General features: G+C 61.6%; 46 protein-coding genes and 5 pseudogenes (1 of these 51 running past the window's edge). 22 read left to right on the plus strand and 29 right to left on the minus strand.

Going from position 1 to position 57,671, the window contains the following annotated elements; genetic code table 11:
- Positions 1-149 precede the first annotated feature (149 nt).
- A complete protein-coding gene (locus M3I53_RS31020) occupies positions 150-2,951 on the plus strand; it encodes a LuxR C-terminal-related transcriptional regulator (protein WP_254319640.1) in 2,802 nt (933 codons plus the stop codon).
- A gap of 571 nt (positions 2,952-3,522) precedes the next feature.
- On the opposite strand, the gene M3I53_RS31025 is transcribed toward M3I53_RS31020, so the two are convergent.
- On the minus strand, positions 3,523-3,981 hold the full coding sequence (locus tag M3I53_RS31025; protein ID WP_254319641.1) for a PleD family two-component system response regulator: 459 nt from the start codon (positions 3,979-3,981) through the stop codon (positions 3,523-3,525).
- A gap of 431 nt (positions 3,982-4,412) precedes the next feature.
- Between M3I53_RS31025 and M3I53_RS31030 the strand changes: the two genes are divergently transcribed.
- On the plus strand, positions 4,413-5,267 hold the full coding sequence (locus M3I53_RS31030; protein WP_254319642.1) for a DUF2934 domain-containing protein: 855 nt from the start codon (positions 4,413-4,415) through the stop codon (positions 5,265-5,267).
- Between the two features lie 727 nt (positions 5,268-5,994).
- On the opposite strand, the gene M3I53_RS31035 is transcribed toward M3I53_RS31030, so the two are convergent.
- The 7 genes from M3I53_RS31035 to M3I53_RS31065 form a co-directional block, all read right to left on the minus strand.
- A complete protein-coding gene (locus M3I53_RS31035) occupies positions 5,995-7,350 on the minus strand; it encodes a serine hydrolase (protein WP_254319643.1) in 1,356 nt (451 codons plus the stop codon).
- Between the two features lie 38 nt (positions 7,351-7,388).
- Positions 7,389-7,754, minus strand: coding sequence for a BON domain-containing protein (locus M3I53_RS31040; RefSeq protein WP_254319644.1), 366 nt, complete (start codon positions 7,752-7,754; stop codon positions 7,389-7,391).
- Positions 7,755-7,794: 40 nt separating this feature from the next.
- A complete protein-coding gene (locus M3I53_RS31045; RefSeq protein WP_254319645.1) occupies positions 7,795-8,856 on the minus strand; it encodes a porin in 1,062 nt (353 codons plus the stop codon).
- Between the two features lie 84 nt (positions 8,857-8,940).
- Entirely contained in the window at positions 8,941-10,245 is a 1,305-nt protein-coding gene (locus M3I53_RS31050) for an MFS transporter (RefSeq protein WP_254319646.1), read from the minus strand.
- A gap of 43 nt (positions 10,246-10,288) precedes the next feature.
- The gene (locus M3I53_RS31055; RefSeq protein WP_254319647.1) at positions 10,289-11,395 is read right to left on the minus strand and encodes a CaiB/BaiF CoA-transferase family protein; all 1,107 of its coding nucleotides are present in this window, start codon (positions 11,393-11,395) and stop codon (positions 10,289-10,291) included.
- Between the two features lie 32 nt (positions 11,396-11,427).
- The gene (locus M3I53_RS31060) at positions 11,428-12,609 is read right to left on the minus strand and encodes an acyl-CoA dehydrogenase family protein (RefSeq protein WP_254319648.1); all 1,182 of its coding nucleotides are present in this window, start codon (positions 12,607-12,609) and stop codon (positions 11,428-11,430) included.
- 15 nt (positions 12,610-12,624) lie between these two features.
- Complete coding sequence (locus tag M3I53_RS31065; protein ID WP_254319649.1) at positions 12,625-14,178, minus strand: AMP-binding protein; 1,554 nt, start codon at positions 14,176-14,178, stop codon at positions 12,625-12,627.
- A gap of 100 nt (positions 14,179-14,278) precedes the next feature.
- Here M3I53_RS31065 and M3I53_RS31070 point away from each other — a divergent pair, with 100 nt between their 5' ends.
- On the plus strand, positions 14,279-15,181 hold the full coding sequence (locus M3I53_RS31070; protein ID WP_254319650.1) for a LysR family transcriptional regulator: 903 nt from the start codon (positions 14,279-14,281) through the stop codon (positions 15,179-15,181).
- 249 nt (positions 15,182-15,430) lie between these two features.
- Here the strand turns inward: M3I53_RS31070 and M3I53_RS38705 are convergent, their stop codons facing one another.
- Entirely contained in the window at positions 15,431-15,793 is a 363-nt protein-coding gene (locus tag M3I53_RS38705) for an integrase core domain-containing protein (protein WP_375542608.1), read from the minus strand.
- A gap of 379 nt (positions 15,794-16,172) precedes the next feature.
- Positions 16,173-17,404 (minus strand): annotated as a pseudogene (gene chrA, locus M3I53_RS31075) (chromate efflux transporter).
- Positions 17,405-17,883: 479 nt separating this feature from the next.
- Between chrA and M3I53_RS31080 the strand changes: the two are divergent.
- Both M3I53_RS31080 and map read left to right on the plus strand, forming a co-directional pair.
- Positions 17,884-18,096, plus strand: a complete 213-nt coding sequence (locus M3I53_RS31080; RefSeq protein ID WP_254319651.1) for a ParD-like family protein — start codon at positions 17,884-17,886, stop codon at positions 18,094-18,096.
- On the plus strand, positions 18,093-18,860 hold the full coding sequence (map, locus tag M3I53_RS31085) for a type I methionyl aminopeptidase (protein ID WP_254319652.1): 768 nt from the start codon (positions 18,093-18,095) through the stop codon (positions 18,858-18,860). Before M3I53_RS31080 ends, map begins: the two co-directional genes overlap by 4 nt.
- Positions 18,861-19,172: 312 nt before the next feature.
- Here map and M3I53_RS31090 read toward each other — a convergent pair whose 3' ends face one another.
- On the minus strand, positions 19,173-20,105 hold the full coding sequence (locus M3I53_RS31090) for a LysR family transcriptional regulator (protein ID WP_254319653.1): 933 nt from the start codon (positions 20,103-20,105) through the stop codon (positions 19,173-19,175).
- A 231-nt stretch (positions 20,106-20,336) separates the two neighbouring features.
- Here M3I53_RS31090 and M3I53_RS31095 point away from each other — a divergent pair.
- From M3I53_RS31095 to M3I53_RS31105, 3 genes and pseudogenes are all read left to right on the plus strand, one after another.
- Positions 20,337-21,116 (plus strand): annotated as a pseudogene (locus M3I53_RS31095) (putative hydro-lyase); the annotation flags it as partial.
- Between the two features lie 161 nt (positions 21,117-21,277).
- The gene (locus M3I53_RS31100; RefSeq protein ID WP_254319655.1) at positions 21,278-22,576 is read left to right on the plus strand and encodes an MFS transporter; all 1,299 of its coding nucleotides are present in this window, start codon (positions 21,278-21,280) and stop codon (positions 22,574-22,576) included.
- A gap of 50 nt (positions 22,577-22,626) precedes the next feature.
- Complete coding sequence (locus M3I53_RS31105; RefSeq protein WP_254319656.1) at positions 22,627-26,259, plus strand: hydantoinase B/oxoprolinase family protein; 3,633 nt, start codon at positions 22,627-22,629, stop codon at positions 26,257-26,259.
- 111 nt (positions 26,260-26,370) lie between these two features.
- Here the strand turns inward: M3I53_RS31105 and M3I53_RS31110 are convergent, their stop codons facing one another.
- Entirely contained in the window at positions 26,371-26,796 is a 426-nt protein-coding gene (locus M3I53_RS31110) for a hypothetical protein (protein ID WP_254319657.1), read from the minus strand.
- Between the two features lie 65 nt (positions 26,797-26,861).
- Between M3I53_RS31110 and phoU the strand changes: the two genes are divergently transcribed.
- The 3 genes from phoU (at position 26,862) to M3I53_RS38315 (ending at position 28,145) form a co-directional block, all read left to right on the plus strand.
- Positions 26,862-27,569, plus strand: coding sequence for a phosphate signaling complex protein PhoU (gene phoU, locus M3I53_RS31115; RefSeq protein WP_254319658.1), 708 nt, complete (start codon positions 26,862-26,864; stop codon positions 27,567-27,569).
- 113 nt (positions 27,570-27,682) lie between these two features.
- Positions 27,683-27,901 carry a hypothetical protein gene (locus tag M3I53_RS31120; protein WP_254319659.1) on the plus strand — a complete coding sequence of 73 codons (219 nt, stop codon included), beginning with the start codon at positions 27,683-27,685 and terminating at the stop codon, positions 27,899-27,901.
- A gap of 115 nt (positions 27,902-28,016) precedes the next feature.
- A complete protein-coding gene (locus M3I53_RS38315; protein WP_302057905.1) occupies positions 28,017-28,145 on the plus strand; it encodes a hypothetical protein in 129 nt (42 codons plus the stop codon).
- 25 nt (positions 28,146-28,170) lie between these two features.
- Here M3I53_RS38315 and M3I53_RS31125 read toward each other — a convergent pair whose 3' ends face one another.
- Together M3I53_RS31125 and M3I53_RS31130 are read right to left on the minus strand one after the other, a co-directional pair.
- The gene (locus M3I53_RS31125; RefSeq protein WP_254319660.1) at positions 28,171-28,557 is read right to left on the minus strand and encodes a DUF3564 family protein; all 387 of its coding nucleotides are present in this window, start codon (positions 28,555-28,557) and stop codon (positions 28,171-28,173) included.
- A gap of 131 nt (positions 28,558-28,688) precedes the next feature.
- A complete protein-coding gene (locus tag M3I53_RS31130) occupies positions 28,689-29,081 on the minus strand; it encodes a response regulator (protein ID WP_254319661.1) in 393 nt (130 codons plus the stop codon).
- Between the two features lie 190 nt (positions 29,082-29,271).
- Here M3I53_RS31130 and M3I53_RS31135 point away from each other — a divergent pair, with 190 nt between their 5' ends.
- The 4 genes from M3I53_RS31135 (at position 29,272) to M3I53_RS31150 (ending at position 35,502) form a co-directional block, all read left to right on the plus strand.
- Positions 29,272-31,215: a PAS domain-containing sensor histidine kinase gene (locus M3I53_RS31135; RefSeq protein ID WP_254319662.1), complete on the plus strand. Its 1,944-nt coding sequence runs from the start codon at positions 29,272-29,274 to the stop codon at positions 31,213-31,215.
- Positions 31,216-31,458: 243 nt separating this feature from the next.
- On the plus strand, positions 31,459-31,617 hold the full coding sequence (locus M3I53_RS31140; protein WP_254319663.1) for a hypothetical protein: 159 nt from the start codon (positions 31,459-31,461) through the stop codon (positions 31,615-31,617).
- A gap of 1,631 nt (positions 31,618-33,248) precedes the next feature.
- Complete coding sequence (locus tag M3I53_RS31145; protein ID WP_254319664.1) at positions 33,249-33,440, plus strand: hypothetical protein; 192 nt, start codon at positions 33,249-33,251, stop codon at positions 33,438-33,440.
- Positions 33,433-35,502 carry a recombinase family protein gene (locus M3I53_RS31150; RefSeq protein ID WP_254319665.1) on the plus strand — a complete coding sequence of 690 codons (2,070 nt, stop codon included), beginning with the start codon at positions 33,433-33,435 and terminating at the stop codon, positions 35,500-35,502. Before M3I53_RS31145 ends, M3I53_RS31150 begins: the two co-directional genes overlap by 8 nt.
- A gap of 27 nt (positions 35,503-35,529) precedes the next feature.
- Here the strand turns inward: M3I53_RS31150 and M3I53_RS31155 are convergent.
- The 3 genes and pseudogenes from M3I53_RS31155 to M3I53_RS31165 all read right to left on the minus strand — a co-directional run.
- Positions 35,530-36,575, minus strand: a pseudogene (locus M3I53_RS31155) (IS3 family transposase); the annotation flags it as partial.
- 234 nt (positions 36,576-36,809) lie between these two features.
- Positions 36,810-37,832, minus strand: coding sequence for a hypothetical protein (locus M3I53_RS31160; RefSeq protein ID WP_254319666.1), 1,023 nt, complete (start codon positions 37,830-37,832; stop codon positions 36,810-36,812).
- Between the two features lie 1,027 nt (positions 37,833-38,859).
- Positions 38,860-39,117, minus strand: a pseudogene (locus tag M3I53_RS31165) (DDE-type integrase/transposase/recombinase); the annotation flags it as partial.
- Positions 39,118-39,451: 334 nt separating this feature from the next.
- Between M3I53_RS31165 and M3I53_RS31170 the strand changes: the two are divergent.
- Both M3I53_RS31170 and M3I53_RS31175 read left to right on the plus strand, forming a co-directional pair.
- Positions 39,452-39,652, plus strand: a complete 201-nt coding sequence (locus tag M3I53_RS31170) for a hypothetical protein (protein ID WP_254319667.1) — start codon at positions 39,452-39,454, stop codon at positions 39,650-39,652.
- A 293-nt stretch (positions 39,653-39,945) separates the two neighbouring features.
- Positions 39,946-40,206: a hypothetical protein gene (locus tag M3I53_RS31175; RefSeq protein ID WP_254319668.1), complete on the plus strand. Its 261-nt coding sequence runs from the start codon at positions 39,946-39,948 to the stop codon at positions 40,204-40,206.
- A 108-nt stretch (positions 40,207-40,314) separates the two neighbouring features.
- Here M3I53_RS31175 and M3I53_RS31180 read toward each other — a convergent pair whose 3' ends face one another.
- From M3I53_RS31180 to M3I53_RS31195, 4 genes and pseudogenes are all read right to left on the minus strand, one after another.
- Positions 40,315-41,379: a glycosyltransferase family 4 protein gene (locus tag M3I53_RS31180; protein ID WP_254319669.1), complete on the minus strand. Its 1,065-nt coding sequence runs from the start codon at positions 41,377-41,379 to the stop codon at positions 40,315-40,317.
- Positions 41,380-41,881: 502 nt separating this feature from the next.
- Positions 41,882-42,344: pseudogene (locus M3I53_RS38515) on the minus strand (YSC84-related protein); the annotation flags it as partial.
- A gap of 326 nt (positions 42,345-42,670) precedes the next feature.
- Complete coding sequence (locus M3I53_RS38710; RefSeq protein ID WP_254319671.1) at positions 42,671-43,138, minus strand: addiction module antidote protein; 468 nt, start codon at positions 43,136-43,138, stop codon at positions 42,671-42,673.
- Position 43,139: 1 nt separating this feature from the next.
- Positions 43,140-43,436: a type II toxin-antitoxin system RelE/ParE family toxin gene (locus tag M3I53_RS31195; RefSeq protein WP_254319672.1), complete on the minus strand. Its 297-nt coding sequence runs from the start codon at positions 43,434-43,436 to the stop codon at positions 43,140-43,142.
- A gap of 651 nt (positions 43,437-44,087) precedes the next feature.
- Between M3I53_RS31195 and M3I53_RS31200 the strand changes: the two genes are divergently transcribed.
- Both M3I53_RS31200 and M3I53_RS31205 read left to right on the plus strand, forming a co-directional pair.
- A complete protein-coding gene (locus tag M3I53_RS31200; protein ID WP_254319673.1) occupies positions 44,088-44,663 on the plus strand; it encodes a hypothetical protein in 576 nt (191 codons plus the stop codon).
- A 98-nt stretch (positions 44,664-44,761) separates the two neighbouring features.
- Complete coding sequence (locus M3I53_RS31205) at positions 44,762-45,193, plus strand: hypothetical protein (protein ID WP_254319674.1); 432 nt, start codon at positions 44,762-44,764, stop codon at positions 45,191-45,193.
- Between the two features lie 627 nt (positions 45,194-45,820).
- Here the strand turns inward: M3I53_RS31205 and M3I53_RS31210 are convergent.
- The 4 genes from M3I53_RS31210 to M3I53_RS31225 form a co-directional block, all read right to left on the minus strand.
- Positions 45,821-46,303 (minus strand): hypothetical protein, encoded by a 483-nt coding sequence (locus M3I53_RS31210; RefSeq protein ID WP_254319675.1) that lies wholly within the window; start codon positions 46,301-46,303, stop codon positions 45,821-45,823.
- Between the two features lie 982 nt (positions 46,304-47,285).
- On the minus strand, positions 47,286-47,723 hold the full coding sequence (locus M3I53_RS31215) for a response regulator (RefSeq protein WP_254319676.1): 438 nt from the start codon (positions 47,721-47,723) through the stop codon (positions 47,286-47,288).
- A 617-nt stretch (positions 47,724-48,340) separates the two neighbouring features.
- The gene (locus M3I53_RS31220) at positions 48,341-48,628 is read right to left on the minus strand and encodes a hypothetical protein (protein WP_254319677.1); all 288 of its coding nucleotides are present in this window, start codon (positions 48,626-48,628) and stop codon (positions 48,341-48,343) included.
- Positions 48,629-49,399: 771 nt separating this feature from the next.
- Positions 49,400-49,873, minus strand: coding sequence for a PRC-barrel domain-containing protein (locus M3I53_RS31225; RefSeq protein WP_254319678.1), 474 nt, complete (start codon positions 49,871-49,873; stop codon positions 49,400-49,402).
- 642 nt (positions 49,874-50,515) lie between these two features.
- Here M3I53_RS31225 and M3I53_RS31230 point away from each other — a divergent pair.
- Positions 50,516-50,704, plus strand: coding sequence for a CsbD family protein (locus M3I53_RS31230; protein WP_254319679.1), 189 nt, complete (start codon positions 50,516-50,518; stop codon positions 50,702-50,704).
- 1,083 nt (positions 50,705-51,787) lie between these two features.
- Here the strand turns inward: M3I53_RS31230 and M3I53_RS31235 are convergent.
- Together M3I53_RS31235 and M3I53_RS31240 are read right to left on the minus strand one after the other, a co-directional pair.
- Positions 51,788-52,252, minus strand: a complete 465-nt coding sequence (locus M3I53_RS31235) for a PRC-barrel domain-containing protein (RefSeq protein WP_254319680.1) — start codon at positions 52,250-52,252, stop codon at positions 51,788-51,790.
- Between the two features lie 757 nt (positions 52,253-53,009).
- The gene (locus tag M3I53_RS31240) at positions 53,010-53,216 is read right to left on the minus strand and encodes a hypothetical protein (RefSeq protein WP_254319681.1); all 207 of its coding nucleotides are present in this window, start codon (positions 53,214-53,216) and stop codon (positions 53,010-53,012) included.
- Positions 53,217-53,495: 279 nt separating this feature from the next.
- Between M3I53_RS31240 and M3I53_RS31245 the strand changes: the two genes are divergently transcribed.
- Complete coding sequence (locus tag M3I53_RS31245; RefSeq protein ID WP_254319682.1) at positions 53,496-53,813, plus strand: hypothetical protein; 318 nt, start codon at positions 53,496-53,498, stop codon at positions 53,811-53,813.
- 1,133 nt (positions 53,814-54,946) lie between these two features.
- Positions 54,947-55,681, plus strand: a complete 735-nt coding sequence (locus M3I53_RS31250; protein ID WP_254319683.1) for a type IV toxin-antitoxin system AbiEi family antitoxin domain-containing protein — start codon at positions 54,947-54,949, stop codon at positions 55,679-55,681.
- 269 nt (positions 55,682-55,950) lie between these two features.
- Here the strand turns inward: M3I53_RS31250 and M3I53_RS31255 are convergent, their stop codons facing one another.
- Both M3I53_RS31255 and M3I53_RS31260 read right to left on the minus strand, forming a co-directional pair.
- On the minus strand, positions 55,951-56,988 hold the full coding sequence (locus M3I53_RS31255; protein WP_254319684.1) for a hypothetical protein: 1,038 nt from the start codon (positions 56,986-56,988) through the stop codon (positions 55,951-55,953).
- Positions 56,989-57,634: 646 nt separating this feature from the next.
- Positions 57,635-57,671, minus strand: partial view of a putative quinol monooxygenase gene (locus M3I53_RS31260; protein WP_254319685.1) — the 3' portion only. It continues 266 nt past the right edge of the window; the window shows 37 of its 303 coding nt (coding positions 267-303); its start codon lies beyond the right edge, outside the window; the stop codon is at positions 57,635-57,637.

Raw genomic sequence — 57,671 nt, forward strand, 5'->3', positions numbered from 1 at the left:
GGCGGGGGGCAGTGGCGCGCACCGAAAGACGGTGCCGCCGCGCAGCGAGGAGGGGGAAACCCTTGGTCACAACCAGAAGGGCGATGCGTAGCATACGCCTCGCCAACACTTGAACGAAATCGACACGCGTGGGAGCTCAAAGAGACACTGTGGATCTGACCTGGAGCGTGGCCCTGGTCCAGACCAAGATGACGCCGCCGCGATTGCTGCCCGGCATCGTGCGTCGCACGGCGCTGCTCGAACGGTTGGGCGAGCCGTGTGATCGGGGGCTGACTGTTGTCATCGCACCGGCGGGTTCTGGCAAGACGACGTTGCTTGCCGACTGGAGCGAGACGCTGCGTGCAAGAGAGCACCTTGTGGCCTGGTTGAGCCTTGACGAGGAGGACGACGATCCGCAGCAGTTTGCCGCCTATCTGGTGGGTGCGCTGTGCAGCACCTGTGAAGACATCGGACAGCAAGCGCAGCAGTTGTTGCGCAACGATCTGATGGCGCCAGGAAAAACGATCGTCTCCGTGCTGCTCAACGAAATTGCCGCTTGCGGCCGTCAGGTCTTTCTTGTGCTGGACGACTTCGACCGTTCGCCCTCCAGACTTATTCGTGCGATGGTGTCGCGGCTGGTGCGCTACGCGCCGCAGAACTTTCACTTGCTGCTGGGCGTACGCGGCGAGCCTGATCTCGCGCTCGGTCAATTGCACACCCAGGGCAAACTGCTGCGCATCGATGCGGACGATCTGCGGTTCTCCGTCGACGACGCCCAGACGTTCTTCCGCCAGGCAGGCGGGGTGTCGCTCGACCGTCCCAGCGTCGAGTTGTTGAATGAAGCGACGGAAGGGTGGGTGGCAGGCTTGCAGCTTGCCTCGCTCGCATTGCGCGACACGGCCGATGCGGCGCAGGTCGCTCGCACGCTTTCGGGAACGCGTCTGGGTATCGACCGCTATCTGGACGACACGGTCCTGGCGCGGCTGCCGGCGCCGATGCTGAAGTTCCTGCTGTATACGTCGATTCTCGATCGGCTTGGTGCGGGCGTCTGCGATGCCGTGATGGGCGAAGGCGCACGCAGCTGGGAGAAGCTCGACTGGCTGGAACGGCACAACGTATTCACCCGGCCACTCGACGAGGAACGGCAGTGGTTTCGGTATCATTCGCTGCTCTTAGACGCGCTGCGTCGTCGCATAGCGCGCCAATGGCCAGCGCTATTGCCTGGCCTGCATCGGCGCGCGAGCCGTTGGTTTGCCGAGGCGCGGCTGTGGCCCGAGGCAATCAGGCACGCGCTCGCGGCTGGCGAAATGGAGCTCGCGGCGCTTTGGATCGAAAACTGCGCAACGGTGATGGTGAATCGCAGCGACGTCCGCACGCTGTCGGGCTGGATCGCGAAGCTGCCGCCCGAGCTCGTGCACGAGCGGCTGCGGCTGCGTCTAACGAAGGCGTGGGCGCTCGCGCTCTCGTTGCAAACCGCCGAGGCGGCGCGCGAGGTGACGGCCCTCGAAGCTCAGATCGCGCAACGGCGTGCCACCGGAGCGCTTGCCGATGCCGCGTTGCCGGCAGAGGTCAACGCGCTCGGTGCGATCATCGCTGGTCTCGACGACGACAGTTCGCGCGCGCTTGTGCTTGTCAAAGAGGCGGCGGCATCCGCGCTGCCAAACCTGCCGTGGGTGAGTCGATTTACCGAAACGGCGCAAATATTTGGTTTGCTATCCGAAGGAAAATTTGACGAAGTGCGGCGGATTCAGACGTCGACGCCGACAGGCGGCGACGCGAATCAGGTGCCGCTCTACGCCGACGTGTACCGGGAAAGCATGTTTGGACTCGCTGAGCTCGTTCAAGGCAGGTTGCAGGATGCCTTGCGGATTCTCGAGGCGGCGCTTGCGCGGGCCGAAAGTGCACTCGGCTGCGATTCGGCGGCCGCCGCGCTTCCCGCGGGCTATCTGGCATCGATCTATTACGAGCGCGACGATCTCACGCGCACCGAGAAGATGGTATCGGGCCGCACCTCGATCGCGATGGAAACCTGTCCAATGGGTTCGCTGCTGCGTTACACGTGTTCGGCTGCGCGGCTCTACGCGCGCGGCGGCGACGTCGGATCGGCGCACGCGGTACTCGAGGACGCGCGGCAGGTAGCGGCCGCACGGCAATGGCTGCGTTTGCGGGTGGGGTGCGATGCCGAGGCGGTGCGCTTGTATCTCGGCCAGGGGAGGCTTGCTCAGGCGAGGCAGACAGCTGAGACGCTGCGCCTTGCCATGCCGCCGGAACGCTCGCCCCGCACGGGCAATTTAATAGAAATATGGGCCAGCCACTCGATGATGCGCGCGCGCCTCCTGCTTGCGCATGGGCATGCGGGTGACGCGGTGACGCTGCTCGAAACGCTGCGTGGCGAGGTGACCGACTCAGGCAGATGGTATCTCGACGCGCTCATCTCGATCCTGCTGACGCTCGCCTTTGAACAGCAAGGAGAGCGAGTGCGGGCGTTTGACGCGCTTGAGCACGCGCTGGGGATTGCGCAGTCCACCGGCATGATTAACGGGTTGGTGGATGAAGGCGCGCCGCTGCGTGCGATATTGGAGCGATGGCAGGGCACGACGGCCAACGTTGCATCGTTCGATCCGACGTACCTCGACCGATTATTCTCCGCATTCGATACCAATCACCGGAGTGAGGGCGTTACGCCGCGTGTCCCGTCGGATCTGCTTAGCGCGCGCGAAATCGAGATCCTCGATCATATTGCCCGCGGCTTGTCGAACAAGGAGATCGGCCGGGCGCTGCGCGTTGCGCCCGAAACAGTAAAGTGGCATCTGAAGAACATTTTCGAAAAACTCAATGTGAGCTCCCGGCTGGAAGCCGCGCAGAGCGGTCTGGGCTTGTCGCGCGCGCCTCGCCCGGAAACATCGGCGCGAGCCAGTCTAATGGGCATCCCTACCGCGATCGAACCAACGCCTGAAATCACTCGCTTCTAAGAAGCACGTATCGGATTTAACATAAAAACAATTATCGCATTTTGATTTGCATTCCTACATATTTTTCATCGCCGCCGGTTTGGTTACGAAGTCCTGTAGCGCCACCGCATGGAAGCTACCGTGCGGCACGAGCTCATCGAACGCGTCGGTCATGGAGGCCTGTCACCTTGCCAGTCACGCGGCGATCGACGCCTGGCATCAGTTAGGCGTAGCTCGTCGTGTCTGTCAAAATGGCTAGCCGTTTGCCAGCTGCTGCGCATCCCAATTGCGCTGTGGTGGAACGTGAACCCCGTTTCCAGTTCCCTGAGGAGCAACGCGCGCACGCTGGCCAACAACGTCCGTCCTCACAAGGGCATGCCAACCCTCGGTCAGCTACCGCATCGCCAGAAAGAGGAATCCTAAAGATATAGGCTGGCCGGGCGTAACGCTCTCTTCGTCTGCCAACCTTGTTTCGAGGTTCGCTCACACCTTTTCAAGACCGGGTCAGCCGGCTCCACACGAGACTGGTGATATTGCCGCAAGCACATGGGGCGCTCACTGCGAAGGTCCCAGCTTTCGGCGGCTCTCCCCGCTACGGTCCGCAGGCAGTATTCACGGGCGCCCACCTCGCCGGCGCCAAGTGTTGGAATCTTCCCCCCATGTGCCAGGAAAGAGAGCGGAACTTCGCGCCGGTTAGGCGCGGCGCCACATACGCATCCACGGCGTCGAGCAGCTCGCTCATCTGCACTGGCTTTCGCAGGAACCGGGACCAGCACGGGGGGCACCAGTCAGGCTCCGGAGCCGCAGAAAGCAGCACGATGGGCAATTGCGCGAAGGCGGGATTGGCCCGCACCATCTGGCACAGCTTGATGCCGTCGATGTCCGGCATCTGATAGTCGGTAATAAGACACTGAACAACTTCCCGGCGCATGAAAGCGACGGCACCGTGCGCGCCAGCCAGAACGGTCACCCGGTGACCATCTTCCTCCAGCGCAAGCGCTAGTGGCCAGACGTTCTCGGGGTCGTCGTCAACGAGCAGCACGTTGGCCATGGGCGCTCCCTCGGTATCATGCTCGACCATTCGGGCGGCAGCGAGTGCTAGTGAAGTGCTGCCCCTGTTTCGCCTGCCGCAATGGGCGTGCCGTGAGGAGGGCGCACTGTTCCGGAAATGCTGATGGTTTTATGCGCGGGAAGAATGCCAGCGCGGACGTTGCCCCCATCGGGTTTCACACGCGAGACATGGGGTTGTCGGGCGTGCCGCCGATCGGGGCGCCTTAATGGCAAGGATGCGCGATTGCGCGCGCCGCCGGGTGTGGTGAGATCTGCGACCGGTGCCCCGACCTGAGTTCGCCCTTCGGCCCAGGGCATCTCACTTCCGCCGCAGTCGACCGGGGAGCCAGGGTACGGGCGTTGCTGGGGCCTTGACGACGTTCCTGAACAAAGGTTGAGGCGAGGCGGGCAGGGCAGTTAAGAAAAAGAGGGGTGCAAAAGCTGGCCCGCCGGCATTCACGACAATCGTTTCCAGGCGTTGGCACGCGGCATGCGCTCAAGGCCATCGCAACTCTCAACCGAAAGGAGCGGCCCTGGGTCTCGTTCACTGCTTCAATGACAGCGTCCATCATGATCTCGTTGACGTGGCGCCGGTATGCGGGGGGGGTCGCGGTGCCTGCGAGCGCCAAGCTCGCCTGGAAGGCACCACGCGGCGAACGGCGATCGCTCGTCGGCTTTTTCGAGGTCTACCGACCGTTGTTCGTTGATCGTCGTATCGATTGCGCGGCTGTTGAGTTCGGCGATGCGCTGCGCCGTTCCCACACAGAGCTGCACCGGATCGCTCATTTCGGCTGTGAGCCAGGGCGTCGGGGCGGGCTCTTTGCCAGACGCGGAGTGGGGCAACACAATGGTGCTTCGGTCATGGTCGATTCCTTTGCGGTTCGTCGTCGCCAATTGGCGTTTCGGCACAGCTATGGGTGCGGCACGTCCGTTCCCGGCAATCCGGGTAGCGGAACGCCCTTTGCTCTACGGTTGACGACTGCAACGGAGGCTCACATGGCAACGAAGGCGACGGAACAAGAAAGCCCGGCTCAACAGTCGGAAACCCAGATCGATAAAGCTGTCGAGGGGACCTTTCCGGCCAGCGATCCGCCGGCGATTGGCGGTGCGACGAGGATAGAAGGGACGCCAGCGGACAGTGCCCGGGAAGAGCGCATCCGGCGGCGTGCGTACGAGTTGTGGGAGAAAGCGGGATCACCCGACGCTCACACCGATGAATACTGGCATAGGGCAGGGGCAGAAATTGCAGAAGAGCCAGACGGCGCGGGCGAGCCCGGCGCGCAATAGCGTGTTCGCACGGCTAGGGGGACGACCCGCGGCGTGCAGTAGGACGGACATTGGCCGAAACCGAGAGCGCAACGCGTCCGCTGGAGTAAAGATGTTGCGTTGTGCGAAGTAAAGCAGAAACTCCGAATTGAGGTGTATTTTTGGAATCTTGAAGTATTATTTGATTTAAAAATCAATTTGTTGAGAGGTTCGCGAAGTAAAGTTGGTGCTTCCCTCGGCCCGGACTGATAGCTATGTAGCTGCTGTCGCCGGCCAGCGTCGGCGTGGAATACGGTGGGATCGGTCTCGCGTGTTTTCATGACTGCCTGCTCGCACCAGACACGGTGCTGGACTGAAAATATCTCTAATCGGTCCAGTCGCATTTCACCTCCCCGACGCCGTGCGAGGAGCGGCCCCGTCCTCGTCCTCCGGCCGGCCCGCGTGGGTACTCGACCGGTGGCAGCAGACGGACCCTGAACAGTCATTCAATCCGGTGCGCATCGAGCGGCCTGTCCTGACGTACAACGGACGTCTGGGCAGACCTACCGACTGCCTCAGACACGTCCGGCGGACTGCCCCGAATGCACAGCCTGTGCCCCGGCGAACGAGGCACTTCGGGAAAACAAGCCTGAGTGCGGCAGGCGCGGCGCCGGGGTCGTCCTTCGGTTAGCAAATATTCCATTCCATGGGTCACTTCCGCCCGAGCGGACGGGGAAAAGCGACATTGGCGATACGCCACAATGCTGGGTCATTGCGACCGGCGGTCTGCGAGCGTCTTCGCAATTGCCGACATCGCCTGGTGCAACGCATCTGCCGTTTCGAGCGGCGCGTGCGCTATTGCCCCACCCGAAGCATTCGTCGGGCGTGCTTCTTCGTCGGGCGTGGAGGAAAATTTGACGATCGTGAGGCGAGCGCGCGGATTCACCAGGATGGCCTGGCCGAAGCGCCCGCTTGCAGCAAACGAGCCGTCGCCGTCGTTGATCTGGTACCAGTAGTCGTGGTAGCTGTAGCCAGGGCGGCCTTGCGCGAGATTGCCGCGCGCGAATGCCGCTGCATTCTGTGTCGGTTTCAGGGCGAGGCGGACCGCCACCGCAGGGAACACGCTAGTGTTGCCGGCCGCGCCCTTGCGCACCAGTTCGGCAAAGCGTGCCGCGTCGCGCAGTGTGGTGTTGAATCCGCCGCATGCCATCTCGGTACCGGTGTGGTCGACGACAACATCAGCATCATTGCCGGCGAGCTTGCTCCATAGCGTTCGCGACACTCGTTCACTCCACGATTCGCCCGTGACGCGCCGGATTGCCCAGGCCACAGCTTCCGGGGAGCCATTCTGGTAGTACCACACATGGCCGTTGGTCACGTCGGGAGCTGACTGCGTGACCTTGAGGAAGCCATAGATGCTATCGGGCGCATCGGCAGCGCGGGGCACGAGGCCGACTGCGCCAAAGAGACCCAGGTCGGGCGGCAGGTTCGCGGGATACCGGACGGCCACTTCCATGTCGAGATTCTGCTGAAGTGTAGCCTCGCCAAAAGGTGTACCGGCCAGCTCCGCCACGTAGCTCGAGAGCGGTGCGTCGGGGTCGAGCTTGCCCTCGGCGATCAGCTGTGCCGCGACAAGCCCGGTTACCGACTTCGTCATAGACGCCCACGCGTGCGTCTGGTCTGGGCCGAATCCATCGAAATAGCGCTCCATCACGATCCGGCCGTCGTGAACAACGATGAAGCCATCGGTACGCGTTCGGCTGAGATAGTCCGAGAGCGTGAGCGTGGTGCCGTCTACCGTGAACTGCACCATGTCGGGATCAAGCTTTCGCCCGTCCGGCAACGGCAACGGCTCGGCTGAACGTTGTACGTTCGCGGTTGGGATCAGCATGCGCGTATTGCGCAACGACCAGCGCAAAAAAGGAGAGCGTAGCGAATTCTTTCGGGTGACGAGTTCGTTGTCGGGGGGCGGGAAGCCCTGCATGACGCGCGCCTCGGCGCCATCGGCGAAGGTGCCGCCTGTTTGTGCGCGAACGGCAACGGCTGGCGCCATGCTGGCGCACAGCAATGCGGCGGCAATGAACAGGTGGGAGGAACGGTTTGTTGGATATTTTTCTCGATTCAAGGCAGTGTGCTCCTCAAGGTCAGGTGGACCCGGGTCGTCTACAGCGACGCCCCGGCGACACGAATGCGATTCTCTACGTTACCGACGCCGTCCACCTGCTTCGCAGCGTCGAGTGCGAGCGGAATTTGCGCGCTGTCGGTGACAGAACCGGAGAGCGTGATCTGGCCGTCTCGCGCGTGCACGAGGATGTGAGCTGAATTCAGCCCACGCGTGCGGGCGAGTACGTTCGCAACGCGATGCGCTAGCTTCCTGTCGAGGGGCTTTGTTGATCGTCCGGTCATGGCCGATGTTGCGGCCGGCGCGCTGCCCACTGCAGCGTCCCGCGTTTGTGCCGCAACGTTGCCGGTCAGCGTGACGAACATCGCCACGGCGAGAATCCGCTGGATCCGAATTACGGTATTCATGTTGTCGTATGCATCCGTCAAGAATAATGAGGGCAGTCGCCTAGAAGCGGGTCATGAGCCCGAGCGAGACACCGGTCATCGACCGCGTGCCGGACGCCATGCCGAGCGCCGCGATATTCGATGGATCGAACCGGTACGCACCTGAGAAGCCGTTGTAGTCGGCTTCGGCATAAAGTTCGGTCCGTTTCGAAAGGAAGTATTCGGAGATCGCGTAAGTCGTGAACTTGTGACCGCTCGCCGCTGGCGCGTTGCCGAGATGGCTCGCGATGTCGTCATAGAACGCGGCAGTGAACTGGAGCGTGGCAGTCGGTATCCATACGACACCGCCCCCCGGAATATGGTCGCGCCGGTTTGGTGCATTGGCATTCGCAGCGCTGACCTCGAGATCGGCGTAGCTTAGATAGATGCGGGCAGGTCCGACCTGCAAGGATCCACCAGTCTGGAAGGTTTGCGCCCACTGGGTTGCAGCGGCGTTCCACGTTTTCTGGTATGAAACGCCGCCGAATGCCGGCCCCCACTGATACATGGCGGCGCCGGAATAGTTGGTGCCTGCGCGGGTGTTTCCCGCGACGCCGCCTGGCGAGTAGCTTGTACCGAAGCGCATGCCGCCTGCCTGTCCGAGATATTTGAGAGTGTTGTTGAAGCGGGAATCGAGCGTGAAGTAGTTCGCGTCGAACACGACACCGGGTTCGATCGCCAGTGACTGTCCCTGTCCGCCGGCGGGGTCGACGAGGATGGCGAAGTCTTCGTTGGCGTTGAGCTGGCGGCCAAACGTAAGGCGGCCGAAATCGCCGGTCAGACCCACGAACGCGGCCTGGGAGAACAGCGTGCCCGCCGTTTTGAGTGCGCCGGTGCCACTGTTAAACGCACCTTCAAGCTTGAAAATCGCCTTGAGGTTATTGCCCAGATCCTCCTTCCCGAAGAAGCCGAACTGGTTGCCGGCAACAATGTTGTTGTTGAAGCCAAAGGACGCGCCGCCCTTCAGTCCGTTCGTCCAACGCACGCCACCGCCAATGTCCCCATACAGCGTCACACTCGACTGCGCGTGAGACGTGCACGGAAGTACGCCACCGATGAGGGTGGCCAGTAATATCTTTTTCATGTGTCTCCTTGATCATTTTATTTATTTCGTCATGCTAGTTAATTGAATATCGGAATGCGCCCCGAAGCGATCGTGTGACGACGGCTAGCGCTGATCGGCGAGCGGGTAATCGACCCTCGCTTCGGTTGCCGCGCACGCGAAGCGGATGGCCGAGCGCTGTGGATTGAGGCAGAACGCGCAAAGCACGCCACAGGCAAACAACACGATGCCGCAGGCGAAGCAGGCTGCGTCGAAGCCATGCGCGGTGGAGCCGCCGGCCTGGTCGATCAGCATGCCGGTTGCGATAGGCGAGGCGAGTCCCGCGAGCGAGGAGAATCCGTTGCTCAGCGCGAGGATGCCGCCGCGCTGGGCATCGGGCGTCACTTCGCCGAGCATGGCGGGTGCAATCGAGTACATCACGAGCGTCAGGCCGCTGCCGATCGTCAGCAGCACGAACTTCGCCATCGGCGGCAGACCGGGCAGTTTCAGCGCGGCGATCAACGCGCCTGCCAGGATGAGCGCCGCCGCGACGAACGCGCCTCGTCCGATCCGCGAAGGCACGCCGCGTCCGAGCAAGCGCTGCGAGAATGCGGCGAGCCCGAGACTCATCGGCGAGGTGATCACGACGAACAGCGCGAACATGCGCCCGGCGGCATGCGCTTCGTAGCCCATGCCGAGTTGCAGCCACGTGGGAATCCACGTGAGCGTCATGGCGAGAATCCAGTTCGCGGCAAAGTGACCGGCACATGTAGCCAGCACGGTTCGGTCGGTGAGCAGCAAGGCGTAAGGCACACGCGCGTGGCCCGTGGCGTGCGCTCGCGTTCTCAGGCGGCCTTCGGCGCCGAGGGCGAGCCAGGCGACGCACCAGAGCGCGCCAAGCGCGGCCAGCACGAGGAAGTTCGCGCGCCAGCCCCAGTGCGCGCTGACCACGGGAATGCCCAGTCCCGCAACGAGCAGACCGAATGCACTCCCCTGGTAAAGCACCGCGACCGGCAGATTGCGCCTTTCGTCCGGAAACCACTTGTAGAGCGCATGCACGGCGACCGGGGAGGCAGGCCCTTCGCTCGCGCCGAGCAACACCCGGCACGCGAGGATGCTCCAGATTGATCCGGCGACAAGCATCGGCAATTGCAGCACGGTCCAGGCAGCCGCCATCACGAGCAGCAGCCATTTCGTGGAGGCGCGGTTCGCCACGATGCCGCCGATCACGGCTGAAATCGAGAACAGCCAGCTCAGGCTGCCACCGATCACGCCAAACTGTGTAGACGTCAGATGAAGCTCGCGCATCATGGGTACCGAGACGAGTCCCAGCGCTACCTTGTCGAGGAAGTTCACCAGCATCATCAGCGCGAGCATGAGCGCGATTGACCATGCGCGAACCGGTCTGTACGTAGGGCTTTCGTTTTTCACCGCAACTGTCTCCATCATTGATTGGCGTACTGTGGTCGACGCCTTATGTACCCGGCTCGACGAGCAACGGGACGGCGTCGTCGCCGTCGGGCAGGCCAAGTGAAAACTTCACCGGAAAGCGGCATGCGATCGTCCGGTCGGCCGCGACTTCGCGCACCATGCCTCGCGCCCGGACGTGTGGATCGTCGAACAGTTCACGCGCGTCGAGCACGGGTGAGACGGGCAGGTCGAAACGTTGCAGGGTCGCGAGCCATTGTCTGAGTGGTCGCGTCGCGAAGATCTGCGCAAGCAGCGTATTGACCTCACGCTTGTGTTGCTGACGGCCCGCGCGTGTCGCGAAGCGTTCGTCCATCAGCGGGGGAAAGTCGGCGCCGATTGCCTCGCGCAGGTTCAGCCAGAACTTGTTCTCGAGGATGCCGAGTGCAAGGTGCCGTCCATCGCGCGTCTCGAACAGATCGTTCTCGGGCATCACGCCCGGCGAATCCAGTGGATGCTCGGCGTATTCGCGCGACGCCCATGCGGCCGGTGCAGTCCATGCCATCACGCAGTCGTGAATCGATACATCGAGGTGCTGCCCCCGCCCGTTTGTGCGCGCGCTGAGAATCGCGGCGGTCATGGCGAGCGCCGCATGACTCGACGCGGCGTAGTCAGCGAGCCGGATGCGTGGACGCGTCACCTGGTCGTCGACCTGCACCGGAACCGACCAGAAGCCGCCGAGTGCCAGATAGTTCAGGTCGTGGCCCGCCGCGTCCGCGTAGGGGCCGGTCTGCCCGAAGCCCGAGATTGAACACACGACGAGGCGTGGATTCACCGCGGCGAGCGCCGCGTAGTCGAGCCCGAGCCGCGCCATGACGCTTGGCCGAAACCCTTCGACGAGCGCATCGGCATCGCGGATCAGGTCGATGAGGGCCGCCCTTCCTTCGGGCATTTCCAGATCGAGCGCGACCGATCGCTTGCCGCGATTGAGCTGCGCGAACAGTTCGGGACTGAGCATGCGCATAGGGTCGCCGATGCCGGGCGGCTCGACCTTCACGACGTCGGCGCCGAGCTGGCTCAGCATCAATGTCGCATGCGGTCCGGGCAGCAACCGGCTTGCGTCCACGATCTTCACGCCGTTCAGGCAGGACCAGTCCGGTTTCGTGTGTGCCATGTTTTGAGCTTTCTTGTGCGGGGAAGGGAAGTTCAGGCCGCCGCTTGCGCGGGCTCGAGGATGGCGCGGGCGATCGTGTTGCGCTGGATTTCGCTCGTGCCCGTGAAGATGCGGAACATGCGCAGCTTGCGAAATGTCTGCTCGATCGGGTGGTGGCGCGTCACGCCGACGTTGCCGTGAATCTGCACCGCCTTGTCGGCCACCTCGAAGCAGCGCTCCGAGACGAACAGCTTGCAGGCGGCGCCCTTCATGCGCAGATCGTCGCCTGCGTCGGCAAGCATCGCGGTCTGCGCGATCATGCTCTCGCAGGCCCAGAGTGCGGCCGCCATGTCGGCGAGCATGTGCTGGATTGCCTGGAAGCGCGCAATGGGGCTGCCGAACTGACGTCGCTCGCGTGCATAGTCGAGCGACGCCTCGTAGGCAGACGTCGCGAGCCCGAGCATCGTCGGACAATGCAGCAGGCGGTTCACGTTGATGCGCGACATCCCGAGCCGGAAACCATTGCCTTCGCCGCCGAACACGTTCGCACGCGGCACGCGTACGTTGTCGAAGCGGATATCAGCGTCGATGTGCTGGCCCGACATCGGTACGTAACGCTGCTCGACCGTCACGCCGGGCAGGTGGAGATCGACGAGAACGGCTGTGATGGCGGGCGGGCTCACGCTTGCATCGGTCACGCACATCACGATTGCGAAATCGGCGAATGGTGCACCGCTGATGTAGTGCTTCACGCCGTTGATCACCAGATCGTTGCCATCTGCGATGGCGACGGTCGCGATGCTTTGCGCGTCCGAGCCCGAATGCGGTTCGGTCAGCGCGAAGCAGGTCGACTTCTCGCCGCGCATGACCGGCTTGAAATAGCGTTCGAGCTGGTCGGGCGTCGCGTATTTCAGCATGTTGCCTACGCGGGGCGGGCCGCCCAGGTCGCCGAGCACGTGCGGCGCGAGCGCGGCACCGGAAGCGGCGAGGTCAGCCTTGAGCGCGCATTGCTCGAGGATTGAGAGCCCCTTGCCGCCGAGCGCAACCGGCAGGCAGGACGCGTAGTAGCCGAGTTCGGCCGAGCGGCGCCAAACGCGCTGCAGCGTCTCTTTAGGCCAGACATCCTCGCTGCCAAGACCGAGCTCGCGCTCCATTGGCTGGAGCTCGTCGGCGACGAAGCGGCGGATGCCTTCGCGCGTCTCGACAAATGCGGGGCCGTTCAGGTGGTCGAACATGAAATTTCCTGTGATTTAGTTGACGCGCCGGGCGGCGCCTTGCCAGTAGTGCTCGCGCACGACTTTGCGGGCGATCTTGCCGCTTGCGTTCTTGGGCAGGTCGGCGACGAAGGCCACCGAGCGGGGCAGCTTGTAGTCGGCGAGCTGCACGCGGCAGTGCGCGACGAGCGTCTCGGAGGCGGTCTCGCGCCCCGGCTTCAAGACGACCACGGCCTTGACCGCTTCGCCCCACCGGTCGTCGGGCACGCCGATCACACAGGCTTCGAGCACGTCAGGGTGGCGGTAGAGCGTCGCCTCCACCTCGGTCGGATAGACGTTGAAGCCGCCGGAGATAATCATGTCCTTGCGCCGGTCGACCAGATAAATGAAGCCTTCTTCGTCGACGCGTGCGAGGTCGCCTGTGCGCAGCCAGCCGTCGACGAGCACCTCGGCCGTCAGCTCCGGCGCACCCCAGTAGCCACGGAACACGTCGTCGCCGCGGATCACGATTTCGCCGATGGTCTCGCCGCTGACTTCGCGGCCGAGTTCATCGACGACACAGACCTCGGTCTCGCCATGCGGCCGCCCGCACGACGCAAGCCGCGCGGGGCGGTTCGCGAGCGCGTCTGAGTGATCGGCAATGGACAGGCGCGTCACGCCCGAAGTCGATTCGCTTGCACCGTACCCTTGCGAGAGCAACGGGCCGATGCGCGCCCAGGCTTCTTCGATGCGCGCCGGCGCCATCGGCGCCGCGCCGTAGCCAAGCATCTTCAGGCTGCCCAGATCGGCTGTGTCGAGTGCCGGCTCGCCGAGCAGCATGTTGATCATCGCGGGCACCATGAACGTGTGCGTGATGCGCAGGCGTGCGATGTCGTCGATAAAGCGGGCCGGCTCGAAGGCGTCGAATAGCACGAGCGTCGCGCCGCTGAACAGATACGGCTGCATCAACATGCCCGAGGCATGCGTGACCGGCCCGATCAGCGCGAGGCGGTCGCCGGGGCGCGCCGGGCTGTCCATGCCGAGCACGATCTTGCGCAGCGACGCGAGGCGGTTGCCGTAGGTCTGCATGGCGGCCTTGATCCGCCCGCTCGAGCCCGACGAAAAGTGCAGCACGGCCAGGTCGTCCGCCTGCGGGCGATAGTCGGGCGCGCACGGACTCGCGCGCTCGATCAGCGCTTCGTAGGCTGCGTACCCGGGGGCATCGCCGCCGATCGCGATGAATGTCTCGATCGAAGCAAAGCCGGCCGATTCGCGCGTATAGGACGTGTAGCCGGGACCCGCGATCATGACGCGCGGCGCACAGTTTTCGACGACATCGGCAGCCTCGTGCAGCGTGAAGCGCGGATTCAGCGCGGCCTTTACGAGTCCTGCCTTGTAGAGCGCGCATTCGATTTCGACCAGCTCCGTGCAGTTACGCGACTGCACCGCGACGCGGTCGCCCTTCGCGAGGCCCAGGCCCAGCAGCGCGTTGGCGAGGCGCGTCGAGCGCTCATCGAGCTGGTGGAAGCTCAGGTGCCGGTCGCGATGCATGACGGCCGTGCGGCTGCCCCAATACCGCGCGGCACGCCGCAGAAAGTAAGCGAAGCTCAATCCTTGTCTCCTGACTCAATGGTTTAGCCATAGTCTGTAAGATGTGAGGCATTACCTCAATGCCCCGATTGGAATACAGGCATAACCATCAGGAATATCATTGGAAACGCGCGATCTCGACTATCTGTTGGCCGTGCAGGCGCACGGCAGCATCGGCAAGGCGGCGGAATCGCTCGGCATGAGCCAGCCAGCGCTCACGAAGGCGATCCGGCGCGTGGAGGCGCAGGCTCGGTTGGCGCTCTTCGAACGCACCCCGAGCGGCGTCACGCCGACGCCGGCCGGCTCACTTTTCCTCGCGCGGGCAAGGCGCATCGCGCTCGAATACGAGGACGCCTTAAAGGAGATGGAAGCGTTGCGGCGGGGCGAGCAGGGCCTGCTGCGGATCGGCTATTCGCCGACCGTGCCAGGCTCGCTCGTGCTCGGTGCGTGCCGTCAATTGATGATCGAGCGCCCGGCGGCGAAGCTGCGACTGCGCCGCCGGCTCGCGCGCGATCTCGGCGAACTGATGTTCGCGGGCGAGCTGGATCTGATCGTCGCGCCGCAGCTCAGCGATGACGACGGAGACTGCGAGTTCGTCGAGCTCTTTCACGACAGCCTTGTCGTGCTCGCCGACAACGGCCACCGTCTGCATCGCAAAGGCAGCCTCACACTTGCCGATCTGGCTGCGGAGGACTGGCTGCTGCCTTCATCGCACATCCCGGTTCGGCAGCAGGTCGACGAGGCTTTCCGGCAACGCGGTCTCGCGGGTCCGAAGCTGCGCGTCGAGACGGACTTCGGCAGCACGTCGTTGCTGCACTTGCTGCGCGGCACGACGATGCTCTGTGTGGCGGGTACCGAGTCGATGGGCGCGTTGCGAGGCTTGCGCGCGTTGCGGCTTGGCCCGGAGCAACTTGATTTGCGCCGGAATGTGGGCATCACGTACCGTGCGGGTGCCTATGTGTCGCCGCTTGCGCAGCGCCTCGTCACGCTATTGCAGGAGTTGCCATTCAGCAGGATAACGTAGCTGTTTCGAAGCCCGACATGGATCCGGCTGTCTCCCAGTGCCTGCCGACGGGACGGCACGGTTCATACGGTGGCCGCTGTAAGGGACAAGCCGTCGTTCCAATGACAGCGCAGCGGCTTTAACGAACGCCGCTCGTGGCCGACACCGGAAGCTCGCTGTCTGACCTGCGGGGCTCACGAGTTCACCCGAGAGGGCAGCTATGCACCGCGGGGAGAACGTCGGGACGACGCTGGGGTACGTTCCTACTGTTTAGATAGGATAATTAAACTGAGGTTGACCCGCTTCGACGGACGGATTTGCAGTTGCGGTTGATGTGCGGTTTAGCCTCCATTGATCGATGAGTCGCAGGTTGTCCACGGGCGGGCGACGGTTGCCTATCACGACCATGACGCCGCACGGCGGTGGACAACCTGCATGTCGGGGCGACTTGTTTTTTATGTGCGCCTCTTCGAATTCGAGCGGTGAGCAGTAGCCGATGCTGCTATGTAAGCGACGCACGTTGTACCAGCCCTCGAGGAACCAGAAGAGCCGACGTCGAGCCTGTCCATGGGTCGCGAAGTGTTCCCGCGACAGCAATTCCGCTTCGGGCGTGCCGAAGGATGATTCGCACATGGCGTTGTCGTAGGCGTCGCCGGCCGTCCCATCGAGGGTTGCACGCGTGCTTTGCGACAGCGCAGCCCAAAGGCAATGGGCATGTATTGGGCGTCAGCATTCGCTATAGCGAGCGTCTGGCCGAAGCCGGCATTGAGCCTTCTGTCGGCAGTCGTGGCGACAGCTACGATGGTTCGTACCGCGCGTCAATACGCGGCAAGGCTGAATGCCGTAGCCAGGCGGCTCAACGAACGTCCCCGAAAAACACTAAACTTCGACACGCCGGCTGAGCGATTTAACCAAATCGTTGCATCGAACGGTTGAATCCGCCGCGGACAAGGGTCATCTGTGCTGTCGTTGGGGCCTGCGGTTGATCTGCGAACGCGGAGATTCAGGCGGGTCACTTCAGTACGGCTTCCGTAACTCCAGCCAGCGCACAGATCACGACGACTACAAGCGGCGGAATCTTCCAGCGCGTCAACAGGAAAAAGCCAATCGTTGCGATGGCAAAGTCGATCTCGGAGTGGACAGCGCTGGTCCACACGGGCGAATAAAATGCTGTTGCCAGCAGTCCGACGACCGCAGCGTTTACACCCGAATGGACAGCCGCCATTGACGGGCGGGCTCGTAGTGCTTGTACGGTAGCGCGGCAAGAACGAGCAGCAGCCCTGGCAGAAAGATGCCTGCGGTGGCCAGCAGTGCCCCAGCCCAGTGATTCGGTGTCTCCGCCATAATCCAGCCTAGAAAGGCGGCGAATGTGAAGAGGGGGCCCGGCACAGCCTGGGCGGCGCCATAACCAGCGAGAAAATCATTCGACGATACCCAGCCCGTTGCGACCGTTTGCTGCTGCAAGAGCGGCAGTACTACGTGACCGCCACCGAAGACGAGCGCACCGGATCGATAAAAGCCTTCGAAAACGCTGATCGCATGGCCGGCGCCCAACTGCGACAGTACTGGAAGCCCAAAGAGCAGCACGCAGAACAGCATCAGCGCGATACCTCCTGCCGTACGAGAGACGCGGAATCCATGAGGATGTTGTTGTATGCCGACCGTGTTCGCCGATGCGGTGGTCTGGCAAAGTACGAAGCCGAGTGCCGCACCGAGGGCGATCACGATGAGTTGTGCATACACGGTCGTCAGGACGCTGAGAACAGCGAGCGCAACAAGCGCGATGAAGGCGCGGCAGTGATCTGGACACAGGCGCCGAGCCATGTCCCACACGGCTTGAGCCACGACGGCGACAGCAACGAGTTGCAGGCCATGAATCAGCCCCTCGCCGACCGGACCGCCCAGGTTCGGTGCAATTGCCGCGAAAGCGAGCAGGAGCAAGACAGAGGGCAGCGTGAACCCGCACCAGGCGGCAAGTCCACCGAGCCACCCGGCCCTGAGCAGGCCGATGGAAAATCCAACCTGTCTGCTGGCTGGTCCCGGAAGAAATTGGCATAGGCCGACCAAGTCTGTAAACGTCTCGTCATCAAGCCATCGACGACGCTCGACGAATTCTCTGCGGAAGTAGCCAAGGTGAGCTATGGGGCCGCCGAAACAAGTCACCCCCAGCCTGAGAAAGACCGCAAGAACTTCAGGCGCGGTGCCCCTTCGGGCCGGGTTCGATGAGGTCATGCCAGTTTCCATACGATCCGGAAATTCGGTGATTGCGACTTGCTGCGAGTGACCATTCCGCGCCTTCGGAAATCACGCCGTCCACAAAGCTCAGGATTTTACGGCCACGTCTGAGGGCTGACGACACAACATCAACGCTGTGAAACGACGGGCCGCTTCCTGGCCGGAGCCGACGTATGAACGTCCGAGCATCGGTGTATCTGAACGGTGGCTCATGGCCGCACTGCGCCCCACGACCAGGCACGCCGGTCGCCCACGGCCCACGCCCTCATGCAACAGGCATAACCGACCCCAGGCGGACCTCATCTGCCATGAGCGAGGACGTCTGCTTGGAGCTCCACAGCGGGCACGCCCGCGCGCTCGACCCGCATACGTCGACTCAACTTTTGCAACTGATATCCACAAACCGGCGTATCCGCTGTCGTAAAGCGCTTGCCTTGTCAGTCGACTGAATATATGATTTATTTATGTTTCATATATGGAGGGTTGACATGGGCATTGTGAATATCGACGACGACCTGCATGATCAGATACGTAAGGCAAGCGCCGTGTCCTGTCGGTCGATCAACGCGCAAGCGGCCTTCTGGATCAAGGTCGGCATGTTGTGCGAAATGAATCCGACGCTGAGTTTCAATGACATAGCCACCCGTGAACTGAGAGCCGCAGGCGTCGTCGCGCAAGCCGTCAAGGTGGCCTTGACATGACCAAGCGACCCGAAGAAATCGCATTGATGGCCGAGTCGGGCCAGTTGCTGGCGGACGTGTTCGCCTATCTGGATCAAATGAGCTTGATCGGCATGTCTACCATGCAGGTCAACGATCTGATCGATGAGCTCATCGTCAACGAACTCAAGGCACGCCCGGCAAGCAAAGGACAGTACGGCTATGCCTATGCGCTCAACTCTTCACGCAACAATGTTGTTTGTCACGGTGTTCCGTCCACAGCAGACATCCTGCAAAGCGGGGACATCGTCAATTTCGACATTACGCTAGAGAAGAATGGCTACATCGCTGATTCCAGTAAGACCTATCTTGTGGGAGAGGTGTCTCCACTGGCTAAACGGCTCGTGCAAGTGACCTATGAGGCGATGTGGAAAGGGATCAAGGCCGTTCGCCCCGGCGCCAGACTTGGCGACGTAGGCCATGCCATTGAGCGGCACGCGCGTAAAAATGGCTATTCGGTCGTGCGGGAATATTGCGGACATGGCATCGGGCGTGAAATGCACGAGGACCCACAAGTGCTGCATTGGGGAAAGCCGCAGACGGGTTTGTTGTTGCGCGAGGGCATGGTGTTCACCATCGAACCCATGATCAACCAAGGGCGACATTCTGTTCGAACCGAAGAAGACGGTTGGACGGTGGTCACGCGCGATGGGCAACTGTCGGCGCAGTTTGAGCACACCGTGGCCGTGACCCAAAACGGCGTACAGGTGTTAACGCTGCGATCCGAGGAAAGGGTACAAAACTAACAGCTTAACGGCCGTGGGCCACGCATTGGAAAGGAGAGTCCGTTCAACGGCAGATTGCTGGCCGTCAACGGACGTCCATTGGGCGATCTTGAAGGGCCGACGTTGGCCGGGTTCTGCCTGTGGCGAACGGGGGCATCCGGACGCCACCGGGCCGTCGGCGAATGCACCAAACGGACCCGAAGCGGTCGTATGAACGACACTAATTCTGCGATGGCGAGCGGCGCTCGTTGGCGCATGGCGCCGTATTTGACGCACTGATCCGCAGGGTCGTACCATCGCATATCCTCAACGGATCTCGGCAACGCCCCGGCTTTACAAGCGTTCAATCAAGCGCCGATCTCCCAACTCGCAATACCTATGACATGCCGCACGCGCCGCGTTCGCCGCGCCGTGTACGAGCAGCGGCGCATCCGCGCGGCGTGACATCGACACCACGATGGACGGCGGCGAGGGCTGCAACGGCAACTCCACCACCTCGCCGCGGGCGATCAGATCGTCGACAAATAGACGCGGAATCGCCGCCACGCCAAATCCATCGCGCACGAGTTGCACGATCACCGAAATCGACGGCGAGCCTGTGATGCGCGTATCCGCGAGCGGCACGCCATTGGCGAGCGCCAGCTTGCCGACGATGTCCTCCAGCGCACGATGCGGCGCCGTTCCGCGCCCGAACGTCAGGATCGGATGACGCAGTACGCGTTTCGCGAGCCCGCTGCGCGAAAGCGGCAACAGACCCGCGCGCGCGATCCAGTGCACCGGATAGTTCGCAAGCGCGTCGCACACCACGGATTCCTCGTCGCTGCCTTCGACGCGGATGATGAGATCGAGTTCGCCCGCCATCAGCCGCCGCTGCAAAACAACGCTCATGTCCACTGTCAGCTCGACTTCGAGTTGAGGGAAGTCGTCCGCGAGACGCCGCATGTAATCGGCGAGCCAGCTATGCACGACCGTCTCGATCACGCCGAGCCGCAGCTTGCCGCGCATCGCGCCTTCATGCGACGCGGCGGCCTGCAACTGGCGCGTCGCTTCCACCACGGCCTTCGCATAGCCCAGCAGATATTCGCCGTTCGCCGTGAGCCGTAAATCACGGCTCTCGCGATCGACGAGCGTGGTCTGCAATTCGTCTTCCAACGCTTTCAGACGCTGCGAGATCGCCGCGGGCGTGGCGTGCAAAGCCGTCGCCGTGGTGCGAAAACTGCGCAGCTTCGCCAGCGTGACGAAGGTTTCGAGAAAGCGCGTGTTCATAGGCGGAGGTGGCAAAAGCGACGGGGACAATTGCTCCAAAAAACTCATGGTGGTTCGGGAAAACCCGCGATTCCGTTAAGAAATTCTATCCACTTGTCGCAAATAAAACTAGTTGGCGTCATATTTTCTTCTTTTCTATGCTGTGTCTGAGCGCACACACATCGCTTCGCGCATCTCACCTGTGCGCAGACGACGACAAAGACGAACCAGAGCAACCCCCACGAGCACGCTGACACCATGACGCCATTCGAATTCCGCAGAGCCGTACGACATCGCGACTTCCGCGGCCCGACCGCCGGCCATTGCGGCGACTACGCGCAAGCCAATCTTGCGATCCTGCCGGCCGCGTACGCGCACGATTTCCTGCGCTTCTGTCATGCGAATCCGAAGCCGTGTCCGCTGCTCGGCGTGGGTGAGCCCGGCGACTTTCGCGTGCCGGTGCTTGGGCGCGACATCGATATCCGCACCGATGTTCCGGCCTACAACGTCTACCGCGATGGCGAGTTGAGCGAATGCGTCGAATCGATCGAAGCGCACTGGCAGGCCGATTTCGTCGTGTTCGCAATCGGCTGCTCGTTCTCGTTCGAACACATGCTCGCGAAGGAGGGCATCGGACTGCGCCACGTCGAAGAAGGCCGAAACGTGCCGATGTATCGCACGGACATTCCGAACCAGCGCGCCGGTGTGTTTGGCGGCGAACTCGTCGTGTCGATGCGCCCACTACGCGGCGCCGACGCAGTCCGCGCCGTGCAGATCACGAGCCGTTTTCCAGGCGTACATGGCGCACCCGTGCATATCGGCGATCCGGCGGAACTCGGTATCGCCGATCTCACGCGCCCCGAGTTCGGCGATGCGGTGACGATCCACCCGGGCGAACTGCCGGTCTACTGGGCGTGCGGTGTGACGCCGCAAACCGCGTTGATGGCCGCGAAGCTACCGCTCGCCATCGCCCACGCGCCGGGACATATGCTGATGACGGACATTACCAACGCATCGCTGGCCATCTTCTGACCGTTCCTTCGGGGCGCGTGGCCTGACACCGCGCCGCCGAGCCACAACCCAATCACAGCATCCCGAAGCCATCCGGCCGACCGGCCCGAAGGGAATGACGCATCCCTACGCTCTTGCGTGGCTTCGCTCGTTACTCATGCGTCTATCCACAGGAGCAGCAGATGGACAGCAAGACACTCACGGCAAGCGTCGACGATGCCACAGACATGAAGCCAACGGCAGACAGCCCGCAGCTTTCCTGGTACGCGGAAGCCGGTGCGCACGCACGCCGGGCGTTCTGGAGCTGCAAGGTCGGCTATATGCTTGACGGCATGGACACGCAGATGCTGTCCTTCGTCATTCCGACGCTCGTGGCCACGTGGGGCATCTCGCTTGCCGACGCCGGCTTCATCGGCACTATGACGCTGCTTTCGTCCGCGCTTGGGGGCTGGATCGCGGGGATACTATCCGATCGTATCGGCCGCGTACGCACGTTGCAACTCACCGTGCTGTGGTTCGCGGTGTTCACCGCGTTGTGCGGTCTCGCGCAAAACTACGGCCAGCTGCTCGCCGCTCGCGCGCTCATGGGCTTCGGCTTCGGCGGCGAATGGACGGCGGGCGCCGTGCTGATCGGCGAAGTGATCCGCGCACGCGATCGCGGCAAGGCGGTCGGTCTCGTGCAATCCGGCTGGGCGCTCGGCTGGGGCATGGCCGCGCTGCTCTATGCCGTGCTGTTCTCCGTGATGGCGCCTGAAATCGCGTGGCGCGCGTTGTTCCTGATCGGGCTCGTGCCGGCGCTCCTCGTGCTCTTCATTCGCCGATACGTGAAAGAACCCGAAGTGTTCGAGCAAGCCAGGGTTGCGCAGCAGGACGCACCGCGCTTCACCGAAATCTTCGCGCCCGGGCTGCTTTCGACGACGCTGCGCGCCGCACTCCTCACCACCGGCGCACAGGGCGGCTACTACGCGATCACGACATGGCTGCCGACGTTCCTCAAGACCGATCGTCATCTCACGGTGCTGGGCACCGGCGGCTATCTCGCGATGATCATTGCCGGTTCGTATGCGGGTTATCTATGCAGTGCGTGGCTCACGGACCGCATCGGCCGCAAGCCGAATTTCATCCTGTTCGCGCTCGGCTCGATGGCGATTGCTTTCGCGTACACCTCGTTGCCCCTCACGAATGCGTCGATGCTGTGGCTCGGCTTTCCGCTTGGCTTCTTTGCGTCGGGCATTTTCTCCGGCATGGGCGCATTCCTCACCGAACTCTTTCCGACCCGCGTACGCGGCTCGGGCCAGGGCTTTTGCTACAACGTCGGCCGCGCGATCGGGGCGCTGTTCCCCGTGCTGATCGGCGCACTGTCGAGCCGGTTTGGCCTTGGCACGAGCATCGGGATATTCGCGGTGGCTGCATACGGCGTGCTGATCGTCGCCGCGCTCACATTGCCCGAAACGCGCGGCCGCGAACTCGAATCGGCCTGATTAGCCTCTCTCGCATCTCTTACACATTTCGCGTCAAAGACCTCGAAACCATGAAGCACGATCACAGCTCCGATTCTTGCACACCGTCCCGCTGGCAGTTCTGGATCGACCGCGGAGGCACGTTCACCGATATCGTCGCGCTCCGCCCGGACGGCACGCTCACCACGCACAAGCTGCTTTCTGAAAACCCTGAGCAGTATCGCGATGCGGCCGTCGCAGGGATTCGTCATCTGCTTGGATTGCAGGCCGGCGAAGCGATCACCCCGCACGACGTCGAAATGGTCAAGATGGGTACAACGGTCGCGACTAATGCGTTGCTTGAACGCAAGGGCGAACCGGTTGCGCTCGTCACCACACGCGGCTTTCGCGATGTGTTGCGAATCGCGTATCAGAACCGCCCGCGCCTCTTCGATCTCGACATCGCGTTACCGGAAGCGCTCTATGAGCGCGTAGTCGAAATCGACGAACGCGTAAGCGCGCAAGGCGAAGTCGTCGCGCCGCTCGATCGCGTTGCGGCGCAACGCGCACTGCACGAGGTTTACGACGCGGGCATTCGCGCGCTCGCCATCGTGCTGATTCACGGCTATCGCCACACGTCGCATGAACGTGAACTGGCAGACCTGGCACGGCGTATCGGCTTCACGCAGATCTCCGTGTCGCACGAAGTTTCGCCGCTGATGAAAATGGTCTCGCGCGGTGATACGACCGTCGTGGACGCGTATCTGTCGCCGATCCTGCGCCGTTACGTCGATCAGGTCGCGCACGAAATGCCCGGCGTGAACCTGCAGTTCATGCAGAGTAGCGGCGGACTGACACGCGCCGATGTGTTCCAGGGCAAGGACGCGATCCTTTCCGGTCCGGCGGGCGGCATCGTCGGGATGGTGCGCGCGGCGCAGGTGGCGGGCTTCGAGCGCGTGATCGGCTTCGACATGGGCGGCACGTCGACGGACGTCTCGCACTTCAACGGCGAGTTCGAGCGCGTGTTCGAAACACAGGTAGCAGGCGTGCGCATGCGCGCGCCGATGATGAGCATTCACACGGTAGCGGCTGGCGGCGGCTCGGTGCTCGGCTTCGACGGTGCGCGGCTTCGTGTCGGCCCCGACTCAGCAGGCGCGAATCCCGGCCCCGCCGCGTACCGACGCGGCGGCCCGCTCGCAGTCACCGACTGCAACGTGATGCTCGGCAAGATCCAGCCGGACTATTTTCCGTGCGTGTTCGGTCCGCAAGCGAACGAGCCGCTGGATCGCGATGTCGTCGCGCAACGCTTTCAGGCGCTCGCCGACGAAATCTTCGCGGCGAATGGACTGCGCCGCACGCCCGAAGAACTCGCGGAAGGCTATCTGGAGATCGCCATCGGCAGCATGGCGAACGCGATCAAGAAAATTTCCGTGCAGCGCGGCCACGACGTCTCGCAGTACGTGCTGACGACGTTCGGCGGCGCAGGCGGTCAGCATGCATGCGGGGTGGCAGACGCGCTCGGCATGACGCGCGTGTTCGCGCATCCGCTCGCAGGCGTGCTCTCCGCGTACGGCATGGGTCTCGCGGATCAGACCGTCATGCGCGAACGGGCGCTGGAAATCACGCTCGACGCAGCCTCGCTGCCAACGCTCGAAGCCACACTCGATACCCTCGCGGACGACGCAACCCGCGCCCTGCTCGAACAGGGCGTCGATGCGGCGCGCATCACGACCGAGCGGCGTGTGCATCTGCGTTATCAAGGCACCGATTCGTCGCTTGCCGTGCCCGCGGGCAGCGTCGACGCAATGCGCACCGCGTTCGAAGCGGCCTATCGCCAACGCTACGCGTTCCTCATGGCGGATACGCCGCTCATCGCGGAACTTGCGTCCGTCGAAGCCATTGGTCATTCCGATGCGCCCGTCGATGCGGGCAACCTGGCGCCGCGCGCGGCAGACGAGGCGCTTCGTGCGCAGACGGTCGTACGCATGTATTCCGGTGGCGCGTGGCACGACGCGTCGCTCTACCAGCGCGACAGGCTGTGCGCCGGCGATACGCTCGATGGCCCGGCGATCATCGCTGAAAAGAACGGCACCACCGTGGTCGAGCCGGGCTGGCAAGCCGTTCTGACCACACAGGGCAATGTGGTGATGACGCGTGTACAACCGCTGCCCAGTCGCCGCTCGATCGGCACCGAGGCCGACCCCGTGCGCCTCGAAATCTTCAACAACCTGTTTTTGTCGATTGCCGAGCAGATGGGTTTGCGCCTGCAGAACACGGCATATTCGGTCAACATCAAGGAGCGTCTCGACTTCTCGTGCGCGATCTTTGACGACGCAGGTAACCTGATCGCCAACGCGCCGCACATGCCGGTGCATCTCGGCTCGATGGGCGAGAGCATCAAGACGGTGATCGAGCGCAATCGCGGCGCGATGCGCGAGGGCGACGTGTTCATGCTGAATGACCCGTATCACGGCGGCACGCACTTGCCCGATGTGACCGTCATCACGCCCGTGTTCGCCGACGGTTCGGCCGAACCGCTGTTTTATGTGGGCTCGCGCGGTCATCATGCGGATATCGGCGGCATTACGCCGGGCTCGATGCCGGCGGCCTCCACGCATATCGAAGAAGAAGGCGTGCTGATCGACAACTGGCAGCTCGTCTCGGTAGCCGTGCTGCGCGATGCCGAAACGCGCGCGCTGCTTGCGTCGGGTCGCTATCCCGCGCGCAACATCGCGCAGAACATGGCCGATCTGCGCGCGCAGATCGCAGCGAACCAGAAAGGCGTGGACGAGTTGCGTCGCATGGTCGCGCAATTCGGCCGCGACGTGGTGCTCGCGTTCATGGGCCACGTGCAGGACAACGCGGAGGAAGCGGTACGCCGCGTGATCGGCGCGCTCAAGGACGGCAGCTATCGGTACGAACTCGACAACGGCGCGGTGATCGAGGTCGCGATTCGCGTCGATGCCGCGACGCGCAGCGCCACGGTCGACTTCAGCGGCACGTCTGCGCAGTTACCCAACAATTTTAACGCGCCGAAGGCGGTCTGCATGGCGGCGGTGCTCTATGTGTTCCGCACGCTCGTTGGCGACGATATCCCGCTCAACGCAGGTTGCCTCAGGCCGCTGTCGGTAATCGTTCCCGAACGCTCGATGCTCAATCCGGTGTATCCGGCGGCGGTGGTATCGGGTAACGTGGAGACGTCGTCCGCAATCACCAATGCGCTGTATGGCGCGCTCGGTATCGTGGCATCGAGCCAGGGGACGATGAACAATTTCACCTTCGGCGATGCCCGCTACCAGTACTACGAAACGATTGCGGGCGGCAGCGGCGCGGGCAACGGTTTCAGCGGTGTCGATGCTGTGCAGACACACATGACCAACTCGCGCCTGACCGATCCCGAGGTGCTCGAATGGCGCTACCCGGTGAGGCTCGAATCGCATATGATCCGTGCGGAATCGGGTGGCGCGGGACGCTGGCACGGAGGTAACGGTGCGATCCGGCGCATTCGCTTTCTCACGTCGATGACCGCATCGATTCTGTCGAATAACCGCATTCATGCGCCTTTCGGCGGGGGTGGCGGACGGGCGGGAAAACGCGGCAGCAATCGCGTCGAGCGCGCGAATGGTCAGATCGTCGCTTTAGGTCATATTGCGAGCGTCGAGATGGAGGCGGGAGATGTGTTCGTGGTGGAAACCCCGGGGGGCGGTGGTTTCGGGGAAGTCTAATTCCCGTACAGCGGGGCTTGCGTCCGGCCTGGGGATCGATTCCTTCGCAGGCAGGCAGGGGGCACACGAGACCCAGCATAGGGGTGCCTCCTGTTTGGCCGCGAGCGCGGCTTACTTCGATTTCGGTGGCCGGCCGGTCTTGACCGGTTCGAGCGCCTTGACGGCCCCAAGAAGATGTTTCGTCGACGCCGATGCCAGCAGAAGCAGCCCCGCACGGACGAGCTCGCTCTTCTTCACGGCAAGGCCAGCATCGAGGCACCGCTGCTTCAGTACCGCGAGCTGTTCGTAGTCCTCCCTGGGCATCGTGAAGGTGTCGCGCACGACTTTTTCCTGTTTGACATGGTCCTTGTGGTGCCGGGCCGCGTGCGCAGAAGGCGCTTCAACGGGCAATGCCTTCCGGGTCTGTGGCTTGGCCGCCACAGGTGGAGTTTGCGCAGTTTGGACTGGCTTTCCGTCGGCCACTGCCTCGTTGGCACGTTCATTCGGGCAGACATCCGCGCGCTTGACGCTTTTGTTTCTGGTAGCCGGTGGCTTCATGATACTTTCAGGTTTGACAAACCGTACAAACAGTTTATCGTCTTTCTGGTAAGAGGGAGTTTTCTATGCCAGGCATACACATTTCCAGCCAGTTCGATGCCGACCTGGAACACCTGTCGTCGAGATTTTTCGAGATGGGTGGGCTGGTTGAGTCTCAATTGACCAATGCGATGGAGGCGCTCAGCCGCTTCGACATGGGTCTGGTGGAGAAGGTGGTTGATGAGGAGCATCGACTCAATGCGATGGAAGTGGAGATCGATGCCGAGTGCAGCAACATCATTGCGCGGCGCCAGCCCATCGCATCCGATCTGCGTCGACTGTTGGCCTTCTCCAAGGGGATCAGCAATCTCGAGCGCGCAGGCGATGAAGCGCGCAAGATCGCAAAGAGGACAAGCCGGATCGCGAATGATGCTGCGGGCAGGAACATGAATATCGCGGAAATCCGGTCATCCGGCCAGATGGCAGCAACCATCTTCCACCACGCGCTTGCTGCATTCGCGCGGCTCGATACGGTTGAGGCAGCCCGGATCATGCGCGAGGATGAGGCGATCGATGAACAGTACCGCGCATTCGTGCGCAAGCTGCCAACATTCATGGCGGAGAATCCCCGCGTCATCTCTTCCGCGCTCGACTACGTGTCCATCGCGTCGGCCATCGAGCGGATCGGTGACCATGCGAAGAACCTGGCGGAACTCGTCATCTATGTTGTCAAGGGTAAGGATGTCCGTCACATTTCGCGCGACCGGCTTGAGCGCGAGGCCCTGGATGATTGAGAAGCCTACAGCAGTGGCGGGAAATCCCAACGGTCGTATGCGCGATGTGGTGTATCCGGTTGTGAGCCTCATGAAGTGCGCAGTAGACAGCCAGTGTGTCGCGGGGTAGTGCTATGAAAATGTCTCACAGATTGCAGTCCGATTCGGCCGGGCCGGTTTGGGGGTTGATTTTGGGGATGTTCCTGATGGTGGCCGGAATCGGCATCTGGATCTATGCGGAGTCATCAGAACCCGGCGATTCCCTTGACGAATCGCTCGCGATGGCTGCAATGCTTGTCGGCACCTTTCTGGCCGTCTACGCCGGCCGGGAAATCAGGCACGGACATTCATAGTCCCACGGTCGGCAGCCGAGGCAGCACACGCCGGGGCTCATCGAGGTAAGCGCGTTAGCTGACCGAGCAATCAAATATTGCGGAGCCGCCGGTTGTTGCCCCCGGAAAAGTGGCCATGCTCATGACCAGCATGCCGGCACGCGAAATCATCACTCTTCTGCTCGGCCGCGAAGCAACCATCGCACTGCGCGATTCTGCGTCGGTGCGGGAAAGGTGCCGCCCGGCACGTTCGCTGCGCGGTTGACCCCCGGGAAAAAGCCACTGCCGGGTCAATGCCGACGCGCACGCGGATCGTGGTGTCCGGCAAAGAGGGCGTCGGCAGCGCGGACCGGCCCGCGATCGACCGCCTGAAGACGCCAGTAACCCGACACAGGTGTGGGTGACCGGCTCGACGACCACGTTGCCTGTCCCTGTGCGGCACCGATTTGTTGCCGGGGTGTCAGGCAAAGTCCCTGGATCGTACAAAGCGGCGTGTCGCCGCCGGGAGCGCAAAGGGCGGTCTGGCCGCCCGATTCACGGATCTCGCCCCAGGACGGCAGTTCTACGCCCTCGTGCGACTCGCGTGACCAGCGGTGTTCCTCTGTATCGAGCCATACGAGCGCGAAGTCATGATTGATGCTTGGGTCCGGGCCATTGATCAGGATGGTCAATCGCATGTCTCACTCCGTCAGGTGCAGTGGCAGGCAAAACACAATGCGAACGCCGCACAGGGCAGTGTAGGCGTCTGCCGGCTGATTGCAACCAGGTTTTTTCAGATAGTGGGACCCGGCGCTTTCTGTCTTCCGAGTCACCCGCGACCTCGACCGCGGGCGAACGCCTCAACCAGCTGGCAGATCAGGCGGAAATCAGCTCCCTTGCGACAGTAGCCGTCGAACTCCCCCCGACGGGAGTTCGCGGCCACCCGCTCCAGTGGCAGCGCGGTGCACGCGATGATGACCGTTTCGCGGGTTGCCTCCCGCGACCGCAGTGCCCGGGCCGTCTCAAAGCCGTCGATCTCCGGCATCTCGATATCGAGCAGGACAAGATGAGCGGCAAACCGTTCACACCAGGCGAGCGCGTCCTCGCCGCTGTAAGCTGCCTGCGGACGGTAGCCGGCATCGGCAAGAGCGGCGCATACGGCGTCGGCGCCGGGAGCGGTGTCGTCGACGACGACAATGCGTGGGGCGCCATGGGTCGCCACGGTCCTTTCCGTCAAGCGGCAAACCCGGCTGTCGCCAGAGATTGGGTTTATATTGTCCCGATTTGAGTTTTCCATTTTGCTGGGGAGGTCGGAAAAACCTGTCTATCATTTCCCTATGCAGCGCGCATGCCACGTGACGACGCGCGTCCTGTCACGTGACTTTTCCCAAAGTTCCACGGAGGATCCAGGAATGTTTTCCCGACCTTCCGCTGATGGTCTCAGTCCCGAACGCCGGTTCGAGCTCATGATCAGTGGGGTACGCGACTACGCCATCTACTTTCTTGACCGGCAGGGCTTCGTTAGCAGCTGGAATGCCGGTGCCGAACGTTTCAAGGGCTACCGGGCGGACGAGATCATCGGCCGTCACTTTTCAGTTTTCTATACTCCCGAAGATCAGGCATCGGGGCTGCCCGCACGCGCGCTGCGCACGGCACTTGCCGACGGCAAGTTCGAGACGGAAGCCTGGCGCGTGCGCAAGGACGGTTCATGCTTCTGGGCAAGTGTCGTGCTCGACCCGATCTTCGATGAGGCTGGCGAGCACGTGGGATTCGTCAAGATCACCCGCGACATCTCGGAGCGCAAGGCGGCGCAGGAAGCCCTGCTCGAAAGCGAACGCTCTTTCCGCCTGCTGGTACAGGGCGTCACCGACTACGCGATTTTCATGCTCTCGCCCGAGGGCATCGTGACGAACTGGAACCCGGGCGCGCAGCGCATCAAGGGTTACACCGAGCAGGAGATCGTCGGCAGGCATTTCGGCTGCTTTTACACCGAAGAGGACCGGGAAAAAGGGATGCCGGCGGCCACGCTCATCCGCGCCTCGACCGAAGGCCGGTCCGAACACGAGGGGTGGCGTGTGCGCCGGGACGGCACGCGGTTCTGGGCGCATGTGGTTGTGGATGCAATCCGGGATTCCGACGGTCACCTTCTGGGCTTCGCCAAGGTTACGCGTGACGTAACCGAACGGCGCGAAGCAGCAGCGGCTCTTGAGCGCGCAAATGCGCAGCTTTTCCAGGCGCAGAAAATGGAGGCGATCGGGCAACTGACGGGTGGCATTGCGCACGACTTCAACAACCTGCTCGCGGTCATTTCGAGCAGCCTGGACGTCCTGGGCACGCAACCGCCGCCGCATGTCGCCGCCCGGATGCAGGATGCCATGCGTCGGGCGGTAACCCGTGGTTCAACGCTCACGCAGCAGCTGCTGTCGTTCGCGCGCCAGCAGCCCCTGAAACCGGAGACCTGCCAGCTCGATGAAGTCATCGAAGGCTTCGAATCGATGCTCCGGCGGGCCGTGCCGTCGTCAATGAGCCTGGAGATACGGGCGTCCAGCGGCGACAGCCTCGTGAACGTCGATGTCGTGCGCTTTGAGGCCGCCCTGCTGAACCTCGTGGTCAACGCACGCGACGCCATCGCTGGAAGTGGCCAGATCGACATCCGTACCGGCAGCGCCGAACTTCGCGATGGCGACGTGCCATCGCTTCGGGCTGGTCGCTACCTGCGCGTTCAGGTGACCGATACGGGCTGCGGCATGTCCCCGGAGATCATTGCCCGTGCAACGGAGCCTTTTTTCACGACCAAGGAGCCGGGCAAGGGAACCGGACTGGGGCTAAGCCAGGTATACGGCTTCATTTCCCAGTCGGGCGGCGCGGTGGACATCGCGAGCGAGCCAGGCAGAGGAACGACGGTCAGTCTTTACCTGCCAGCGGTCGAGCATCCAGCAGCAACGGCCGCCCGGCTTCCGGCCACGGACGTGGCCGAAACGGTCCTTGTCGTCGACGATGAAAGCGAGGTCCTCGAGGCGACCGCCGAGCTGTTTCGCAGCATCGGATATGCAGTCGTGACGGCCAGCACAGCAGCCGAGGCGATTTCCCGCCTGGAGCGGGACAGCGAGATCGACTTCCTCTTCACCGACGTAGTGATGTCCGGAGCAATGGACGGGCTCGAGCTGGCCCGGCGCGCACGACACATGCGAAGCGGGCTTCGGGTGGTCGTGGCATCCGGGCATATCAGCCCCTCGCGCCATGGCGACGGCGAACTTGACGACTTTGTCTTCATTGCCAAGCCCTACCGGCTGGCTGAACTTGCACGGGCGATGCGGCGCGCTGCGGAGGCGTCACGCCGCGCGCAGGACGCTTGAGCGTCATGCCGTGACCGTGTAGGTGTTCGGCCCGCGGGGAGGGCCTGGTACGATGGACGACGCTGTGCTGCGGGGGGGCGCGCGGCACTTGAAAATTTCGGCGGAGGAAACTAAGTTACAGGCAGTTCCGGCAGTATGCGCCAGACGGATGGCCGCATACCGTATTCCGGTTTGCCCGCAGCGCGGCAGTCGAAACGGAGCGCGCAGCCCGTTCTCTGCCTGCTGTGGTCGAAGGAGAAGACGATGAGCCATCTTCCTTCGCGCCCCTATGGACGTCGTTCGTCCACCCGCATGTGTCGCAAGCGCGGCGTGCCTGCCCGCAATCTGCTGCAAACAGCAGATAAATGCGGGGCGGCCCGCTATGGTTTCGCGTGCGTTCCTGCGGCATCGGAATATCCGTGAGGGCGCTGCCATCGCGGCTCGTTCCCAGCCGCCCGGGGTACGCAATCGGTGCCCACCGCATCGCAGCCAGCTAGCCTGTCGTAACGCGACCGAGGCCCTGTCGCGCGGTCGGGTCGGGCGATGCCACGGGCAGAAATTTCGCAATGCTTCCCGGACAGAACTGGGCGGTGTTCAACCGACGCACGCGTCCAGTCCGGACCGGAACTCGTGAGCTGAATCATGAAACCCATGGAGGTCCTGCGCTGCGCGCGTCGCGACAGAAAGACTCGCGCGGGTGTCGCCAGAAGAAAATCGTTGCCGGCACGCGTCGCGGTTCTCGTCGGCGTGTGGTCGGCTGTGCCCGCAGTGGCGAGTCCACCGGGCGCGCCGTTACCTGTAAGACACTTGCTCCGCGTGAGCGGCGAAACGTTCCAGGACAATGGAAGTCGCACGGAGGACGACGCAGGGGGAAGCAGGCACATCCGGCAATCCAGATCGCTGTGTGAAGACACCGTGGCAAGCGACCTCTATGCCCGCGGAGGGCGATCGGCGGCGCCGCTGCTACCCGTCCATGTGGAACAACGCCTGGGGGTTAGCGAACGCGAGGTCTGCCCGAAGATGAACATCCGCCACGAACCGCAGCCTGATGTGATTTTTCCGGTCTCCTGAGATCTGCGCCCGCGCGCTCAGGCGCTCCCGGCTTTACGCCGCAGCATACTCCGCTGCGGCATCGTCCAGCAAGCGGCGCGGATTAAGGTCAAAGCGGCATCGCTGTCTAGCGGACAATATCGGAGAAACATCCGAAGAAACGGGCGCGCTCAGCAAATGCAAAAAGTGGCCGCTGGCGTGGCCTTGGATTTGCGCACCCGTTTGACACTAGACCGGTAATTGGAGCGTCTGGAGAACGAATAGCGTGGCTCTGCGGGATTGCAGACGAATGTGCGCAACTTCCGGAGCACCGCGATCGGCACCGCCGCCGCGCCGTTTGCCTATGTGCGGATGGGAAGGTCGAACCGCAGACGACGTTCGAAGAGGTCAGTGCCCAATCCGCGTTCAGCTTTCCGAATCAATCCCCGCCCCGGGATTCCCTCAGTTTGCTGATAACGGTCACCTACCGGTACGTGGCCTCATTGAGTGCTCTCGCCTGCATGCGGATAGAGGTGGCGCCGCTTGTTCGGACAGGGTCCCGAGATTTTTAAGTGGAGCGTCCGAGGCGATCATGCTGCCGATTTGATCGCTGGCAGCGTCGCGAAGTATGCCTCATCGGGCGTCTGATCCGCCAGGCTCGAATGAGGACGTTTGCGGTTGTACAAGCCGTCAACACAACACCCATATTACCGAGTCGCAGGAAGTTCTCTATCGCTGGCATCCATGGTACGGACGTACGGTGTGGGTTTTCAACACGATAGAGAAGTACGGAGAGACTGTTCTGCGCTGCGCGCTGGATTCGCTCGAGACGTCGCGTGTATCGGAGGTGCCGCAGTGGATGTTCGATCCGCTTGCGTGTTGTCGTATTACTTTTGCCATCCATCCAGTCGTCAGCTGCGAGGCGCTGCATGAACTGAAGTGCTTACTGGCTGATAGGTCGCTTGCCCGCCAGGCGGATATGGTACAAGCCGAGCACCATCCTTTTCTCCGTACAGGAGGTGCTGATGCGACGCGCGACGAGCCCGCAACCGGGCGATCAACTCGACCTGTTTCGTCCATGCCCGAAGACACCACAGTGGGCGCACCTGCCGCCGGAGGTACGGCAGCAGACGGTGCGCTTGCTGGCACAATTGCTGCGGCAACATCGACGCGGGCTGTTCACCGTCGCACACGAACAGGAGGTGTGCGATGAGTGACAAGATCCGGGCACAGCATCTGGCTCGCAAGGCCATGCTGTACGTGCGGCAATCGTCGGCCTACCAGGTTAGCCACAATCTCGAGAGCCAGAAGCTGCAGTACGCGATGGAGGACCGTCTGCATCAGTTGGGCTGGCATGAAGTCGAAGTAATCGACGAGGATCTGGGCCGCTCTGCGGCCGGTACGCAGGCGCGCACGGGCTTCGAACGCATGGTGGCGGAGGTCTGTCTTGGGCGGGTCGGTGCGGTTGCCGCTCGCGAGGTTTCGCGATTCGCACGCAACAGCCGCGAGTGGCAGCAACTGGTTGAAGTGTGCCGCGTCGTCGACACTGTTCTGATCGATCAGGAAACCGTGTACGCACCGAGGCAGAGTAACGATCGGTTGCTGCTCGGGCTCAAGGGCAGCCTGAACGAATACGAGCTGGATCTGTTGCGTCAGCGCTCGCTGGAAGCACGACGGGAGAAAGCCAAGCGAGGCGAACTCGTCATCTCGGCACCGGTCGGGTACCGCAAGACCGAAGACCAGCGCCTGGAGAAGGATCCGGATTTGCGTGTGCAAGAAGCCATCCGTTCGGTGTTCCGTCAGTTCGCCGCGATTGGTTCGGTCCGCCAGACGTTACTGTGGTTCCTGGAACAAGGCCTGCAGTTGCCAGCATGCACACCGCGCGGCGAGGTCCACTGGAAGCGGCCCAGCTACGCCACGGTGTACCAGATCCTGACCAGCCCGATCTACGGCGGCGCGTATGCTTATGGCAAGACGGAATGCACGATCTTCTACGAGGACGGGGAACCGCGCAAACGTAACCGCCGCAAACCGCGAGATCAATGGTTGGCGCTGATCCCCAATGCACACGACGGATACGTTGGCTGGGACGAGTTTGAACGAATCCAGCACCTGATTCACGCTAACGTGCGTCTTGGCGGACAGGCAGGCGCCCCAAAGAACGGCGAGGCGTTGTTATCGGGGCTATTGCGTTGCCGGCGCTGCGCGGGCAAGCTGACGCTACACTACACCGGTAACCAGCATGACGCCTTGCGCTATACCTGTCATCGGGCGTGGCTCGACAAAGGGCAGCCTCGCTGCATCGCCTTCGGCGGTACACGCGTGGATGCGGCCGTTGCCCAGGCGGTCTTGCGGGTAGTTCAACCTGCAGCAATCGAGGCGGCGATCGTGACGCGCGAAGAAGATGCTCATAAGCATGACGAAGTACTGGCTGCATTGCAACGTGATCTGCAGGCGGCACGCTATGCAGCAAATCGTGCGCAGAAGCAGTACGACTCTGCTGATCCGGAGAACCGGCTCGTCGCTGACGAGCTGGAGCGGCGCTGGAATGATGCACTGATGCGCGTGGCGGAGTTGGAATCGCGTATCGAGCAACAGTCGTGCGCATCCGACCAAGTCCCTCCTGCGCAGCCCGAGGACTTTACCGACCTTGCCGTAGCGTTGGAAGCGATCTGGCCGCAAGCCGATGCCCGTCTGAAGAAGCGCATTGTTCGCACATTGATTCACGAAGTCGTCGTCGACATCGACGACACAACAAGCGAAATCGTGCTGGTCATTCACTGGAAGGGCGGTGTTCATACCGAAGTTCGTGTACCGCGCCGGCGACGCGGCCAGAACACTACTCACACGTCACGCGAAGCGATTGATGCCGTGCGTCAACTCGCTCGCATCTGTCCGGATGTGTTGATCGGCGGCGTACTCAATCGCAATGACCTGCGCACCGGTCGGGGCAACTTCTGGACCCAGGAGCGGGTTACCGCGTTGCGCAGTTACCACCAGATCCCCGTATATTCGAGTGAGCGGCGCACAGCCGAAGGATGGATGAATCTGACCGAGGCAGCAGCGTTCATCGGCGTGAGTTCCAGGACCCTCAGGCTCGCAGTCGAGCGCGGCGACATCGCGGCGGAGCACCCGTTGCCCAATGGACCATGGATCTTCAATCGAAATTCGCTGAACACCGACGTTGTCGCTGAGCTCGCTGCGCGCGCTAAAACACGGCGTGGACACCCCACAATACCAACAACACAGCAGGGCTCTCTTGATTTATCAACGACATAGCGAGGTTGGGCACTATGAAACGTACTTGTACAGCTCAATATATTGGCCAATGGAGCGCCGGGCGTGGCTGACCGACTCGTAGGCTCTCAAATAAATCTCTTCGTATTTGATGCTGCGCCACACGCGCTCGACGAACACGTTGTCGCGCCAGGCGCCTTTGCCGTCCATCGACAGCCGGATGCCTCGGCCCAGCACCGCCTCGGTGAAGGCTCCCGCTGTGAACTGGCTGCCCTGATCGGTATTCACGATGTCGGGGTGCCCATAGCGGGCAAACGCTTCTTCCAGCGCTTCGACGGCATGCGCGGCTTCCAGCGTGATCGCTACGCGGTGCGTGAGGATCTTGCGGCTGGCCCAGTCCACCACCGCCGTCAGATACACGAAGCCGCGCGCCATGGGAACGTAGGTCGTGTCGAGTGCCCAGGCCTGGTTGGCCCGCTCGATCTTCATGCCGCGCAGCAGATACGGCCAGACCTTGTGCTGCGCGTTGCGTCGACTCGTGTTCGGCTTGCAGTACAGCGCCTCCACGCCCATGCGCTTCATGAGCGTGCGCACGTGGCGGCGCCCGACCTCGTGGCCTTCCCGGCGCAGCAGGCGCGCCAGCATCCGTGCACCGGCAAATGGGATCTCCAGATGCAGTTCGTCGATCCGTCGCATCAGACGTTGATCGACTTCGCTGACAGGCCGCGCCCGGTAATACGCGCTCGATCTCGCGATACCAACAAGCCGGACTTGCTGCGAAACCGGCAACGCATGGCCACGGTCAATCATCGCTTTGCGCTCAGCCATCCCGCCTTGGTGAGCGCACCGCTTAAAAAATCATTTTCCAGGCTGAGTTGGCCGATCTTGGCGTGCAGGGTCTTCACGTCCACCGGTGGCTCGCTCGACACCGGGCCGGCCGCACCGAACACGTCAGCCGCACGCTCCTGCAACTGCCGTTTCCATTCCGTGATCTGGTTCGGATGCACATCGAACTGCTGCGCCAGTTCGGCGAGCGTGCGCTCGCCCTTGACTGCCGCCAGGGCCACTTTCGCTTTGAACGCCGCTGAGTGCGTGCGTCGGGTTCGTTTCGTCATTTCCTCGGTTCCTTTGCCTGCATTATCGCTGGCTCAGGCCCCGGCCGTTCCACTTATCCCGCTGTCCGATTTTGCGCGACCACCTCTGATATCTGCGGAATTGTCCGGCTCATTGTTGTCCGGCTCATTGGCCGGCAGGCCCCTGGAGAAGCGGACCGGGGAGAGCGTCACTAACGCGTCATAGCGTTCGACAAGGTATCCTAAAAAAACAGGAAGGGCGGGTGAGAGACCTTCTCACGCAGGCCTCCCGTTCTCCTTGAAAAGCGAATCAGAATCCTCGATCCTGATGCCCGCATTGGCCAGGTCGATTCCGCGCGTTATCTGCTCGGTCCAGATCTGGCTATCGGGAAACCAGAATGCGTTTTCGCGTGGAGGCGCGACGAGCTTCACCCGCAGGGAGGGGTTGAAGATTTTCGACCAGGCCGAGAGATATGAAGGCGTCTTGATCAGATACCCGCAATTTGAGAGAAGCAGGCTCGCGACCAGTGCTTCGCGGCCGATTGCGAGTCCTGGATGTCCGCTGAAATGCACGGGCTTCTCGCCTGTCGCGAGCAACGTGGCGGGCGCGACATTGACCGGCACGGCGAAGTTCCAGTTCAAGAAAAAATCAAGGAAAGGCTGCTCGTCGCTGGATACGAAAATGTTGGTGAGATGGGGTTCGTCGGCAAGCGTTCTCTCGACCGTACGGCAAAGTGTATCCCGCTCGATCATATGGGCCTCGAACTTCTTGTCGGTGCCGCGAAAATGGACCCCGAGTGTCGATGCGCCGATACCTAGACGCCGGCGGATGCGATCGACTTCCTCGCGGATCGACGCGGTTGGCCGATAGTGCGACAGGAACAGGGTGCTCGCCCGCTCGAACTCAAGACCGGATTCGTAACGTCGAAAACCCAGATCGCCGAGATCGCTTGCGACGGACGTCCGCAAACGCCGGCACACGGCAACTGGCGCGGTCGACGGCGCGAGTTTTTCAAAGCATTCGGCCAGCCAGTCGATTTTTCCTTGCGCGTCGCCATAACTGCCGCCGCGCGCGGAGACGACCGGCGTCAGACGGTTTTCATCGCAGTACAGCAGGATGCATAACACAATCTGCATCACGGAGAAAAAGCCTGAACTTGCCCGGATCTCTATGACGAAGTAGCCACGGTTGAGGCGCTGCATCGCATGCAGGGAAAGTCGCGCTGGCGTAGTGAGCGCATTCTTGAAGCCTTCGCTGCGCCGGATTCGTCTTGCGAACTCGATGAAATCGTCGAACATGCAAATTCCCTCCTGTCGCCGCAATGTGTCATGGCCGGCCAGCATTACTCCATGGATTCAGTTGCCGCGCGCAAAGGTACGGCATTCTCGAACACTATTTAATTAGCTAATCTTATCAATTCAAAGGACGGCGAGGGAGTTTGTCGAAACTTGCTCCAAGCTAACCGACACCGGCATACATTTTTGGGCGAAAAAAACAAGACTATGTGGGGCGCCGTACGAATCCCGCCCCGTAGCCATCCATCTGGGCATCCAGATCGGTAAAACGGGCTTGCAGCGAGATCTCAGACACCTAACGATGTTCGGCACGAGCCGCCTCAACCTCTGCGAAAGCTAAGGTGGCCCACGCAGGCAGCGGTTCCCTGACCTGCGTGGAGTGCGTCCAGTCGGTTCAAAAGGGGCATGCACATCGTGTTCGCGGGTTGCAGTCAGCCGCGAACTCCCTCCACGCCGTTGAGCCGCGCGCGCCAGTACGAGCTTGTTGCCGCAACATGTCGCGCGCAATCACACAAAAGCCGCCGGTTCTGCAGGAAAGCGGCGGCCCCAAAAGGAAATGCTTCCAGCGAGGGAGTTGCTGGGGTTGCGGAGTGTCGGTGCAACCGTACAGGAAGGTAGCAAGGGAGGCGCTGACCGTCCATGTTCCAAAATTTCGTTGGCGGCTGCAGCAGAGATCTTGTCGCCGATCGCCGCGATGACCGCGCCGACGGATAAAGAAAGGCCCGTCACGTCCGAGGGAGTGTAGCAGGCATGAGAGATCCGGGAGCCGTTGCGATAGCTTCCGGGAACGGCCGCGTCGGGGACGCGCTTGAATGAGACGGTGGCAAACGCATCCAGTGTTGTGCATTGTCCGAATGGCAGACAAGCGTCAAGCGTCGAACAGCACTTGCATGAACCGTGGTGGTCCCGCTTTGGGTAGGATGCCTCTACGGATGACAGCAAGCGGGCTCGCGCACGACGGCCGCTATCGCGTACGGGGGCGAAGTACAAGTGTCGTTGTGAAGGCACGAGGCAATGACAGGACTGGGCCGGTTTCGCCTTGGCTGTTCTCGGCGCGGTTGTTCATGCGTGCAGCCCCTTTGACGAAGACGTGCTTCACATGAGCGAGCTCGGGAATGCCAGCCTTCGCCGCCGGATAACTGCGCAGCGGGTCGGTAGCTATCCTGTGCGGCGCTGGGCCCGAACCCAACACCTCTTCGAAGAAGCGCTTTGCTGCCGCCTTGTCGCGCCGCTTTTATACCGGTACATGCAGATCGGCACCATGCTCGTCGAGGGCACGCCACAACAGATCCAGCAGGGCTGGCAGGCGTTCGAGAGACGCTATGCGGGCACCGGACGCGCGCCATATTTACCTCGCCAGATGTTGGACCTGATCCTGTATGGGGTCAGGCAGGGTGTGCATTCGCGGGCGATCTGCAACGACCCGCAGCAGTAGTCCTCGGTCCGCTTCGAGGATGGTCGCGGGATTCGAGACCACTGCGAAGCGCGCGCTGGGCGGTGCATTCCTGGCTTTCATCGTTTCCTCGTTATCGGGCGACGAATACATGTTTGGCTGTCCGCGCATGGAAACGCAAAGAAAGCTGCGTGCTAACCTGTCCTCTAAAAACCTGGAGGCACTTTGAATGGACCTGGACGATCTGCAGGCTGCCTACGAAGCTTCTGCAGAAGTGAAAGGCAGGTTCGAAGATCAGGTGAATGCGATGACGCGTGGAGGCTCCAGCGATTTCGAATTGCTCACGCGACTGCTTTCGGAGCTCGACGTGGTGCAGCGGCGCTTTTCGGCGATCGCCACGGAGCTGGTCGCCGGCAAAAGGGGCTGGTGATCGGTTTGTCTGCCTTGCGTGGGGATCAGCGCTTGATATCGGCGAGCGCTTTCGTGACCTATGCGATTGCGTCCTGAAAATCGCCCGGCCACATCGCATTGCGCTCCAGCTTGTTCGCCATGTCTTCGGCCACAGCCGCGATCAGGTGCGGCTTCTCTGCGTCTGGGTTGCTCATATTCGGTTCACGATTGAAAGGTTAGGGTCGGGCGATTTGTGCGGTAACGCACATAAGTGGCGGGTTCGCGCTCCGATGAGCGTGCTACGCTTTTCGTTGAGCTTCAGAGGAGCCCCCCATGACAAGCCAACTTTCCGAGTACAAGCCGGGAATTGAGATACACGCGAATGTCTCGAATGATCCGGAGCAAGCGAACTTTACTGGCTGGATCGTGATCACCGACAAAACCAGGAGCGATCACGTCAGGGATTCTCGGGTGACGCCGCGGTGGGCAACGCCCGCAAAGACCCACGAAGAGGCGTGCCGCGTCCTGATTCAATTCGGCAGAGACGTGCTCGAAGGCCGCGCCACTGGCGGCGATTTCGTCAACAACGGTTGACATGACAGCATGTCCGGCGCGACAAAGGCGAGCGTCAGCGGCGCCGTAACCTGTCTTCACAACGGTCAGATCAGACCGGCGACCGGGTTGCTCCGCGATGTGCCATGGTCAACGCCGCCCGACCTGCGGCGACCCGAAAAGGCGGGACGACCGGGTCAGCATCGTGTAGATATCGAGGTACTCGCGGGCCATGCGTCGCGATGTGAAACGTGCGACGAACTGTGCGCGTATTTCCTTGCGGGAGAGAGAGTCGATCCGGGTCAGGGCTTCGACCGCGTCCTGAACACCGTCCACGATGAAGCCCGTCACACCGTCTGTGATCACCTCTGGCACGGATCCCCGATTGAACGCGACCACCGGCGTGCCGCACGCCATCGCCTCGATCATTGCCAGACCAAACGGCTCAGCCCAGTCAATCGGAAACAGTAACGCGCTCGCTCCCGCCAGAAAGGCGGCCTTCTGTGTCTCATCAATCTCACCGACAAATTCTACATGTGGCCGGGACAGCAACGGTTCGATCACGCTCCCGAAGTACGCCTGGTCGGCCCTGTCTACCTTCGCGGCAATCCTCAGACGTTGCTTCGCCCTCGCCGCGATCTCGATGGCCAGATCGACACGCTTTTCCGGGCAGATCCGGCCGAGAAACGCCAGATAGGGAGGGCCCGTCTGCGGCTGCGGTCCGAGCAGATGTTCAGGTAGGCCATGGTAAATCGTGCCGAGCCAGTTGGCCTGCGGAAGCTGGGAGCGCTGCGAAGATGAAATCGAGACGACCGGAGCGTCCGGGAACGCGTCGAACACCGGCTGTAACTCCGGAAGGTCCAGACGACCATGGAGGGTGGAGACGAACGGTACGGCAAGTTGCGAAAACGTGGAGAAGGGCAGATAGCTGAGATGAAAGTGCAGCACGTCAAAGCGGGATGCCGCGCGCCGGACCTTTTCGAGTAGTAGCAGGTGCGGCGCCAGCGGATCACTGATGGACGGGTCAAGCCGCATTGCACGCGGCCACGCGGGTTCGAGATGTGCCTGGGTACGTGAGTCGCCGCTGGCGAACAGGGTCACGTCATGCCCCTCAGCGACCAGCGCCTCGGTCAGATACGACACGACACGTTCGGTGCCCCCGTACAGTTGCGGCGGTACGGCTTCGTGCAACGGCGCAATCTGGGCGATCCGCATCCGGCATCTCCAGGTGGTGGACAGGTACGATTCTTCGTGTCCGCTTGGCCGTTCGCGGACGAAGCGCAACGGGCGGGCCGGCTAACCTTACGCGCGCCCGGCCCGCTGATCGTCAAACCGGCTTTTTCGTGGAGTCCTTCACCGCTTCCCTGACAATCACCGGCACGCTTGCGGGCTTCGCCAGCTGCCTGCTGCACGTCGCTCTTCACTTCCTGCCGTGTGTTACCGGTTACTTGCCGACCGTCTCGATTACGTTGCCCTTTACTTTCGCGGCCGTGCCTTTCACCTGATCCTTGTTCATCTCACCCTCCAGTAGCGAATGTCCAACGCCGGATATCCCTTGCGGGGCTCACTGCGGCGGGCAGTTCACATGCCAATAGCAAGGCACGTGCCGAAACACCGGATTCGTGGGGAACGCAGTCAGCTCGCCTGGTGGCACCCGGTCTCGCAGCAGGTTAGTTTGCAAGCGGTTGCAGCGATAGCCGCCCAGTCGCACTGCGCAGATATGCAGACGCGTGACTTTGGTGCCTTCGAGCGAGACACCCGCCATCAGTCCGGCATTGGTGAGGACGAAAGCCTGTGCCGCGCTGGCTGCGGTCGACGTATCGATGTCGCCATTGGCGCCCACTTCCAGCACCGCGACTGTGGCGTCGACGCCGGCAGCCCAGCCCTCGCTGTTACGGAAGCGGTCGAGCGCATCCTGCGTCATGAACAGGGAGATCAGCGCCTTGAACTGCGCGCCGATCTGCAGGCCGAATGAGCCGGCGGCCGAACTGTAGTAGCCTGCCGTCTGGCCTACCACCCGCAGCGCGCCTTCTCCGTACTGGCCACCCACCCAGAAGCCGGCGGAAATGACCGACGGAAACACTCCGCGCGCATTGGCAACCGGTTCCCGCGACCCGTGCACGGTGCTGTAGAGCCGCGCAAGCGTGGGACTCAACACCGGCATTGATGGTCGAGCGTTTGCCCACGAATCCGCGAGCGAGCCACATTCACGGAAAGCGCTCAGTTAAGTCAGGAACGGTCCCGCAGCGAGACCGAAGGCGATTCGCCCAATGTCAGCTTGTAACTGCGCGCACCACTCTGGAAGTGATCACGATCCGAAGGCCTTCACCCAGCTCGCTGCTGATCCTGCGTCAGTCGGCGGATGCGCTTAATCAAGGCACCCGCCAGAATGCCGCGCTTCAGCATCTCTTCGCGAGACCGAGCCCGATTGTTCTTATCCATTATTCGAAGTCGCATAGGCGACGAAGCCCGCGAGGCCGGCGTCGGCTGCGAGTGGAATGGTGCTTCAGGCGTGCGCGTGGGCGCTCCTGGCCTTGGTGGGCCCTTTAGCGGTCTTTCGGGCCGTAGCATTGGCACGAGCCTTCGTCGCCGTGCTGACGCCACGTTTCGCGACCGTCGCAGCCTTCTTCTTCGCCGCGACAGGCTTCGCTACAGCCTTTGCCTTGAGTTTCGCTTTCAGGCCTTCCTCGGGCTTCGTCAGCGTAAGTTGCAGGCCCATCGCCCCGATCACCTTCATGATCGTCGCGAACTCCGCATTCCCCTTGTTGGAGAGCGCCCGGTACAGCGCCTCACGTGCAACGCCCGACTCGCGCGCGAGCGCCGTCATGCCTCGCGCCTTGGCAACGTCCCCGAGCGCCGCCTGAATCTCGACCGGGTCGCCGCCCTTAAACGCTTGCGCAAGGTACAGCCGGTAGTCCGTTTCGTCCTTCAGGTACTTCGAAGCGTCGAACTCCATCAGCTCGCTTGCTTTCATTTCAATCCTCCAGCTCTTGCGCGATGGCCTTCGCCCGCTTGATGTGTGCGGACTGCGTGGACTTGTCCCCACCGCACAAAATGATCACCAGGACGTCGCCGCGCTGCGTGAAATCGACCCGATACCCCTTACCGACGTCGATCTTCATCTCCGGGATGCCGTCGCCGACTGCACGCCAATATCCGAGGTTGCCTAACGCTGCACGCTTGAGCCGACCGGTGATCGCCGTCGCGGCCTGACGATCTCGTACGCGGGAAAGCCAAGCATCGAATCCGGGGATGATGATCAGCTTTATCATGCGCGCCATTGTAACCCATGAGTCACAATGCATCAACGTGCAGCCCGTCTCGGCCGGCAGAGCAGCCGGGCTTCGCGGCAGTCAACTATGCGCGGTCGCGAACGGTTCCTTCGCCGAACGTACCTTACGAGCTGATTTCGTCGTGTCCCACTACTACAAGATTACCCCGCACACGCAGCTGCCGGGATGACGGATGCTCATCTCAATGGCATACGACCTCGACTTTCCCGTACGTATCGAGCCGGAGCCCTACCCAGTCCGGGCGCGCCGCTGACGCTGGCGCAGTATGGAATTCGTGTGCAGCCCATGCAAACGGGGGCGTTCATGTATATATAAATATAATGATCGAAGTTTGTGTTTGATTTGTATTCCTATATATTTTACATCGGTGCGGTGCTAGTTACGATGCTTCGGACATATCAGTCCTGTAGCGGCTGCCGCGTGGAAGCCACCGTGCGGCACGGCCTCATCTAACGCATCGGTCATGGATGGCGTGTCACCTTACTGGTCACGCGGCGCGAGACACCTGGCATCAGTTAGGCGCAGCTCGCCGTGTCTGTCAAAATAGCGGTATCCGTTCGCCAGTTTCTGCGCACCCCAATAGGCCTTCGCGGGCCGCATATCGCAGGAAAACGTTACAGCAGGCACGACATGGCACACAAGCGATGCGAACATTGCGGCAACCAGACGCCGCCCTGGGACACCATCCACTGCGGTTCTGGCGATGGCCACTATGAGTTACTCTGCACTTCGTGCTTCAATGCCAGGATTGCCGAGTCCGCCGGATTCACCGATTTCGGGAACGTCTGGCTTGACCCCATCCAGCTGATTGACTGCGAGGCGGAAGCCCACCAGTTCCATTTCCAGCTCCGGCTCCTGGGCGCCCGCATTGCGCTGGATGGCTTCGAGCTTCGAGGTGAGCTTCCCGCCGGTTACCGGTTCCAGCTGATCGGCGAAGCTGACGACGATGTATTCGTGCTGCTCGGGCGCCTCGTCGAGAAGATTCGTCGCGCGCTGTCGGTCAGGCACGTCGATTTTCATGAGCGCCGGATCATTGACAGCACGGTGCGCGGGCGTATCGAATGGGACGAATCCCAGCCGGGCCACCTGCCACTCGTGGTCGTCGACGGCAAGGAGGTCTCATGGGACGATCTTGGGCGAATGCTCATGAGCATGGAAGGATGGCAGTTCCGGCTCGAGATCGCTGACCCGAGCGACGAGCTTTGAGTCGCGGTGCCGACGTGGGAAACGGGCGGCCATCCCTGGCCCCGAGCCGGTTTGCGAACCGGCGCCTCGAACGGTTATAACCCAGGCGGAGAAGAGCCATGGTCGCAGTCAGGCACGACGATCTTTCCATGGCGTTCGACTTTGTCAGCTGCGCGGCGCCGATGGAACATAGCGCATATCTTTCGCTCGATACGGGAGAAGTCTACTGGACTTCCGATTCCAGCGAGGCGTTCGATGATGGGGAGATACCTGACGATCTCGAAACCTCTGACCGCTGCCTTGCGATACCGCACAAGAACGAGCTTGATCTCGGAAGCCGTCTCGCCTTGCGCTTTGTCGCACAGACGTTGCCCGCATGTTGCGACCAGGTCGAAGGATTTTTTCGGAAGCGAGGGGCTTATGCGCGTTTCAAGGAATTGCTGGAACGTGAAGGCGTTCTCGAGCGTTGGTATTCGTTTGAAACCGATGCTGTCGAAAGCGCACTGAGGCAATGGTGTGCCGAAAATGGGCTTGAGCTTGTTGAGACGTGACGGGCGCTGTGGGTGTTCGCCACACCAGATGTGCTGAATCCGCGTCCGGCGCGGGACACCGCTCGATCGGCCGTGTGCCATGCGAAAATCCGCGACACTACATCGCGAGGGGCGAGCGCACATGAGGTCTGGTATCGCGTGAAGAGGAGCATTATTCCAACGGAAGAGCAGCAGGCCGTGATCGAGGCGGCGCGTGGCGCCGGGAACCTGAAGGTCAAGGCCTTCGCCGGCGCGGGCAAGACTTCCACTCTCCAGCTCGTGAAGGGCAGCAGCGAAGGCCACCACGATGTGAAGTCTGTTCATTTCCATGCACTCCAAAGAATATACATTCAGGAAAGAAGGCCTAGTCGTCCAATCAGGCGACACCTTCCTGGCCGGTGTCCGTCACCGCTCCGGCGTTGACGAGCCGTGTTATGGCGGGTCGACCTGATTTAAGGCTACGAAATCACAGTAAGCGATGCATCCATCAATTGATGGTTTGTGTGCTCTCGAAGGTATTCCCCACGCGTTCGCATACGGTCGCGGCCCAGGGCGGCATCGGCGCCTCGCTCGGCACGCACTGCGAACGCATCGATGGCTATTCGCCCAACTCAAGCCGCGCTAACGTGGGCAGGGCGTGGGCGGGTTTCAGAACTGTTGTGCGCGTAGAGATTCGAATTCCGCGCGGCACACTTCGCCAAAACTGCCGAGAATGTCGATTGAGCCGTTCGCGAGCATCTCGCGAATCTCGATGAATGTCTTGTCCGGCGCGAGGTAAGTGTCGACGATCTTGCGTCCGATCAGGTCGGCTTCATCGGCGACATTACGCGATGACTGAACCCGCATGCGGCTGATCTTCGCATAGAGGTTGACGAGCGAATGCAGGTCCGGCTCGCCGTGTTGCAGCGCGTCAACGTAGCACTTCGTCGCTTCTTCGATGAACTCCTTGTAGAGTTCCTGCCGACGGGCGCGGTCATGCGCCAGCCATTCCGCGCGAACCTGGGTGCGTTGGGTCAGCCATGAAGCAAGAACCGAAGTCAGGCCGCCAATCGCAGCGCCGACAAGTGCAGCCAGAGCCGAGATAACCGATGCGTTCATGGAGCATCCTCTCTTATTGCTATTCACCGTCATACATATTAGTGCCCGTACGCGCTCTTAGGTTGGCTGTGGATGCGTGAGCAAAAGATAGGTGAAGCCGAAGGAAACGTATTTCGTCGCTATCTGGAAAGCACGAAGCAGCCGACCTTTTGCGCATAGAGACAGAGCCGGCTCGCGCCACGGCACCCTCACAGGTCTCTGAGCACAACGGCAGGCAACGATCAACCCTGAACGCTTGCTGCCCACCCGCGGTAAAGGAGTCCCTTCGAACTAACCGGCAGTCCGACTTGTCAGTTGCACAGCCTGTAGTCGACATTGGCCGATGGTCACGCCAGTGATCGTAAGGGCCGACGACCCGTCTGTGACACTTCCAACGGACGACTGCTGTACTTCGGGAACAGCCATTGATGTCTCGGCATTGACCGTCCGCCTCACGCCCTGAGTCACTCAGTCAAGCTTTTGGAGGGGGAACCGTGAGGTTTGCAAGAAGGGGCGAGCCTCGCTTCCTCAGTGCGTTCAGGTAGATGCTTTCATCGTATCGTGTCCCGGTCTGCCAGCAACGGTCGAGGATGCGTATCCCATTTGAACGCCAGCGCGCGCTCGTCGACAAGCTCATTGATCGCTCGCGTCGCGGACTGGATCTCTACGACCGGACGACGAGGGAACATGATCGGCGGGTCAGGCTTGATCCTTGCGGCACTGCGTGCAAGAGAACTAAACGCGCAGCCGGATTGTGCCGCAGAGATTTCAGATGGCGTGGACTGAAAGCACATTGTCTGATACCTTACGTATCGGTTGCGTCGACACTCCGCAACCTCCAAGCAGCCTCCCAAGCTGGAAGACAATGCTTAGGCCGCCGCACTCCACGGCGGCCTCTTTTCATAGTCACCATCAGCCGGTGCCCGCCTCTTCAGGTGTCTGCAGCCGCGTGAAAGTGGCGCTGCCACGGCTACATCGGGTGGTCGTGCTGTCGGCGCCACCTCCACGGCATCTTCGGGGCGCGCGCACCGGCCGGTTACATCCAATACCTCGATGGCATCGGGGCCCAGCGCGAGGGCGCCGGAGCCGGCACATTGACGCGGTTTTCGGAGCAGCACAAACGGCTGGCCAGGAGCGAGTCGACGGCAGACTCAAGGGCCTTCAGGTCGACGGGCTTGGAGAAAAACACGTTCCACAGCGCTGGCGTATCTTTCGGCGGCAACTCGCCAGATGTCATCACCACCGGAATCGTCGCAAGTGTGGGATAGGACTTCAGCCTCTGGGAGAGCCCGAGGCCGTCCATTCCCGGCATGTGCCAGTCGGTGACAATCAAATCAGGCAGATGACGCCCCGCCAACGCCAGCGCCGGTTCACCGCCATCGGCGAGCAGCACCCGATGACCACTTCGCTCGAAAACAAGCTGAAGCATCAACAGTGATTCATCCTCATCGTCGACCAGCAGAATGAGAGCCATAGCGCAGCAACCGGGACACAATCGATTCTGCGCATGAAGCATGCCGCTTTGCACAATCGCCGGCTTGCGTCCTCGAAGACGCCTTGTTGTTCGTCGTATTCAACGGCGTTGCGCTGGAAGCGGTACTCTATCGCCGGTGCATTTTGCGCTTTAGCGGGAGGGTAACGCCGCTGTCGCCAATGGCTGGAGCGGCTTGGGGACCTTGAATCCCGGATCGGTGCCACGACGTGCAGGGTTCAGGTCGTCGTCTTGGGCCCGGGGCACGGCCATGCCCTCTGCTCGCCAGGCGCGTCCCGCTCCGGGGACGGCGCGCCGGCGACTGGAGTTACTTCCTCCGCGGCATCGTGCAACGGTTCGGCCACCGCTTCCTTCCTCATGCCGCGAAGCCCGGTCCCAAACCATGTCACCTTCTTCTGCATATGGTCGATGTGCGCGTTCCAGCCGTCAGGGTTGCCGTCAAGGAGGTCGTGGTGAACGGTCGACGCCTGCTTGCCCTACGCCCTGCCTCAGTTCGAAGAGGAGCGGGCAAGCTGCGCATGCCTTTATCGATGCGACCACGGCGACGAAGGCATGAGAGTCGCGCACTTTCCGGCATCGACACGGCGCGCGACGAACGGTTATTTTTTCGTGGCGGGTTGGACTTGTTCCACTGCTTGTTTGGTCACCCTGTATGGGGCGGACGCTGCGGCATTCACGTTAGTTTCGGCAATCTCCCGCGCCTGTTCGTCGGCCTTTTTGCTGGCGTCAATCGTCACACTCGTCGCCTCACCGGCGGCCGTCACAGCGGATTGCGACGCGCTCACAGCGGCCTCGCTTCCCGTCGGTGCATTGTTTGCGACCGTGTCGACAAACGGTTGCGCGTCTTGCTGTCGCTGGCTGAATTGCGCCTCAACCGTTGCGCACAAGGTGCTCCTCTTGACCGTTCACGAGGCGTTCAGTGTCGACGCGCGGAATGGAGGCGGCCTGGAAAACAAGGCGGAGGGCCAACCCTGACTGATGCAGTACCGATAGTAGCCCCAAGTCGGGTGGGGACTGCGGCAAGTCGACGCCGCTCGCCCGCGGATGCATAGGCATCAAATATCGTAGCGCCGTAATCTGTGTCGGGTGCTGCATATGCGATGGGAGCCGACGGTGGCGGTGAGGGGGTGCGGGCAGCGCCGGCCGGGGCGGCACCGCAACGTACGTATTGCAGCTTCTCTCGAAAAAGAACTGCGCTGCGCCATCCAGTGTTCATGAGGACGCTTGCGAAGCCCGGAACGGGCACGCCGAACGCGAGTGGCGCGACGGCCACAATGTCTGGCGCGTCCGGGGCGAACACGATGGTCACTCTGGCAGCAAGTCGAAGACTCAGATGCAGAAAAAGCGGCGAGGGACTCGCCAGCTTTAGGTGTCGAGCGACTACTGGTCGCACTGGCGGAACTCACCCCCAGTAGGTTTTATTCATTTCAATACATCGGATGTCGCGTACGCAGGCTGCTGCGCCTCCCGGGATCCAAGCCTGCTCACACCATGGCGCCTTTGCCGTCTTCGCGGTGGGCGCGATGCAGCGTGGCGAGTATTCCCGTGCGTCTGGTGGCTCAAGCAATGCGCCTATGCCACCAACGCAGATTACGGTGGCATACGCGCTGAGCGGCAGATATGGCTGGCATCCCGCGGACGGCTTGCCGAATAGTTTTTTAATGCTCGCTCGGCCGGAACGGTGGGTCGCTTTCTACTGCCTCCTGGGTTGCGGACCAGTACGGCTTCCTGTTGTAGTAGCTGTACGTTGTCTCTCCCCACTTCGCATCTGCCATCGCCGGCCAGTGGTCCTTGTCGAAGCCGGGGTCGTCCTTGAGGCGCTGCGCCGCAATATCAACAAAAAAGCACTTCTGGTCCGTATCGAGAGTTAGCGCGCTCCAGGGGATGGCGTGCAGGCTAGAACCCACGCCAAGGAAGCCGCCCTCGGAGAGCACTGCGTAGGCGATGCGACCATTGCGCACATCGAGCATGATGTGTGAAATCTTCCCGACGTGTTCGCCGTCTGAAGACATCACCTTGGTCCCGTCGAGCGTCGCTGCAGCCATGACCTCCGGCCCCGGGCCGTCGCCAACACCACCGCCCACGATATTCGCTCCGCCTTGGGTGCGACCTCGCGGATTGATTGAGCCCATGATTCCCCTCCTTGAAAAAGGGTGCTTCTGGAATGCGCAAAAGCCATTCCCGCGCGGCCATCATGTCGACGCGCATGCTTGATTCAAAGGAGATGCCATCATGAAAGCGCACGAGCGGGTTCGTGAGGCCCAGCGAGAATCAAAGCTTGTCGATGCCAGTACAAAGCGCGTACCAGGAGTGGCGCGAACAGCGACGTCAACGGACCCCGGAACGGCCCCAAGCAAGACGGCTAGTACCAGTAGCAGCGGGTTGCACGCGGCGTCAACACCGCTACAGGCTCACGTCGACGCGACACCGCCGCCTTTCGACTAGCGATTCGCTGCCGCAATGACTGACGACGGACGTGCCAAGGGCCAAGCGTTGCCAGAACACAGCGCAGCCGTTCTGATCGTCTAGCAGGAGCTGCGCGACGCCACGTGTTCCGACGGGCCTCGCGGGCTGCGCGCCACGCGTCAGTCAGGAACTGGCGACTCTCGCGCCGTTCGGGCGCACCGTCAGCGTCACAGCGCTTCTGCCGTACCGCGTCCCCAGGACGCGTGTCGCTCCAGGCGTTCTACTTCGCTAAGCGGAGCGCTTTTCCTATACTGATAGTGTCGCAATCTGAATAGCGCGACAGGGCCGTATATTCGGAGGACTGCATCATGAACAAGGACCAGGTCAAAGGCGTTGCTCAAAAGATGAAGGGCAAGGTCAACGAGGCAATGGGCAAGGTCACGGGCAGACCGTCCCGGGAACTGAAAGGCGATGTCGAGCAAGCCGCGGGGCAAGCCAGGAAAGATGTCGGTGATGCCAGGGAAGCGGCGAAGGACCGCACGACGCGTCACCACTAACCGCCTGCCCTTGGGGCTTGGGTGAACGCATAGACCAGCGTCGAAGGTTTCGTGTGGCGGCCGCGAAGTTGGTCGCCGGTCCATTTCACGAGACAGCTGTGCCGTTGACGATGCTGTCGCCAAGGCTTCGGCGCGCTGACGACCTTGAGCCCGGCCCAGAAGGCCCCGACGGCAGCAGTTAGCGTGTCGTCTTTGGGTCGGGCCAAGGCCAACTCTTTCGCGCCCCGGGCGCGTTCCGCCCGGCGGACGGCGTGGCCCCAACCGGAATGACGTCCTCCGCGGTATCGTGCCCCCGTTCGTTCAGGACGTTCGGTTTCATCTCGGGGAGCCCCGTCCCGAACCATTTCCTTCGGCCAAAGGACGTTCGGGAGCGAAATGGCGATGTCAGGGCCGTCATCTCCGGTAAATCGCGTCCGGACCGCGGGTGCACTCATCACCGCACAGCTCGACGTCCGCGCGCGCCGGTCACCCGATTACGCTGCGGAACCCCAGCATGCGCTGGCCCAGGCACTGACCACATCCCACCTGGCGATGCTACAAAAGCTGGTCGACGCCGCCCTGACATTATGTGGGGCTGGCAGCGCTGGCATCACGTTGCGCGTACGAGGGGCCGGGCAGAAGTCGTCTTTCCGATGGATTGCGGTGGCTGGCCGCTGTGCGGCTCTGGAAGGGCACCTCGTGGCGACTGACGAAAGCCCCGCTGGTGTCGCTATCGCGTTGAATTCGCCGCAGCTCTTTGCTTTTCCGAAGCGGTACTTCGACTGCCTGGCGAGGATCGTTCCTGAAGTGACTGAAGAACTGATCGTGCCCGTACCTGGCACGCCCGAGGCTCTCGGCGTGTTGTGGGTGATGTCCAACTGTTATCTCCTGAAACCAGCGTCGCCAGAGGACCTGGCTGGAGCGTTGAGGCAGGAGTTCGAGCCGCTCGCACTTGTTCCCGCCGGGGTCTTCGGACATTTGCTTTCTTCTCCCCGTTACCCGCAAATCGTCCTGGCAAGGATAAGAAGGTCTATTCATGGCAACCGCATAGCCAGCCGGTTCAAAAGCGGCATGACTCAGACAGTAGGTAACCAACTGACAGGACTAAATGTCGGTCGTACGTCCCTCGCTGACATCACGGGTAGCGCTCCAATACGGTTCGCGGTTGTAATAGTGATGGACCGTGGCGCCCCACTTTTCGTCCGCCATCGAAGGCCAGTGGTCCTTGTCGAACCCGGGCTCATCCTTGAGTCGCTGGGCCGGGATGTCGACGACGAAACACCGGTCGATTGCATCCAGGGTCAGGGCGCTCCATGGCATTGCGTGCAGCGTATCGCCGATGCCGAGGAATCCGCCGGTCGAAAGGACTGCGTAGGCAATCCGTCCGCTGCGCACGTCCATCATGATGTCGGATATTTTGCCTACATGTTCGCCGTCGGAGGACATCACCTTGTCGCCAATGAGCGTCGTCGCTGCCATTACCTCCGGTCCGGGCCCCATCCCGGGGGTGCTGCCAACGATTTTCGCGCCAGTGTCAGGCGGGGGCATCTGCGGGTCAGGCGTAGTCATGATTGACTCCGGGGGAGAAAGCAACCTGACGCGCAAGTCGCGTGCCAGAAGGTAATACGCAAATGCAATATTCAATCCCGGGTGACTTTGATTTCCGTACAATTTTCCGGCTAGATGCATCCAAGCCAGTCGTGGGATTGCCTTTGGGCCACCAAATAAAATATGTGCAAAAACGGTTGGTTGCGGTCTACCCGCCCGCGCTATAACGCGTCAAAGCTCTTTGTAAGCCGCACCAACTGTCAGATGACACGATAGACGCCTATTCAGCTTGGCCTGACACCGCCGAACCGCAGTTCGTCGTTTGCCTCATGGATGATCTTACGTTGATTCCAACATCGCTGGCGTTCGTGGACGGAGCACGATAGCCCTGAGTCCATTACGAGGAACGAAGCGATGCGCAGACAGGCGAAGGATGGTGCTGTGCAACTGAACTAGGGCAATCCACAAGGTTTGCATTCCTAATTGTATAACATAAAAACAATGACCGAATTACGTGTAGGGATCCATATTAAATGAATTGGACCTCAAATCTCCCTGAAATTGACTTGATAGCTGCTCCGAACGGGTAGGAGAGGGCAGCCATCCAGCAAAATCACGCCAGCCACCACGCAGGCTACGGTCGTTCTTTTCCGGCCAACGCGCGCTCGATCATCTCCGTCGCTTCCGCCGCTCGGTTTTTCTGCCTGGTGACGCTATGCGGCTCGCGGCGTCGTTTCTGTTCGCAACCACACCCAACCAGACTGTTGACCAGACCCGGTTATGCAACGACCAGATCGGCCTCGCGCAGCAGCGCCACAACGGTGCGCCCGGTGGCATGAAGCCGGAACTTGAGGTCCTGCACGAAGACCGCCACCGATACTGCGGGATGGCCATCCTCAATATATTCCAGCAGCCTTTGGACCCGGTTGGCCGGAATCTCCGACCTCGCCACCGCAGCCGGCGCAATGGAAGCGCGCCGGGCCAACGGCCGGCAGGTCGTTCGCCGCGACCACCTGACCGGCCCGGTTCCTGGCAAAAGCCATGTGCGAACCGGAAGCCACCTCCTTTGCGAACCACGAGGGGGACTCGGTCCGATACGACAATGCGACACAGTCATGTAGAACCACCAGAAGTTGCCGCTTGAGCGTTTGTCCGTGTGCGGACTTCATTCTCACCGCGCTGCTGAGTGCGTTCGCCCGGGGTGCGGAGACATGACACCGGAGTTACACTGCTGTAGAGCAGCTGCCAGCGACAGGAGGGAGCCATGATCGATCTCGGCCCGGAAAGCACATTCAGGGGATTGCCTCTGACCGCTGAACAGGATGCGGAAGTGAAGCACTACATCAAGGTGCAAATGCAGCGTCACCTTCCATGGGACACGCCCGAGCTGGACGCCATGCTTCGGGACATGATCCAGCCTCCCGAGATCGCCGATGCGGGAGACGAAATCGAGGCAGACGAAGCGAGGGCGGCCGCCGAGCGCGCGAGCACGTCCATCGACGACGCGATGGAATCCGATGAGGCGAGCGAAGAATGGCAGGCGGCCATCGAATCGGAAAACATGAAGCACCCCAGGGAATGAGCCGGCGGCAGCCACGCTACCAGCCTTCCATGTTCCCGCGATTGCAACCACGCCGTGGCGCCCGCGAAGATGACCTTTGAGCACGGCGAACGTCGAGCGCGACGGGGCTCGCCGCAGGCCCTTGGGCGACAGGACGGGCGGTCAGACCGAGAGCGAGGCGGTAGCGGCGCCGCGCCTGTAACAGCTCACCGGATACAGGCATGGTGCGCCTTCTTGCGCTTGTCCGGGGTGTCGATCCCCACCGGTCCTCGGGGCCGGTGCTCACCCGCCGGAAGGAGTCCCCATAAGGCCACCGGCGAGTTCAAGGATGCGCAGCCCCTGCCAGGTAGACCATTCGTGTGTCTGTCACCCCGACGCCGCCTCCAGTGCGAATGCCTCACAGCACATACGGGACATTCGTGAAAATCGCCGCCGCGATCATCTTCTGGCGAAGGCCTTCAGAACTCGTTGTGTCAAGCACTGCTACACGAGCGTGATATTTGGCAAACGGGTTGCGCACAGCACTGTGCCGCAAGGACGCGCCGACATGACTGTCCGGTCCCTGTCACCCGCCGCACATCATCGATGTCTGCGGCAACCCGACCGGACGTTCCGCACCGCGTGTCGTGGAATCGGCCTCCTGACTGTTGACCAGGCGAGGGAAGAGCGGGACGGCAGTTCTGTGGCGGTGGCGCCGACGACTCAAAGCTCCTCGCCGGGATCTGCGATATCGAGCCCGAACTGCCATCCTTCCATGCTCATCAGCAAATTGCGGCGGATTTTCAGATTTCGGGGGATGGGCTGAAATAGCCATTGTGCGGTGAGGCGCAGAGCGTCATATCCTCTGGTCACGGATGAAGCGTCGGTTGTCGCCTTCGGTGGCGCCTTCGCACGCGTGGAATTTTCCTCATATCTCAAATGATCTGCGCGATTTTCCAAAAAATCCAAACATCTTGATTGTCGCCGGTACCTCACTTGCGGCTTACAGCCTATCGCGATGCTCAAAACGCTTGAGGCCGGCGAATGTATAGACCCCAATTTCAACTCGATGGCCATTCGTTATCAGCTGGGTCGGCCGATTTCACATTGAATAATCTGATAAACTAAAAACGTTACCGGATAATTACGAAGAAAACTACGCACCGGGGGGCTCTATGGCTAGCAAGACGCTTCAGCGCCTCATGGAGGAGGCGCCGCGCGGGCAGCCGCTCGACACGGAAATGCTCAAGGATATGGGCGTCAGCCCGGCACTCGCGACCTATATGGCCAAGTCCGGATGGCTGCAGCGGCTGTCCAAGGGCGCCTACCTGCTCAAGGGCGATACCCCGAGCCGCGACGGCATCATCGCCTACCTCAGCCGAAGGGTTCCGGGTCTTCACGTCGGGGGCAAGACGGCACTCGACTGGCAAGGCGTGCGTCAGAACATCACCTTCCGCGCGAAAGTCGTCCTCTGGGCGCAGAAGCCCTACGAGATGCCGTCGTGGGTTGAGCAGCACATGCGCTACTCCTTCCAGACGACCAACATCTTCGACAACGAGCTGCCTTACGACACAGGACTCAAGCCCCTGCCGGGCGGCAATCCGCACGTGCTCGTTTCCGTTCCGGAACGCGCGCTGCTCGAACTCGCCAGTGACATCGGCAAAGGGCAATCGCTGGAGGAAGCAATCAACCTGATGCCTTCGCTGAGAAATATCCGGCCTGCCGTACTCGAGCAGTTCATGACGCACTGCAAGCGCGTCAAGGTCGTCCGTCTGGTTCGGGACCTGGGCAAGAGCAGCGACTATCCCTGGGGCGAGGACCTGCAACGCTACGTCGAGCGGCTGGGCTCCGGGACGCGGTGGTCTAACGTGAACAAGGACGGCGAACGCCTTACCCTGAATCCAAAATGAACGACATCTATCTCGACACGGTCCGCGGTGTGCCCTTTGATTTTCGTGCAGGTTTCCGGTTAGCCGCGCCTCGGCGCTATCTGGCCTTGCAATGGGGCCCTTAATAAATTTCTTAAAGAATCAGTGGTTTGCTGTTTGGCGCTTCTGGGTTGACAAGAACTTAAAGGTTCAGATCGCGAACGAGCTGTGTCATCGACGATATCCTTTAATTCGCCTTCCGCCAGGATAGGCGAATCAAACTTCAACGTCAGAAGTTTTGCAGGCTTTCCCTAGCGCTGGAAAAAGTCAGCAACGCGGTGAAATGCGGCTTTTGGCGCCCAAGGCGGCATTTGGTTTGATCTCGGGTCGCCGTCGGGAAAGGTCTTGACCAGGGAGAAGCTCATCATGTCCAGGTCTCGTGCCCCTTCGCCGAAGCGATAGCTCGGGAACGAAAAGACGTAGATGAAGACACCATCCACTTCTGCGCCAGACAGGAGTTCCAGTTGTTCTTCCACATATTCGGCTTGTTCTCGTTCGCTTCGTGTGGGAACAATATTGTTGACGAACTTTCCCGTGCCGTCAGGGTTTTGCCCCTCCAATAGCATAAAGCCGCCGGCGCCGCGGGCAGCGGCTCCCTCATAAGCGCACGAGCCGACCTCCATAACGATAAGGGGTTTGCCGATGCGGAAGCGATCGAGACCGGCGACGTACTCCCTCGCCGTCTCCCCGTTTCGGTAGTAGTCGACACCAACAACGTCGAACAGGCGCCAGTCGACGTCCTCCCACGTGCCGGAAGAGTAGGTCACGAGTCCACTAAATTCTGCTCTCACTGCGGCTGTGATGGCCGTGAGAGCGTCATTGAGCATCGCCGACTTCTCCTGAAAGACAGTCGGGACTTTGGGCCCGGTTGCCGCTGCAGCCTGGGAACCAAGCCAGGCAACGCGTTCCATCAATGTTGCACCCGGCAGTATCCCGTCGTTGAACAGGGTGATTTCACAGCCGCAAACAAAGACAATGTTGGCGCCTTCGCCCCTCAACTGTTCTGCGGCACTCGCAGCCTGCGCGAAATAGGCCGGCAGGTCTGCGATCGGCACGTTCATCTTCCAAGGGTTGAAGAAGATGGTCAGGCCGGCGGCATGAGCAATGCGCGATGCTGTCAGCAGACGCTCGATTTCCTCTCCTTCGATTCGGACGGCGTTGGCGTGCAGCGTGGTTGCGATGGTGTTGATATCGTACGAGACGAGCTCCGAATCGAAATGCGCCACGGAGTACGGATTGTTGGCGGTGAACCGAAGGCCCACGTCGTAGACGATGCCACGATATTTCATGTTGTTGGTTCCTTTCGTTGATACGAAACTTGGGAAGGCTGGACGCGCGGCCAACGCGGCAGTGCCTGCAGCAATTTTGAGTAGAGTCCTACGCTTCATCTCTTCGATATTCGTCGGCGCTGCTGTAATGGAGCATTCTTCGTTTTGATGGTTCCACGCGAGCCGCTCGATCCGGATTGCCCGGAATCCGGCCTATTCCCGAGAGAGAGTCGAGCTGCTGTTCGGGTCGGCACGTCCGTGACCTTGATCGGCTGCTGGTTCAACCGTCTTTATGAAACAGCCTCTTTTGCAACAGAACCAGCATGTGGAATGATCGTCTTTTCATCGTGTCCTGATTGGCCCAGGAGAGATCCCCAACCTGGCGATTTTTCGAACGGCGCCAGCGGCGGACGGGAGATTTTCTCGGAGGCCTGTGACAATGGCCGTGGCTCGAGAGATGAAATCATGCGGCGCGTGATGCCCGGATTTGATGCTCTCATGAGCCATTCTAAGCCCGTGAGCAAACTGGCGGGATCGCTTCATCGGAAAGCTCAAAGGCGTGTCCACACGCGCCTTCAGATAGTCTTTTTATCACGTGCCGTGCATTCTGACAGGGTCATGCGGACAAGGGAACTGGGCTCCAGTTGTCCATTGGCGCGAGTCGACTCTACCTGTTTCGAATGGAGACGGGCGAGAAAAACCGT

The organism is Paraburkholderia sp. CNPSo 3272, from assembly GCF_024206495.1.
Lineage (GTDB): Bacteria > Pseudomonadota > Gammaproteobacteria > Burkholderiales > Burkholderiaceae > Paraburkholderia.

Coding starts and splice junctions, on each gene's coding strand:
- M3I53_RS31025 (WP_254319641.1), bottom strand. CDS start 3,981: ATGGCCAACGTGCTGCTCGTTGACGACGACCCCGAGAACGTCTGGCCA.
- M3I53_RS31040 (WP_254319644.1), bottom strand. CDS start 7,754: ATGAATACCGTAATTCGGATCCAGCGGATTCTCGCCGTGGCGATGTTC.
- M3I53_RS31045 (WP_254319645.1), bottom strand. CDS start 8,856: ATGAAAAAGATATTACTGGCCACCCTCATCGGTGGCGTACTTCCGTGC.
- M3I53_RS31055 (WP_254319647.1), bottom strand. CDS start 11,395: ATGGCACACACGAAACCGGACTGGTCCTGCCTGAACGGCGTGAAGATC.
- M3I53_RS31060 (WP_254319648.1), bottom strand. CDS start 12,609: ATGTTCGACCACCTGAACGGCCCCGCATTTGTCGAGACGCGCGAAGGC.
- M3I53_RS38705 (WP_375542608.1), bottom strand. CDS start 15,793: ATGTGCGAATCATCCTTCGGCACGCCCGAAGCGGAATTGCTGTCGCGG.
- M3I53_RS31080 (WP_254319651.1), top strand. CDS start 17,884: ATGGGCATTGTGAATATCGACGACGACCTGCATGATCAGATACGTAAG.
- map (WP_254319652.1), top strand. CDS start 18,093: ATGACCAAGCGACCCGAAGAAATCGCATTGATGGCCGAGTCGGGCCAG.
- M3I53_RS31090 (WP_254319653.1), bottom strand. CDS start 20,105: ATGAACACGCGCTTTCTCGAAACCTTCGTCACGCTGGCGAAGCTGCGC.
- M3I53_RS31100 (WP_254319655.1), top strand. CDS start 21,278: ATGGACAGCAAGACACTCACGGCAAGCGTCGACGATGCCACAGACATG.
- M3I53_RS31105 (WP_254319656.1), top strand. CDS start 22,627: ATGAAGCACGATCACAGCTCCGATTCTTGCACACCGTCCCGCTGGCAG.
- M3I53_RS31110 (WP_254319657.1), bottom strand. CDS start 26,796: ATGAAGCCACCGGCTACCAGAAACAAAAGCGTCAAGCGCGCGGATGTC.
- phoU (WP_254319658.1), top strand. CDS start 26,862: ATGCCAGGCATACACATTTCCAGCCAGTTCGATGCCGACCTGGAACAC.
- M3I53_RS31120 (WP_254319659.1), top strand. CDS start 27,683: ATGAAAATGTCTCACAGATTGCAGTCCGATTCGGCCGGGCCGGTTTGG.
- M3I53_RS38315 (WP_302057905.1), top strand. CDS start 28,017: ATGCTCATGACCAGCATGCCGGCACGCGAAATCATCACTCTTCTGCTC.
- M3I53_RS31125 (WP_254319660.1), bottom strand. CDS start 28,557: ATGCGATTGACCATCCTGATCAATGGCCCGGACCCAAGCATCAATCAT.
- M3I53_RS31135 (WP_254319662.1), top strand. CDS start 29,272: ATGTTTTCCCGACCTTCCGCTGATGGTCTCAGTCCCGAACGCCGGTTC.
- M3I53_RS31140 (WP_254319663.1), top strand. CDS start 31,459: ATGAGCCATCTTCCTTCGCGCCCCTATGGACGTCGTTCGTCCACCCGC.
- M3I53_RS31145 (WP_254319664.1), top strand. CDS start 33,249: ATGCGACGCGCGACGAGCCCGCAACCGGGCGATCAACTCGACCTGTTT.
- M3I53_RS31150 (WP_254319665.1), top strand. CDS start 33,433: ATGAGTGACAAGATCCGGGCACAGCATCTGGCTCGCAAGGCCATGCTG.
- M3I53_RS31160 (WP_254319666.1), bottom strand. CDS start 37,832: ATGTTCGACGATTTCATCGAGTTCGCAAGACGAATCCGGCGCAGCGAA.
- M3I53_RS31170 (WP_254319667.1), top strand. CDS start 39,452: ATGGACCTGGACGATCTGCAGGCTGCCTACGAAGCTTCTGCAGAAGTG.
- M3I53_RS31175 (WP_254319668.1), top strand. CDS start 39,946: ATGACAAGCCAACTTTCCGAGTACAAGCCGGGAATTGAGATACACGCG.
- M3I53_RS31180 (WP_254319669.1), bottom strand. CDS start 41,379: ATGCGGATCGCCCAGATTGCGCCGTTGCACGAAGCCGTACCGCCGCAA.
- M3I53_RS38710 (WP_254319671.1), bottom strand. CDS start 43,138: ATGAAAGCAAGCGAGCTGATGGAGTTCGACGCTTCGAAGTACCTGAAG.
- M3I53_RS31195 (WP_254319672.1), bottom strand. CDS start 43,436: ATGATAAAGCTGATCATCATCCCCGGATTCGATGCTTGGCTTTCCCGC.
- M3I53_RS31200 (WP_254319673.1), top strand. CDS start 44,088: ATGGCACACAAGCGATGCGAACATTGCGGCAACCAGACGCCGCCCTGG.
- M3I53_RS31205 (WP_254319674.1), top strand. CDS start 44,762: ATGGTCGCAGTCAGGCACGACGATCTTTCCATGGCGTTCGACTTTGTC.
- M3I53_RS31210 (WP_254319675.1), bottom strand. CDS start 46,303: ATGACGGTGAATAGCAATAAGAGAGGATGCTCCATGAACGCATCGGTT.
- M3I53_RS31215 (WP_254319676.1), bottom strand. CDS start 47,723: ATGGCTCTCATTCTGCTGGTCGACGATGAGGATGAATCACTGTTGATG.
- M3I53_RS31225 (WP_254319678.1), bottom strand. CDS start 49,873: ATGGGCTCAATCAATCCGCGAGGTCGCACCCAAGGCGGAGCGAATATC.
- M3I53_RS31230 (WP_254319679.1), top strand. CDS start 50,516: ATGAACAAGGACCAGGTCAAAGGCGTTGCTCAAAAGATGAAGGGCAAG.
- M3I53_RS31235 (WP_254319680.1), bottom strand. CDS start 52,252: ATGACTACGCCTGACCCGCAGATGCCCCCGCCTGACACTGGCGCGAAA.
- M3I53_RS31245 (WP_254319682.1), top strand. CDS start 53,496: ATGATCGATCTCGGCCCGGAAAGCACATTCAGGGGATTGCCTCTGACC.
- M3I53_RS31250 (WP_254319683.1), top strand. CDS start 54,947: ATGGCTAGCAAGACGCTTCAGCGCCTCATGGAGGAGGCGCCGCGCGGG.
- M3I53_RS31255 (WP_254319684.1), bottom strand. CDS start 56,988: ATGAAATATCGTGGCATCGTCTACGACGTGGGCCTTCGGTTCACCGCC.